This window comes from Bradyrhizobium algeriense, from assembly GCF_036924595.1.
Lineage (GTDB): Bacteria > Pseudomonadota > Alphaproteobacteria > Rhizobiales > Xanthobacteraceae > Bradyrhizobium > Bradyrhizobium algeriense.
In genome coordinates this window covers 5051123-5108039 of record NZ_JAZHRV010000001.1, presented here as the reverse complement: position 1 = coordinate 5108039, position 56917 = coordinate 5051123, and the positions used below count along the sequence as shown (strand labels likewise).

General features: G+C 60.4%; 51 protein-coding genes and 8 pseudogenes (2 of these 59 cut by a window edge). 31 read left to right on the top strand and 28 right to left on the bottom strand.

Annotation, left to right across the window (positions count from 1 at the left end):
- The 7 genes from V1286_RS24725 to V1286_RS24695 all read left to right on the top strand — a co-directional run.
- Nucleotides 1–649, top strand: the end of a protein-coding gene (locus tag V1286_RS24725; RefSeq protein WP_334483799.1) for an efflux RND transporter permease subunit. Its footprint begins 2507 nt before the window's first position; 649 of the gene's 3156 nt are visible here — the last part of the coding sequence; the start codon falls outside the window, past its left edge; it ends in the stop codon at nt 647–649.
- A 1-nt stretch (nt 650) separates the two neighbouring features.
- Entirely contained in the window at nt 651–1352 is a 702-nt protein-coding gene (locus V1286_RS24720) for a hypothetical protein (RefSeq protein WP_334483796.1), read from the top strand.
- Between the two features lie 142 nt (nt 1353–1494).
- Nucleotides 1495–2565 (top strand): PepSY domain-containing protein, encoded by a 1071-nt coding sequence (locus tag V1286_RS24715; protein WP_334483794.1) that lies wholly within the window; start codon nt 1495–1497, stop codon nt 2563–2565.
- Between the two features lie 137 nt (nt 2566–2702).
- Complete coding sequence (locus tag V1286_RS24710) at nt 2703–2999, top strand: PepSY domain-containing protein (protein WP_334483791.1); 297 nt, start codon at nt 2703–2705, stop codon at nt 2997–2999.
- A 74-nt stretch (nt 3000–3073) separates the two neighbouring features.
- A complete protein-coding gene (locus tag V1286_RS24705; RefSeq protein ID WP_334483788.1) occupies nt 3074–3931 on the top strand; it encodes a hypothetical protein in 858 nt (285 codons plus the stop codon).
- A gap of 201 nt (nt 3932–4132) precedes the next feature.
- Nucleotides 4133–5815: a peptidoglycan-binding protein gene (locus V1286_RS24700; protein ID WP_334483785.1), complete on the top strand. Its 1683-nt coding sequence runs from the start codon at nt 4133–4135 to the stop codon at nt 5813–5815.
- Entirely contained in the window at nt 5812–7785 is a 1974-nt protein-coding gene (locus tag V1286_RS24695; RefSeq protein ID WP_334483784.1) for an ABC transporter ATP-binding protein/permease, read from the top strand. The genes V1286_RS24700 and V1286_RS24695 overlap by 4 nt, the downstream gene beginning before the upstream one ends.
- Nucleotides 7786–8568: 783 nt before the next feature.
- Here V1286_RS24695 and V1286_RS24690 read toward each other — a convergent pair.
- From V1286_RS24690 to V1286_RS24670, 5 genes are all read right to left on the bottom strand, one after another.
- Nucleotides 8569–9951: a TRAP transporter large permease gene (locus V1286_RS24690; RefSeq protein WP_334483783.1), complete on the bottom strand. Its 1383-nt coding sequence runs from the start codon at nt 9949–9951 to the stop codon at nt 8569–8571.
- A gap of 20 nt (nt 9952–9971) precedes the next feature.
- The gene (locus tag V1286_RS24685; protein WP_334483780.1) at nt 9972–10532 is read right to left on the bottom strand and encodes a TRAP transporter small permease subunit; all 561 of its coding nucleotides are present in this window, start codon (nt 10530–10532) and stop codon (nt 9972–9974) included.
- 273 nt (nt 10533–10805) lie between these two features.
- Entirely contained in the window at nt 10806–11879 is a 1074-nt protein-coding gene (locus tag V1286_RS24680; RefSeq protein ID WP_247832881.1) for a TRAP transporter substrate-binding protein, read from the bottom strand.
- 449 nt (nt 11880–12328) lie between these two features.
- A complete protein-coding gene (locus tag V1286_RS24675) occupies nt 12329–12472 on the bottom strand; it encodes a hypothetical protein (protein ID WP_334483775.1) in 144 nt (47 codons plus the stop codon).
- A gap of 99 nt (nt 12473–12571) precedes the next feature.
- Nucleotides 12572–13435 carry a c-type cytochrome gene (locus tag V1286_RS24670; protein WP_334483772.1) on the bottom strand — a complete coding sequence of 288 codons (864 nt, stop codon included), beginning with the start codon at nt 13433–13435 and terminating at the stop codon, nt 12572–12574.
- Between the two features lie 445 nt (nt 13436–13880).
- Between V1286_RS24670 and V1286_RS24665 the strand changes: the two genes are divergently transcribed.
- Genes V1286_RS24665 through V1286_RS24655 form a run of 3 tightly spaced genes read left to right on the top strand, consistent with a single transcriptional unit; the run spans nt 13881 to nt 16972 of the window.
- The gene (locus tag V1286_RS24665) at nt 13881–14333 is read left to right on the top strand and encodes a (2Fe-2S)-binding protein (protein ID WP_334483770.1); all 453 of its coding nucleotides are present in this window, start codon (nt 13881–13883) and stop codon (nt 14331–14333) included.
- 2 nt (nt 14334–14335) lie between these two features.
- Nucleotides 14336–16654: a xanthine dehydrogenase family protein molybdopterin-binding subunit gene (locus tag V1286_RS24660; RefSeq protein WP_334483767.1), complete on the top strand. Its 2319-nt coding sequence runs from the start codon at nt 14336–14338 to the stop codon at nt 16652–16654.
- A 54-nt stretch (nt 16655–16708) separates the two neighbouring features.
- Nucleotides 16709–16972, top strand: a complete 264-nt coding sequence (locus V1286_RS24655) for a hypothetical protein (RefSeq protein ID WP_334483765.1) — start codon at nt 16709–16711, stop codon at nt 16970–16972.
- Nucleotides 16973–17030: 58 nt separating this feature from the next.
- Here the strand turns inward: V1286_RS24655 and V1286_RS24650 are convergent, their stop codons facing one another.
- The 4 genes from V1286_RS24650 to V1286_RS24635 all read right to left on the bottom strand — a co-directional run bounded on the left by V1286_RS24650 (nt 17031) and on the right by V1286_RS24635 (nt 21419).
- On the bottom strand, nt 17031–18758 hold the full coding sequence (locus tag V1286_RS24650) for a methanol/ethanol family PQQ-dependent dehydrogenase (RefSeq protein WP_334483762.1): 1728 nt from the start codon (nt 18756–18758) through the stop codon (nt 17031–17033).
- Nucleotides 18759–18845: 87 nt separating this feature from the next.
- Nucleotides 18846–19436, bottom strand: a complete 591-nt coding sequence (locus tag V1286_RS24645; RefSeq protein ID WP_417021180.1) for a QcrA and Rieske domain-containing protein — start codon at nt 19434–19436, stop codon at nt 18846–18848.
- A 122-nt stretch (nt 19437–19558) separates the two neighbouring features.
- Nucleotides 19559–19840: a hypothetical protein gene (locus V1286_RS24640; RefSeq protein ID WP_334483757.1), complete on the bottom strand. Its 282-nt coding sequence runs from the start codon at nt 19838–19840 to the stop codon at nt 19559–19561.
- Nucleotides 19841–20198: 358 nt separating this feature from the next.
- On the bottom strand, nt 20199–21419 hold the full coding sequence (locus tag V1286_RS24635; protein ID WP_334489867.1) for a S41 family peptidase: 1221 nt from the start codon (nt 21417–21419) through the stop codon (nt 20199–20201).
- A 403-nt stretch (nt 21420–21822) separates the two neighbouring features.
- Here V1286_RS24635 and V1286_RS24630 point away from each other — a divergent pair, with 403 nt between their 5' ends.
- A complete protein-coding gene (locus tag V1286_RS24630; RefSeq protein WP_334483754.1) occupies nt 21823–23604 on the top strand; it encodes a Rieske (2Fe-2S) protein in 1782 nt (593 codons plus the stop codon).
- A 49-nt stretch (nt 23605–23653) separates the two neighbouring features.
- Here V1286_RS24630 and V1286_RS24625 read toward each other — a convergent pair whose 3' ends face one another.
- Nucleotides 23654–24136 carry an adenosine-specific kinase gene (locus tag V1286_RS24625; RefSeq protein WP_334483752.1) on the bottom strand — a complete coding sequence of 161 codons (483 nt, stop codon included), beginning with the start codon at nt 24134–24136 and terminating at the stop codon, nt 23654–23656.
- A 996-nt stretch (nt 24137–25132) separates the two neighbouring features.
- Here V1286_RS24625 and V1286_RS24620 point away from each other — a divergent pair.
- From V1286_RS24620 to V1286_RS24585, 8 genes and pseudogenes are all read left to right on the top strand, one after another.
- Entirely contained in the window at nt 25133–26071 is a 939-nt protein-coding gene (locus V1286_RS24620; RefSeq protein ID WP_334483749.1) for a glutamate cyclase domain-containing protein, read from the top strand.
- 109 nt (nt 26072–26180) lie between these two features.
- Nucleotides 26181–26333 (top strand): annotated as a pseudogene (locus V1286_RS24615) (haloacid dehalogenase type II); the annotation flags it as partial.
- Nucleotides 26334–26687: 354 nt separating this feature from the next.
- Nucleotides 26688–27209, top strand: a pseudogene (locus tag V1286_RS24610) (hypothetical protein); the annotation flags it as partial.
- A 462-nt stretch (nt 27210–27671) separates the two neighbouring features.
- Entirely contained in the window at nt 27672–28850 is a 1179-nt protein-coding gene (locus V1286_RS24605; protein ID WP_334483746.1) for a branched-chain amino acid ABC transporter substrate-binding protein, read from the top strand.
- 64 nt (nt 28851–28914) lie between these two features.
- Nucleotides 28915–29835: a branched-chain amino acid ABC transporter permease gene (locus V1286_RS24600; RefSeq protein ID WP_334483743.1), complete on the top strand. Its 921-nt coding sequence runs from the start codon at nt 28915–28917 to the stop codon at nt 29833–29835.
- Nucleotides 29836–29890: 55 nt separating this feature from the next.
- Entirely contained in the window at nt 29891–31000 is a 1110-nt protein-coding gene (locus tag V1286_RS24595) for a branched-chain amino acid ABC transporter permease (RefSeq protein ID WP_334483740.1), read from the top strand.
- Entirely contained in the window at nt 30997–31800 is an 804-nt protein-coding gene (locus V1286_RS24590) for an ABC transporter ATP-binding protein (RefSeq protein WP_334483737.1), read from the top strand. Before V1286_RS24595 ends, V1286_RS24590 begins: the two co-directional genes overlap by 4 nt.
- Nucleotides 31801–31823: 23 nt before the next feature.
- Nucleotides 31824–32519, top strand: coding sequence for an ABC transporter ATP-binding protein (locus V1286_RS24585; protein ID WP_334483734.1), 696 nt, complete (start codon nt 31824–31826; stop codon nt 32517–32519).
- Between the two features lie 367 nt (nt 32520–32886).
- Here the strand turns inward: V1286_RS24585 and V1286_RS24580 are convergent, their stop codons facing one another.
- Together V1286_RS24580 and V1286_RS24575 are read right to left on the bottom strand one after the other, a co-directional pair.
- Nucleotides 32887–33168, bottom strand: coding sequence for a transglycosylase (locus tag V1286_RS24580; RefSeq protein WP_334483731.1), 282 nt, complete (start codon nt 33166–33168; stop codon nt 32887–32889).
- A gap of 328 nt (nt 33169–33496) precedes the next feature.
- Nucleotides 33497–34117, bottom strand: coding sequence for a hypothetical protein (locus tag V1286_RS24575; protein WP_334483729.1), 621 nt, complete (start codon nt 34115–34117; stop codon nt 33497–33499).
- A 302-nt stretch (nt 34118–34419) separates the two neighbouring features.
- Between V1286_RS24575 and V1286_RS24570 the strand changes: the two genes are divergently transcribed.
- Nucleotides 34420–35196, top strand: a complete 777-nt coding sequence (locus tag V1286_RS24570) for a molybdopterin-dependent oxidoreductase (RefSeq protein ID WP_334489865.1) — start codon at nt 34420–34422, stop codon at nt 35194–35196.
- A 258-nt stretch (nt 35197–35454) separates the two neighbouring features.
- Here V1286_RS24570 and V1286_RS24565 read toward each other — a convergent pair whose 3' ends face one another.
- Nucleotides 35455–35730, bottom strand: coding sequence for a hypothetical protein (locus tag V1286_RS24565; protein WP_334483727.1), 276 nt, complete (start codon nt 35728–35730; stop codon nt 35455–35457).
- A gap of 427 nt (nt 35731–36157) precedes the next feature.
- Entirely contained in the window at nt 36158–36811 is a 654-nt protein-coding gene (locus V1286_RS24555) for a hypothetical protein (protein WP_334483722.1), read from the bottom strand.
- Between the two features lie 173 nt (nt 36812–36984).
- On the opposite strand from V1286_RS24555, the gene V1286_RS24550 reads away from it, so the two are divergent.
- Nucleotides 36985–37419, top strand: a complete 435-nt coding sequence (locus V1286_RS24550; RefSeq protein ID WP_334483719.1) for a hypothetical protein — start codon at nt 36985–36987, stop codon at nt 37417–37419.
- Between the two features lie 645 nt (nt 37420–38064).
- Here V1286_RS24550 and V1286_RS24545 read toward each other — a convergent pair.
- Nucleotides 38065–38815: pseudogene (locus tag V1286_RS24545) on the bottom strand (transposase family protein); the annotation flags it as partial.
- A gap of 241 nt (nt 38816–39056) precedes the next feature.
- Between V1286_RS24545 and V1286_RS24540 the strand changes: the two are divergent.
- Nucleotides 39057–40428 (top strand): annotated as a pseudogene (locus tag V1286_RS24540) (transposase).
- Between the two features lie 333 nt (nt 40429–40761).
- On the opposite strand, the gene V1286_RS24535 reads toward V1286_RS24540, so the two are convergent.
- From V1286_RS24535 to V1286_RS24525, 3 genes and pseudogenes are all read right to left on the bottom strand, one after another.
- On the bottom strand, nt 40762–41232 hold the full coding sequence (locus tag V1286_RS24535) for an SgcJ/EcaC family oxidoreductase (RefSeq protein WP_334483716.1): 471 nt from the start codon (nt 41230–41232) through the stop codon (nt 40762–40764).
- 69 nt (nt 41233–41301) lie between these two features.
- Nucleotides 41302–41760, bottom strand: coding sequence for a cupin domain-containing protein (locus tag V1286_RS24530; protein WP_334483713.1), 459 nt, complete (start codon nt 41758–41760; stop codon nt 41302–41304).
- A gap of 203 nt (nt 41761–41963) precedes the next feature.
- Nucleotides 41964–42452, bottom strand: a pseudogene (locus V1286_RS24525) (IS30 family transposase); the annotation flags it as partial.
- 100 nt (nt 42453–42552) lie between these two features.
- Here V1286_RS24525 and V1286_RS24520 point away from each other — a divergent pair.
- The 3 genes from V1286_RS24520 to V1286_RS24510 all read left to right on the top strand — a co-directional run bounded on the left by V1286_RS24520 (nt 42553) and on the right by V1286_RS24510 (nt 44700).
- A complete protein-coding gene (locus V1286_RS24520) occupies nt 42553–42747 on the top strand; it encodes a winged helix-turn-helix domain-containing protein (RefSeq protein ID WP_334483710.1) in 195 nt (64 codons plus the stop codon).
- Nucleotides 42729–44114 (top strand): tetratricopeptide repeat protein, encoded by a 1386-nt coding sequence (locus V1286_RS24515; protein ID WP_334483707.1) that lies wholly within the window; start codon nt 42729–42731, stop codon nt 44112–44114. Before V1286_RS24520 ends, V1286_RS24515 begins: the two co-directional genes overlap by 19 nt.
- 367 nt (nt 44115–44481) lie before the next feature.
- Nucleotides 44482–44700 (top strand): hypothetical protein, encoded by a 219-nt coding sequence (locus V1286_RS24510; protein ID WP_334483704.1) that lies wholly within the window; start codon nt 44482–44484, stop codon nt 44698–44700.
- A gap of 245 nt (nt 44701–44945) precedes the next feature.
- Here V1286_RS24510 and V1286_RS24505 read toward each other — a convergent pair whose 3' ends face one another.
- Nucleotides 44946–45500: a thioredoxin family protein gene (locus V1286_RS24505; RefSeq protein WP_334361378.1), complete on the bottom strand. Its 555-nt coding sequence runs from the start codon at nt 45498–45500 to the stop codon at nt 44946–44948.
- A 349-nt stretch (nt 45501–45849) separates the two neighbouring features.
- Nucleotides 45850–46199: pseudogene (locus tag V1286_RS24500) on the bottom strand (DUF2182 domain-containing protein).
- A 209-nt stretch (nt 46200–46408) separates the two neighbouring features.
- On the opposite strand from V1286_RS24500, the gene V1286_RS24495 reads away from it, so the two are divergent.
- Nucleotides 46409–47173 carry a DUF899 family protein gene (locus V1286_RS24495; RefSeq protein WP_334483699.1) on the top strand — a complete coding sequence of 255 codons (765 nt, stop codon included), beginning with the start codon at nt 46409–46411 and terminating at the stop codon, nt 47171–47173.
- 492 nt (nt 47174–47665) lie between these two features.
- Here V1286_RS24495 and V1286_RS24490 read toward each other — a convergent pair whose 3' ends face one another.
- From V1286_RS24490 to V1286_RS24480, 3 genes are all read right to left on the bottom strand, one after another.
- The gene (locus V1286_RS24490) at nt 47666–48319 is read right to left on the bottom strand and encodes a glycerophosphodiester phosphodiesterase family protein (protein WP_334483696.1); all 654 of its coding nucleotides are present in this window, start codon (nt 48317–48319) and stop codon (nt 47666–47668) included.
- Between the two features lie 401 nt (nt 48320–48720).
- Entirely contained in the window at nt 48721–48927 is a 207-nt protein-coding gene (locus V1286_RS24485) for a hypothetical protein (protein ID WP_156434992.1), read from the bottom strand.
- Between the two features lie 467 nt (nt 48928–49394).
- Entirely contained in the window at nt 49395–50021 is a 627-nt protein-coding gene (locus V1286_RS24480; RefSeq protein ID WP_334483689.1) for a tyrosine-type recombinase/integrase, read from the bottom strand.
- Between the two features lie 243 nt (nt 50022–50264).
- Here V1286_RS24480 and V1286_RS24475 point away from each other — a divergent pair, with 243 nt between their 5' ends.
- Nucleotides 50265–50441 (top strand): hypothetical protein, encoded by a 177-nt coding sequence (locus V1286_RS24475; RefSeq protein ID WP_334483686.1) that lies wholly within the window; start codon nt 50265–50267, stop codon nt 50439–50441.
- 335 nt (nt 50442–50776) lie between these two features.
- Here the strand turns inward: V1286_RS24475 and V1286_RS24470 are convergent, their stop codons facing one another.
- Together V1286_RS24470 and V1286_RS24465 are read right to left on the bottom strand one after the other, a co-directional pair.
- A complete protein-coding gene (locus V1286_RS24470) occupies nt 50777–50965 on the bottom strand; it encodes a hypothetical protein (protein ID WP_334483683.1) in 189 nt (62 codons plus the stop codon).
- Between the two features lie 78 nt (nt 50966–51043).
- Nucleotides 51044–51211, bottom strand: a complete 168-nt coding sequence (locus V1286_RS24465) for a hypothetical protein (RefSeq protein WP_334483680.1) — start codon at nt 51209–51211, stop codon at nt 51044–51046.
- Between the two features lie 1581 nt (nt 51212–52792).
- Here V1286_RS24465 and V1286_RS24460 point away from each other — a divergent pair.
- Nucleotides 52793–53032, top strand: coding sequence for a helix-turn-helix domain-containing protein (locus V1286_RS24460; protein WP_334483677.1), 240 nt, complete (start codon nt 52793–52795; stop codon nt 53030–53032).
- Nucleotides 53033–53129: 97 nt separating this feature from the next.
- Here V1286_RS24460 and V1286_RS24455 read toward each other — a convergent pair.
- Nucleotides 53130–53276 (bottom strand): annotated as a pseudogene (locus V1286_RS24455) (SOS response-associated peptidase); the annotation flags it as partial.
- Nucleotides 53277–54311: 1035 nt separating this feature from the next.
- Between V1286_RS24455 and V1286_RS24450 the strand changes: the two are divergent.
- From V1286_RS24450 to V1286_RS39140, 3 genes and pseudogenes are all read left to right on the top strand, one after another.
- Nucleotides 54312–54587 (top strand): DNA -binding domain-containing protein, encoded by a 276-nt coding sequence (locus V1286_RS24450; protein ID WP_334483675.1) that lies wholly within the window; start codon nt 54312–54314, stop codon nt 54585–54587.
- A gap of 172 nt (nt 54588–54759) precedes the next feature.
- A complete protein-coding gene (locus V1286_RS24445; RefSeq protein ID WP_334489863.1) occupies nt 54760–54948 on the top strand; it encodes a hypothetical protein in 189 nt (62 codons plus the stop codon).
- A 449-nt stretch (nt 54949–55397) separates the two neighbouring features.
- A pseudogene (locus tag V1286_RS39140) lies at nt 55398–55546 on the top strand (DUF2285 domain-containing protein); the annotation flags it as partial.
- A gap of 27 nt (nt 55547–55573) precedes the next feature.
- On the opposite strand, the gene V1286_RS24440 reads toward V1286_RS39140, so the two are convergent.
- Both V1286_RS24440 and V1286_RS24435 read right to left on the bottom strand, forming a co-directional pair.
- The gene (locus tag V1286_RS24440) at nt 55574–56545 is read right to left on the bottom strand and encodes an amidohydrolase (RefSeq protein ID WP_334483672.1); all 972 of its coding nucleotides are present in this window, start codon (nt 56543–56545) and stop codon (nt 55574–55576) included.
- Between the two features lie 168 nt (nt 56546–56713).
- Nucleotides 56714–56917 carry the 3' portion of a hypothetical protein gene (locus V1286_RS24435; RefSeq protein ID WP_334483669.1) on the bottom strand. The gene runs 105 nt beyond the window's last position, so the window shows 204 of its 309 coding nt (coding positions 106–309); its start codon lies off the right edge, out of view; it ends in the stop codon at nt 56714–56716.

The following is a 56917-nucleotide window of genomic DNA, read 5'->3' as shown; positions in this document are numbered from 1 at the left end:
CAAGGACGTGCAGTCGCGTTTGGACAAGTTGGCGTTTCCGCTCGGCTACTACGCCGTGCTGCAAGGCGAATATCGGGAACTAAGCACCGCGCGGAGGCGACTCGAACTGCTCTCCGTGCTGGCGCTCGCCGTCATCTTCGTCCTTCTGCAACAGTCGTTTGAAAGCTGGCGGCTGGCAACGCTTAGTTTTGTGACCCTTCCTTCAGCGCTGGTCGGCGGCGTGCTGGCGGCGTGGCTGGCAGGAGGCGTGATTTCCCTTGGCTCACTAGTTGGTTTCCTGACGGTGCTTGGCATCGCCGCCCGCAACGGGATCATCATGATCAACCACTTCCAGCATCTGGAACGCCATGAGGGAGAGATATTCGGCATGAAGCTCGTGCTTCGCGGCGCGAGCGAGCGGTTACGGCCAATCCTGATGACGACCGGCGCCGCCGGGCTCGCGATCCTGCCACTGATCATTTTCGGCGACCTGCCGGGCCACGAGATCGAATATCCGATGGCGGTCGTCATTCTGGGCGGCCTCGTGACATCGACGCTGCTCAACCTGTTTATCTTGCCTGCATTTTATCTGCGTTTCGGCCGCGGTATGCGGCTGTCGGCGGATCGACCGGCCGCGCCGGCAGCGGCACAAGTATCTGGGAGCGCATGACATGAAAACCGTGCGTCGCCACAACAGTTGGATTGTCGCCGCCGCTGCGGCTCTGCCCGCTCTTGCGTACGCGGTGACGGGAGCCACGGCCGAGGACGGCCGCTTTCAAAAGCTCCTCGTTTATCTCGAACGCAATGTACAGGATCATGATGCCGAGATCCGGTTCGAGGCCACCGGGGCGGAGGATGGGCTGGTCGCGCTGAAGGTGATGGCGCCGGGCGAGCGCACGGTGATCGACCTCAGATCGCCCGACTCGAAGCTGGGAATTCGCAGTCTCACGCTCGAATCGCCCGAGCCCGATGATGACAAGATCGTGCGGGCAGATTTCCCGGCGGGCGCATATCGTTTTGAGGGAACGACGACCAAGGGGGCGAGCCTTCGCGGTGAGGCGCGGTTGAGTCACGTGTTTCCGAAATCCGCCGCCTTCGAATATCCGCGGCCTGATCAGAAAGATGTACCCGCCACCGCGCTGACTTTGCGCTGGTCTGTGCCGGAGGGAATCGAGGGCTGCGCCGTCGTGATCGAGCAAACCGGCTCGGCCTACGAAATCCGGGCGCTTCTGCCGGGCTCAGCAAGATCCTTCACGGTGCCTGAAGGGTTCCTGCGCGCCGGCAAGGCCTACAAATTCGCGATCGGGACCGTCGCGAAGGATGGCAACCGGTCCTTCATCGAAGCTGGCTTCACCACCGCGAGGGCGCGATGAACCAGCCCGCGCGCGAAATGTCAGATCGGCCCAACGGCCATGCCGGGCCAAAAATTCCGCAACCTTGGGCGACGGTTGGCCGGATCGCCGTCCGCAACTGGAGGGCATTGAGATGTTCGACAAGCAGGGTTTGGAGCGACAGATGAAGACGGCAAGCGGGCCATCTGGCCGGCTGGCCAGGTGGCGTGCCGCGCTCATGGCGGGCACCGTTCTGATGACGGCCGGGTTCGTGCTCTCTGGTGGCGCGGTCGCGGGCGACATCAAAGACGAACCGCGCTTCAAGAGCGGCAAGGATTACTCGTCGCTGAAGGACTGGAATCTGAAAGCCGAGAACATCGTCCCGCACGGGGTCAACCCGCTCTATTACCCGATCGTGCCGGGCCACAAGCACGTGCATGAGCGGCCAGATCACCCGGACGGCAAATATCGCAAGGAGACCGTGGTCCTCGATAGCACCGAGGATTTCGACCTTCCCGGCATCGGCAAATTCAAGACCGCGATTGTGCAGGAAGAAGAATACATGGATGGCGTCCTGACACAGCGCGCGCTCAACTGGTTCGCGCTCGATAAGACCACCAACAGCGTTTATGCCTTCGGCGAGGTGAGTTGGGAAATCAACGAGGAAGGCAAACCGGTCTTCGAAGGCACATGGCGGGCGGGCGATCTCGACGGCGACGGCGTCGCCGAACCGGGTCTGTTGATGCCCGGCACGTTCACGGTTGGCGGCCGCTATATATTCGACGGCGGCCAGAACCAGGCCTATGGCGGCGCCGAGAACATGGAAGGCGGCATCGAAATCACGGTTCCGGCGGGGACGTTCAAGAACTGCGTCCGGGTTCGCGAGCAGGGTCTAATCAACCTGAAAGACATCACCGACAAGATCTGGTGTCCGGTGGTCGGCGTCGTGCTCGACACGTCCGACGGCAAGCTCATCGCTTCCGCCGCGCTGCCGAAGGACAACCCGGCCTCGGACGTTTCAAGCGTCGGGAAGCTGCGCGACAAGCCATTGAAGTATACGCCGCCCGTGGCGAAGGTCTCGGGAGACCAGGCGACGAAGATCGCGCTCGCGGAGATCCCCGGCAAGGCCACGTCCGTGAAGATCGAGCGAAAGAAAGGCAAGAATGTCTATGTGGTCGAGATCCAGACGCCGAAGGATGGCGAGAAGGATGTCTTTGTCGACATCGAGTCCGGAAAGATCGTCGGAACGGACTGATGTGAACGGCGTGAGCGCCCTGATTCACGATTTTCATCGCACGGGTTTCTCCTCCCACGGGTGACGAAATCGTGGATCACGGGCGATCCCTCCGTGTTCCGTGGCCGGCGTAGCGATTGAACGGGAAGGATACCGCTATGAAGAGGACGATCCACTGGGGCCTGCTCGCCAGTCTTCTTGCTGCGCCAGCCGTGGTCGTCGTGCAGGCGCAGCAGCCGGGCCCTTCGAAAGAGCGTGCGCCGCCTGCGGCAAAGATCACGGAAGAACAGGCGAAGAAGATTGCGCTTGAGCGCATCCCCGGCGAAGTCACCGACGTGGCGATCGAGAAAAAGCGCGGCAAGAATGTCTACGTGATCGAGATTCAATCACCGGAGCAGGGCGAGAAGGACGTCTTCGTCGACATCGAAACCGGAAAGATTATCGGGACGGACTGACATGTACCGACATGTACCGGCTGCATTCGAGGCTCGTTATTGGAAAGGATAGCGCCATGAAGAGGGCAATTAGCATGGGCCTGTTCGCCGTCCTGTTCGCTCCAGCGATCGCCGCGGCGCAAGCACAGGCACCGAAGGGACTTGGCACCGAGGAATTCGGCATGTCGCCGCGCGAGCTGGTTCAAGCGATCGAGAAAACCGAGGGACTGATCGCGCAATGCATGCGCGAACAAGGCTTCCAGTACATCGCGGCCGACCACAACACGGTACGGGCGGGCATGTCGGCGGACAAAAGGCTTCCAGGCCTCAGTGAGGAGGAGTTCGTCAGCCGTTATGGCTTTGGCGTATCTACCTTCTATACGGGTCTGCCGCCGCAGCTATCGACCGGCTACAGTCCCGCCCGCGTCGGTCTCGGCGAACGCAATGTGCAAATTTTCCGCAAGCTTTCCCCCGCGGATCAGGTCGCTTACAATCGCGCGTTGCTGGGGGACGACCTGAGTAGCACCTTCGCGGTCGCTTTGGAGATCGAGGATTTGTCGCGGACCGGCGGTTGCACGCGCAAGGCCCTCACTGAAACATTCAAACCGGATCAGCTGAAGGCCAGCCACTACAATCCCCAGGATGCGCTGATCAACAAGGACCCGCGCATGAAGGCCGCGCTTGGGTTTTGGCAACGGGAAATGAAGAAGGCCGGCTTCGAATACGGCCACCCGGACGAAATCGAGCCCGATCTGCGGAACCGGCTCAGCACGCTGACCGAGGGCGGCAAGCTGCTGGTTTCCAAGATGTCGCAGGACCAGAAAGCCGCTCTGCGGAAACTGCAGGATTACGAGCGCCTAGTCGCGGCCAAGAGCCACAAAATGCAGGAGGAGGTACTGACGCCAGTCGAGGAGAAGATCCAGGAGGAGCTGTTCTCCCGGAAAGTGCAATAGACCAATTAGGATGTACACGCCCGTACTTCCCCGGATCGGCGCCTACGAGTAATCTCCTTTCCTGCCAGCGCATCGCATGACGAAGGCGGACGCAACGCTTCCTGCGAAGATGGCCCGCACGCTGTCGATGGCGGGAGGGACTACGAAATGGTTGCAAACCGCGTAAACGTTCTCTGGGCTATCTTGGGCGTGGTTGGGGGCATGGCGCTTGGCGCCTGGTACATGGGCTCCAGGATCCAGTCGCCGGCAGAAATGGCGGCGCGCACCGCAGCGCCCGAGCCATCCGCGATCCTTGTGCCCGTGGAGTCGCGTGTACTGAGTTCCGATGTGGTCACCCGCGGCACGGTCCGCTTCGGACTGCCGCAGCCGATTTCGATCGCGCCTTCGACGGTCAAGGGCGGCGTCGGGCTGATCTCGTCGCTGCCCCGACCCAATACGAACTTTGGGGAAGGTGAGGTGATTCTATCCGCATCCGGCCGTCCGGTCTTTGTCCTCAGCGGCGCTGCACCGGCTTTTCGCGACATGGCGCCCGGAACCAGCGGCGGCGACGTCCGCCAGCTCGAAGAAGCCTTGGCCCGTCTTGGCTTCGATCCGGGCACAGTCGATGGCAATTACGATCAGAAGACATCTGCCGCGGTCGAGCGCATGTATAAAAAGGCCGGGTGGGATCCGTACGCACCGACGCGCGAACAGCGCGCTGCCGTCGCGGCGCTCGAGCGAGAGTGGTCGGATGCCTCGCGCGCCCAGCTCGCGGCTGAGGCCACGCGCGAAACAGCGGTGCGAGCGGTCGCCGCCGCCCGGGCCACCGCGGAGCAGAATACGCGCCAGGCTTCTCTCGACAGCGCGGCACGCGTTGGCGACAACCGCCAGCTGGCGGACGCGCGCGCCGGAAAATCGCTTGCGCTCGAAGCCGAACGCGCGCGGGCCGCACATTCGGCGACCGCGGCCAGTGCCGACGTCGCCACGCAAGTCGCCGATCGTGCCTTGATCGTTCTCGATCCGCGCCAGACCGAAACAGCGCGTGCTGCAGCCGAGGCCAAGCTCAAAGTGGCGCGTGCCGCGCAGCGTAAGGCGAAACTGGAAGCCGATCTGGCGATTCAGACCGCGGCGCGCGAGGCCGCGCTGGCCGAGGAACGGATCCGGGTTGCCGAGGGAGCCGTGAAGGCGGCCCGCCTGGAAGGCGAACGCAGCGTGCGCGCGGCGCTGGAACAGCAAACGCTCGCCGAGTTCGACGTGCAGGTCGCAAGCGAACGAGCAGGGCGGCTGGAACGCGAACTCGCGGCGGCGCGCGCGAAGCTCGGCGTGCAGGTGCCCGCGGACGAGGTCGTATTCATTCCGTCGCTTCCGGTCCGCGTCCACGAGGTGACCGCTGCGGTCGCAGCCAATGCTTCCGGGCCGGTCATGAGTGTAACCGACAACCAGCTTAGCATCGACTCGCAGCTGCCACTTGAAGCCGCGCCGTTGGTGAAGCCCGGGATGAAAGTTGCGATCGACGAGCAGGCGCTCGGGATCAAGGCAACTGGCACCGTTGAGACGGTCGCGAACACACCCGGTACGCGCGGCGTGGACGGCTACCATTTCTATCTTGGCGTCAAGGTGGAGACCACGCCGGTGCTGCTGGCAGGGTTTTCGGTCCGTCTGACAATCCCGATCGAAACGTCGAAAGGCGCGGTCACCGCGGTGCCGACCAGCGCGGTGTCGCTTGCCGCCGACGGAACTTCGCGCGTGCTGGTCGATCGTGGCGGCAAACAGGAATACGTCACGGTACAACCGGGGCTTTCAACCGGTGGCTATGTGGAGGTGAACGCCGGCGATGGACAACTCGTCCCCGGCCAACTCGTGGTGGTGGGCTACAAGGCAGCGGAGCCAGCGGCAGTGAAATGAGTTTCATGGAAGACATACGGCAGGCATTGCCGACCAAGGAGGTTGCTGCCGATGCCGACCATGTGCTCGACCTGCGTAAAGTGTGCAAGCGATTCGGGACCGATCCCGCGGTCGATGCACTGGTTGACGTCGACCTCGTGTTGCGGCGCGGCGAATGGCTGTCGATAACCGGTCCGTCCGGCTCGGGGAAATCCACGCTGTTGAATATCCTCGGTTGCCTCGATCGGCCGACCAGCGGACAGTACGTTTTTGACGGTATCGAAACGACAAAGCTGAGCGAGAATGAGCGGGCCGGGCTGCGCAGCCGCCGCGTTGGATTCATCTTTCAGTCATTCCACCTGCTGCCCTATCGCACTGTCCTCGAGAACGTCATGCTGGCGGAAGTATACCGCCGGCAGGCCGGACGCGGGCGGCGCGAGCGGGCGATGGAGGAAATTCGCCGCGTCGGCCTCGAGCATCGCGCGAATTTCCTGCCTTCCAAATTGTCCGGGGGCGAATGTCAGCGGGTGGCGATCGCCCGCGCCCTGATGGGATCACCGAGCCTGCTCTTGTGCGATGAGCCGACTGGCAATCTCGATTCCAAGAACACCGAGTCGATCCTCGATTTCTTCACCGAGCTCAACAAGGAGGGCATGACGATCGTCGTCGTCACGCACGACGAAAACGTCGCGCGCCGGGGTTCGCGCCGGGTCAACATGAAGGATGGCCGGCTCTTTGGTGGAAGCGAGACGGCATTGCCACCTCCATCCAGGGCGCGCATTGCGGCGTCGGGGATCACGATGCGCGACCTCGTCTCCGAGGCCATGGCCGGGGCGATCGCGCGGCCGGCCCGTATGGCGCTGACGGTACTTGGCATTGTGATCGGTATGTCGGCGCTGGTAGCCACTATCGGTCTTACGCGAACCGCCGGTAACCGCATCATCAGTCAGTTCGATCAACTCGCAGCCACGGAGTTGTTCATCACGGCGCGGCCGGGAATGGCGACCGGCACGATTGATCCGCGTGCCATTCCATGGGACGCGCCGGAACGGCTGGTCCGGCTGAACGGTGTCGTGGCTGCGGGCCTGCTCAGCGACGTCAACGTCCATGACATGCTCGTCAGCGCCTCTCCGGTGATAGATCCGTCCAATCAGACAGCATTCAAACTGGCGGTGCGCGCCGCCTCGCCGGATTTGTTCCGCGCCGTGCGCGCCGACCTCGCCTCGGGACGGTTTATCGACGGGGGGCATTCTGCCCGCGCCGAGCGAGTTGCGATCCTCGGCCCCGATGCCGCGCGCCGCCTGGGCATCGCTGGAGTCGAGCGGCTGCCCGCGATCTATGTCGGCGACGAGCTCTACCTCGTGATCGGTATCCTCCGTGATGTGGTGCGAAAGCCGGAACTGCTTGGTTCGGTCATTATTCCCGAGGGCACGGCGCGACGGCATTTCAGTCTGTTCGGGCCTGGCGTGGTGGTCGTGGAGACGAAGATCGGCGCCGCTTCCCTGATCGCGCTGCAGGCGCGGGCGGCGCTACGGCCGGACGACCCGCGCACGCTTCGCGTGCAACTGCCGCAGGAGCCGCGGCGCGTGCGCGACGACGTGCAAACCGACCTCAATATGATGTTCCTGCTGCTGGGCGGCCTGTCGCTCGTGGTCGGCGCACTCGGGATCGCAAATATCACCCTGGTGGGCGTGATGGAGCGGACGGCGGAGATCGGACTGCGCCGCGCCATCGGCGCGACCCGCCGCCACATCGCTTCACAGTTCCTCATTGAGAGTGCGTCCATGGGTGTCGTAGGGGGACTGCTCGGATCCAGCGTCGGCGTGCTGATCGTGGTGGGTGTCTCAGCGTATCAGGTCTGGACGCCGGTGCTCGACCCGCTCGCTCCCTTGCTCGCGCCAGCCGTCGGCGGGGTGATCGGTCTGCTGTCCGGAGTCTATCCCGCCTTGCGCGCCGCGGCGCTCGAGCCGGCCGAAGCGTTCCGGCACTAGTTCGGACTAAAAAAGGCTGTTGGATAGCATCGACCACAAAATTTACTTTAAGCAGTCAGGACAAATCCTGGCGCGATGATGAACGCTCCCCGATCCGACTTTCAGTTCGATGGGGCCAGGGACGCCTAAACAAGACGGTCGAGGCGTCAAATACTCTGAAAAGCCTAACTATGTCAGCAAACGCGGGTGTCTCACTTGGGTCCAGGCTGTGTGAAAACTTAACGTCAAACCTGCACGTAGAAGGTTTGTCTCGATCACGAATGAGAAAAGAAGAACGCTGGCCGCCACAGTCGAAGGGGTGCAAGGGACGACAATTCTGTGCATTCTCCGCTCGCGCACGTTTTCACACAGCCTGGGTCAAAAGCAGAATTCACTGGAACGACCACTTCTGGCGCAAAGCGGACATCCACCGAAAAGCTGGCGTCCGAAAAGTGCCGCCAACAACGGAAGTCGCCACTAATTCGATTACCTCGTCGGCGGGCGAGCAGGGTCTGCGCAACGGCGAGGCCGAGCGACTTAGCAGTGGTAAGGTTGATGATGAATTCAAATGTTTTTGGTACCTCGACTGGTAGGTCGCTTGGGTGCGTACCTTATAAACCCCCGCCGACATAGTAGGCGGCCGGCCATAGTGCTCACAGAAGTTCAGCCCATAGGACATCAAGCCGCTGGCTTCGATATATTCTCTGATCGGGGAGATCGTCACCAATTGGTTCTGCGCAGCAAACTCTGTGATCCGTTTCCGGTACCCCGAAGCCGAACTTCCGTGCCCCAAGGAAATGGTGGCTATTCGACGAAGCCGGCCAGTCTCGGCAGCCACAGACTGATGCCCGGGAAATAAATGCACAGCATCAAGCCGAGCACCTGCAGCGCAACGAACGGATACATGGCCGAGAATACGTCGTTCATGGTGACCCCCGGCGGCGCCGTGCCCTTCATGTAGAACAGCGTCGCCCCGAACGGCGGCGTCATGAACGCGGTCTGTAGATTGACCGCAACCAACGTGCCGAACCAGGTCATCAGGGCAGCGTTGCTGCCGATGTGGTCGGAGAAGTCGTACTTCAACAGGATCGGCCCGAACACCGGCAGGACGATCAGGCAGATCTCGATCCACTCGAACGGGAAGCCGAGCAGGAAGATCAGAACCATGATGAAGGTGAGCATTTCCCACTTGGTGTCGATGCCGAAATGGGTGAGCGTCGAGATCATCAGGTCGTCGCCGCCGAGCACGCGGAACACGTAGGAGAAGCCGGTCGCGCCGAGGAAGATCAGGAACACCAGGCCGTTGGCGCGGCAGGACGAATAGATCGCCTCGTTCATCATCTTGAACGTCATGCGCCTGTTCAGCGCGGCGATGAACATGGAGCCGAGCACGCCGACAGCACCGCTCTCCGTGGGCGTGGCCCAGCCGGCGAAGATCGAGCCGAGCACGATCACCAGCAGCGCCGTCATGGGGAACAGGCCCCGCCAGAGGGCGTACCAGAACGCACGGCGGGTCTGCGGCCCGTAGCCGGGCGGCAGCTTGGGCGCGGCGCCTGGCCTGAAGATGGCGACGAGCACGATATAGACGAGGTAGAGGCCGGAAAGCAGGAAGCCCGGCATGATGGCGGCGAGAAACAGGTTGCCTGCCGAGGTCGACAGCATCTCCGCCATCACCACCAGCATGATGGCCGGCGGAATCAGGATGCCGAGCGTTCCGGCCGAGGCGATGGTGCCGATGGCAAGCCGCTTGTCGTAGCCCGCGGCCAGCATCTGCGGCAGGGCGATCACCGACAGCGTGATCACCGCGGCGCCGACCACGCCGATCGGCGCCGCCAGGATCGTGCCCATCACCATCACGGAAACCGCCAGCGCGCCCGGGCACCATTTGAGCAGGACCTCGGTTGCGTCCAGCATGTCCTTGGCGGAGCCCGATCGCTCCAGGATCGCGCCCATGAAGATGAACATGGGGATCGACGCCAGGACCGGATCGTTGGCGACCCCGCCCCACATGCGCAGTACGATATCGGACAGGCCGATCAGGTTGAACGTGCCGAGCCAGGCGCCGAAGACGGCAAAGACGAGCGCCAGTCCGCCCATGATGTAGGCGACCGGGTAGCCGATGAAAATGAAGAAAAACATCGACACGAACATGATCAGAGCGAGATTATCGGCCAGCCAGTCGAGCACGTTGGAGTCCTCCGGTTGGATTAGACGTCCGTAATTACATGTCCGATTTGCAGGTTGACTTCCTGCTCCGACTTATCACCGAACAGGAAGACGATCACGCGGAGCAGTACGCTGAGGATGCCGAGCACCACCATCCACAGCCCGGCAGCGTAGATGCCCTTGATGATCCAGCGGTGGGTCAACCCGACCGTGCTATCGGACTGCTCGCCGAGCCGATAGGACTGCGCAACGAAATCCAGGCTGTAGTAAGCGACCAGCGCCATGTAGGGCAGCGCCAGCACGAGGCAGCCGGCGAGTTCGATCCATGCCCTGCCGCGATACGACATCATCTCGGTGAACGTATCGACCCGCGGATGCGCGTTGATCGTGTAGCAGTAGCCCATCCAAAGCGAGAAGATCGCGGCGTGGAAGTGCCATTCCAGCTCTTGCAGCCTGGTGTACGGCAGCTGCAAGCCAAACTTGCGCGCGACGACATCGAACGTGGTCACGCACGCCATGATGACGAGCAGCCAACCGGACGCCAGGGCAACAACCTCGAGCGCCCGCCGCATACTCTCGGCCAGCTTCAGCAATGCACTCATCGCAACAAAGTCCTGCTGTGGCGGAACCCGCGGCAGTGCACCGTGCGCAACCGTTCTCCAGACACGTTCCCCCTCCGCCATTTTGCCTGCCCTGCCTCAGCAACTGCTGCGCCATCGGCAGACACGATCCTCCCCCTCGCGCACCGCATCAGGATTGAGATGCGCGCGCGGCCAATCGGCTACCGGGCTGTTCGGCTGATCTCATCGCCGCCCGGCGAGGCAACTTCCCCAGCAGGAGCTGGCGCAGCCCCGCGCTGCATCGGCTGCCTCCGCTCAATCCTTCTGATAGGTGGTTTTCATCGCCTGCGATGCGCCCCAAACCGAGAACTTCTTGCGGTAGTCCAGGTAGTGGTCGGCGACCTTCTTGAACAGCGGGTCCTTGGCCGATTCCTCCGCCAGCACTTCCAGCCAGGCCTTCTCCAGCGTGGCCAGGTCTTGGTCGCTCCAGCGCTTGATCTGAACCTTGTGCTTGTCGCGCATCTCGGCCATCGCCGCGAACTGGGCGTGGTCGCTCTCGACGTAGGTGTGCATGATGGATTCGCCGAGGGCGATCTCGATGATCGCCTTGTTCTGATCCGACAGGGCCTCCCAGGCCGCCTTGTTCATCAGAAGCTCGCTCACCGAGGTCTGCTGATGCCAGCCTGGGAAATAGTTGAACTTGGCGATCTGATGGAAGCCCAACTTGGTGTCCATCGTCGGCATCGAGAACTCGGTCGCGTCGATCACGCCGCGTTCCAGCGCAGGATAGATGTCAGCCGCTGCCATCAACTGGGTGGAGACGCCGAGCTTCTGCATCACCTGCGCGCCAAGGCCGAAGAACCGCATCTTCAGCCCCTTCAGTTCCTCGATCGACTTGATCTCGTTGCGGAACCAGCCGGAGGTCTCGGGCGCGATGGCGAAGGAGTCGATCGCAAACAGGCCGTGCTTGGCGTAGATCTCATTGCGCAACTGGTTGCCGCCGCCGAACCACTTCCAGCCGAGGAACTCGCCGATGGGCGGGCCGAACGGCACGGTGGTGAAGAAGGCAAGCGCGGGGTACTTGCCGGTGTGGTAGCCGGGCGTCGTCCAGCACGATTCGATCGAGCCCTTGGCCACCGCGTCGAAGCACTCCAGCGGCGGGATCAGCGCACCGGGCTCGTAGAACTTGATCTCCAGTTTGCCGCCCGACAACCGCTCGACATTCTTCGCGAAGCGCACGCCCGAGGTGCCGAGGTGTGGCAGCTGACTGCCGAACGCGCTCTGCATCTTCCAGCGGACTTTGTCCTGCGCGTTCGCATCTGTGGTCACCGCCGTGAGCGCCAAGGCGGATAGCCCCACGAATCCCATTAACAGTGTGGATTTCACCATCTTGCAGCTCCTCCCTTCGTTGCTCGCAATGCCGACGCCCGCAGCTCACACGGCCGCAATGGTCGCTCACGGTACGTTTGCTGAGGGGGTCGCGCGCCGCTCCTTCGTTGCTGTCAAAGCAAGCATTTCGCGTGCCTGTGCGGCACGGCGAGTGCCCGGTGAGAAACCGGCACAAAAGGACTGTCGGCTTTATTGAGAGTGCGATGCCCGCCGACGGCATTCCCCGCTGCGGATTCGCCTCGAACGGAGACGTCGGCACGTCCCGTCTGGAAGAGCAGCTCTAAACAAGATTACACGATCCGATGCCCATCCAAAAGACCTCACATTGGCCGACGCGGCACAAATAATTCTGCCAAAACCAGTGACCCCAATGTCCGAATCGGGGTCATTTGCCGGACCTCGACGCGCCCAAGCGCGAGGCTCCGCTTTGCCCCTATCAACGGACATCGTCAGCTTGGCGCGGCAGGTTCGATAAGTGCCAGCGCAAGATATTCGACAAGTAACTGCAACGGCAAGATCGAACGCGGCACCGCCGGCCGCCACGGATTCGATTTTTCTGAATAGCTTCCGAGCAAAACGGCTGAAGCAGTCATGGCTCGGCCGCCCGTGGCCGGTCTGCAAGTGCCGATGACGCCTGTCGGCGGCGACGACACCCTCATTGTCGCTAACCGTAATCGAGTTTTACGATTTACTTAGCGTTTGCTGCTGCCACCCTGCGTTGCTCGGCTCTTCCTATCCGACATGTGATTCAAATACGCCAAGATCAGGCCGAGTTCCTCATCGCTCAGGTCCTCTTCGGCAAAGCTGGGCATCCGCTGCTCGGGCCAAACCCGAACCGAGCGTGGATCTCGGATCAGCGCGCGCAAACCGGCATCGGTGAAGTACTCCGTCGGGTTCATCGGCAAATTCAGATCGGGGCCAGCCGACGCCGATCCTGCCTGGTTCATCGTGTGGCATGTGAAACATTTGTTCACGAAGACGGTTTGCCCGTCTCGCGCCGGATGGAGGGCAGGGAGCATGGGATCAACCGCCAGCGAGGGCCATCGCTTGGCTGGCGCGTCTTGCACCGATAAACTGACAATTTGGTAGGGCCACATCATGGTTGGGACGGATGATGCTTGATCGCCGAGCCATACGATATAGAAGGCGCCTGCGCTCTTATCTTTAGCTGGAATTGGCGGCCACGGCCTGTCGGCGGCTTCGATTGCCACATACGCGACGATGCCGTCGTTGGCGTACACCAGATCGCGAGGGAGTTGCGTCACGAAGCCGTCTTGCGCTACCGCTTCCACCACGGCATCAGGCGGAATGGCAACTCCTTCAAGCAACTTCGCCAGCGCCACGGCTCGATACGTCCGAGGAGTACGGTACGCGACATCACGCGACGTGGTGATTTCGACGACATCCGTGCGAGCAAGCAGCGCGTCCCGATCGAAGATATGGACACTGCCATCGGCGGACACCGTCAAGGTCGGGCCAGTTGCCCATGTTGGCATTGTGAGGGCGACCAGCGATAAAGCTAACGTGAGAGCGGGCCCGATCATCGTTGCAGTCATATCCGAAGCGTCCCTCGAACGCGGCAATGGTAGACACCCAATGTGACTAGCGCAGAGTTACACCTATTCCCAGCTCCTCCAGCAGCGAAGCCCAACTCTTCGAAAAAATCTCGGGCTCGTGCGGGCCACTGCGTAAGGGCTCTTGACCAAAAAGCGCGCCGCTCGAGAAGGCAGTCCTCGCTAAATACAAGAGCAAACAAGGCGTTGTGAACTCCATGCGCCCCGATTTGTGGTAGCTTTTCAGACGTCCATACCTTGAACAAAACGAAAGTAAGACAGGAGGATGGGCCCGACACAGCAATCATTCAGACCCTACGGTGCAGTCTGCAATTTCTCAGCGAGGTCAGCATTGCCTGAGACCGTACGAGGGGGTGCCCCAGGATAGATGTTCTCGCTCACCTCAAAGAGACGCATGACGGCTCTGTAGGAGGAGGGAGAGACGATCATGATCAAGGTGAAGATTAATGGTCAGGAACTGAACTGGGATGGCGATCCCGATCTTCCGCTGCTGTGGTTTATCCGTGATGAGGTGGGCCTGACGGGCACCAAGTTCGGCTGCGGCCAAGCCCTCTGCGGTTCATGCACCGTGATCGTCGACAAGCAGGCGGTACGCGCCTGTATCACGTCGGTTTCCGACGTGGTCGATCGGGAGGTCACGACGATCGAGGGTCTTCATCCGACGGGTGATCACGCTGTTCAGAAGGCCTGGCGCCAACTCAATGTCCCGCAATGCGGCTTTTGCCAGGTCGGCCAGATCATGCAGGCGGCAGCGCTGCTGATCGAAAATCCGAAACCGACGCACGATCAGATACGCGAGGCGATGGCGGGCAATATCTGCCGCTGCGGCTGTTACCAGCGCATCGAGAATGCGGTCCACCTCGCTTCGACGGGGGTATGATCATGAACATTCTCACCAATCCCAAGAAGCTCCGCGGCTTTGAGCGATACGTCAAAGTCGACAACGTTTCACGCCGCAGCATCCTCAAGGGCCTCGGGCTGGCCGGCGGCTTCGTTTTGGCCGCCCCCGTAATGTCGCGCCCCGGCCTTGCCGCCTACCAGACCGGCGCCGACAAGATGCCGCACGGCACCGTGGTGGACCCGCGCGTGTTCGTCGCGATCGCACCGGACGGCATTGTCACGATCGTCGCCCACCGCGCCGAGATGGGAACCGGCGTCCGCACCAGCTTGCCGATGATCGTGGCCGAAGAGATGGAGGCCGACTGGTCGCGCGTTCGCGTCCAGCAGGCGCATGGCGACGAGGTCAAATTCGGCAACCAGGACACCGATGGATCGCGCAGCACGCGTCACTACCTGATGCCGATGCGTCAGATCGGCGCTTCGGCCCGCACCATGCTCGAAGCCGCAGCGGCGAAACGCTGGGGTGTGCCGTCGACCGACGTGAAAGCGGTCAATCACGAGGTCGTCCACAGTGCCAGCGGACGCCGCATCGGCTTTGGCGATCTGGCAGCCGATGCCGCCAAGCAGCCGGTGCCGAGCGTCGAAGGCCTGAAGCTGAAGGACCCAAAGGATTTCCGCTATCTGGGCAAGGGCGAGATCGGGATCGTCGACCTCCACGACATCACGACGGGCGCGGCTCGTTACGGCGCCGACGTCCGCCTGCCCGGCATGAAATACGCCGTTATTGCCCGGCCGCCGGTGACCGGGGGCAAGGTCGCGTCGTTTGACGGGGCGGCGGCGATGAAAGTTTCCGGCGTCGAGAAGGTCATGGAAGTCAAGGGCTGGCCGTGGCCCTCCAAATTCCAGCCGCTCGGCGGCGTTGCCGTGATCGCACGCAACACCGGCGCGGCGATCAAGGGCCGCGACGCCCTGAAGATCGTCTGGGACGACGGCGCCAACGGCAAATACGAATCGGTCGCCTACCGGACCCAACTGGAGGAAGCCGCGCGCAAGCCCGGCCTGGTGGTGCGCAAGGAGGGGGACGTCGACGCCGCCTTGAAGGGCGCCGACAAGGTGATCGTGGGTGAGTACTACCTGCCGCATCTCGCCCATGTCGCCATGGAGCCGCCGGTTGCGGTCGCCGACGTCAAGGGCGACAAGGCGGAGATCTGGGGACCGGTGCAAAGCGCGGGCGGAACGCGCGAGGACGTCGCCAAAACGCTTGGCATTCCCGAGGAGAATGTCACCGTCAACGTCACCCTGCTCGGCGGCGGTTTCGGGCGCAAGTCGAAGTGCGATTACGCCATCGAAGCCGCCCTGCTTTCAAAGGAGCTCGGCGCCCCCGTACAGGTGCAATGGACGCGGGAAGACGACGTTCGCAACGGCTTCCTGCATACCGTCTCGGTGGAACGCATCGAGGCCGGCCTCGACAAGAGCGGCAAGGTGACGGCTTGGCGCCATCGCAGCGTCGCGCCGAGCATCGCCTCGACCTTTGCCGCCAATACGGTGCATCAGGCGCCGTTTGAACTCGGCATGGGGCTTGTCGACATGCCCTTCGAGATCGCCAACGTCCAGTGCGAGAATCCGGAAGCGGCGGCGCATACCCGCATCGGCTGGTTCCGCTCGGTATCGAACATTCCGCGCGCCTTCGCGGTGCAGTCGATGGTCGCCGAAATAGCTAAAGCTACCAACCGCGATCCAAAGGACATGCTGCTCGAGCTGATCGGTTCGCCCCGGATCGTCAAGCTCGATTCGGTGAAAGACCTCTGGAACTACGGCGAGCCTTATGAGAGCTATCCGATCGATACCGCGCGTCTTCGCAAGGTCGTCGAGCTGGTCGCGGACAAGGGCGGCTGGGGCCGGTCCGTCCCCAAGGGACACGGGCTCGGCATTGCCGCGCACCGCAGCTTCGTCAGCTATATCGCGACGATCGTCGAGGTGGCCGTTGACGACAAGGGCAAGCTCACCGTGCCGCGGGTCGATACCGCCATAGATTGCGGAACCTACGTCAATCCGGAGCGGATCCAGTCGCAGATCGAGGGCGCCGCGATCATGGGCATGAGCCTCGTCAAACATGGCGCGATCACCTTCAAGGACGGCAAGGTGCAACAGGGCAATTTCGACGACTTCCCGGTAATCCGGATCGACGAGTCGCCGGCCGTAACGAACGTCTACATCGTACCCGCCGGCCCCGACACGCCGCCGAGCGGCGTCGGCGAGCCGGGTGTGCCGCCCTTTGCGCCGGCGCTGATCAACGCGATCTTCGCCGCGACCGGCAAGCGCATCCGCGCACTGCCGATCGGCAAGCAATTGGAGGCGTAAGGGGAACGCTAGACCGAGCGGGCCGTTTTCTTGGTCTGAGAGGAGTTCAGATCGATGAAACCCAACGTAACGGCGCTCGCGGTGTCGCTACTGTCGAGCGTGCTTCTATTGAACGCTCAGGCGGCGACCGCTCAAACGACGTCGCCGCCGAGCACAACCGCAACACGGCCGGCGACGACACCGCCCGGGCAAACCTCCATGCCAAACGAAAGCCCGCCGGCCAGCACAACTCAGACCACCGGCGAAGCCAGTCGCGACCCCGTCGTGAAGAAAATGAACGAGAACGAAAAGCAGAAGGTCGAGACCAAGGGCAAATAGAAACAGAAGCGGCGGACCTTCTAGTCCGCCGCTTCTCGCGTCGAGGCCTCACCCGCGGCTATTTCTTGACGGCGAACACCCAAACCACGCCGCCCTGCGGCACGTTGTTTTCCACCCCGATGTTCTGGGTGACAAGCGCATCCTGGATGCGTTGGGCGTCGACGCCCCAGCCGGACTGGATCGCAATGTATTGCGTGCCGTCGACCTCATAGGAAACCGGCATGCCCATGATGCCGGAGTTGGTCTTCTGCTCCCACAATAGTTCGCCGCTCTTGGCGTCGAAGGCGCGGAAGTAGCGATCATTGGTCCCACCGACAAAGACGAGATCGCCCGCGGTCGCCAGTACCGAACCGAACAATTGCGACTTCGGGAAGTTGTGCGACCAGACTTTCTTGCCGGTTGCGGGATCCCAGGCCTGTAGTTCGCCGATGTGTTTGGCGCCGGGACGGAGCGTCAGACCGATGTCCTCAGGCTTGGTGCCAAGCCAGAGCTGGCCTGGAACGAGCGGCACCTTCTCGCCAGAGAAGCCGCCGCAGGTGTTCTCATTGGCCGGCACATAGACATATTTCGTCTTCTGGCTGTAGGCCGCCGACGGCCAGTCTTTGCCACCCCACAGTGACGGGCAGAACTCGACCCGCTTGCCGACCACCGGCTTGTGCGCGGGGTCGACAATCGGCTTGCCGGTCTGGGGCTCAATGCCTTTCCAGACATCGGTGTAAACATAGGGCCAGCCGGTTACGTAGCTGATCTTGTCCGGCTTGCGCTCCAGGATCCAGAAGATCGCGTTCCGTCCCGGATGGATCAGGCTCTTGACGGTCCGGCCATCCCTTTGCACATCGACCAGTATCGGCGCCTCCACCTCATCCCAATCCCAGGAGTCGTTCTGATGGTACTGGAAATGTGTCTTGATCTTGCCAGTCTCGGGATCGAGGGCGAGCACGGAGGTCGTGTAGAGGTTGTCACCGGGGTGAGCGTCCCCGGGCCACGGCGCAGCATTACCAACACCCCAATAAACGATCTTGGTGTCCTTGTCGTAGTTGCCGGTCATCCAGGCGGACCCGCCGCCGGTCTTCCAGTCGTCGCCCGTCCAGGTCTCACCGCCGGGTTCACCTGGCGCTGGGATGGTGAAGGTGCGCCACAATTCCTTGCCGCTGTTGGCGTCATAGGCCACCACGTAGCCCCGGACGCCGAACTCGCCGCCGGAGCCGCCGACGATGACCTTACCGTCGATGACCAGGGGCATCAGCGTGAGATACTGACCCTTCCTGTAGTCCTGGACTTTGGTGTCCCAGACCACCTTGCCCGTCTTCGCGTCGAGCGCAACCACGTGATCATCGGTCGTGGCGAGGTAGAGCTTGTCCTGCCACAGGCCGACGCCGCGGTTGGTCGGATGCAGCTGGAACAAATCTTCCGGTAGCTGCCGCTTGTAGCGCCAATATTCTTCGCCGGTCTTGGCATTCAGCGCGATCACCTGGCCCATCGGTGTGGTGACGAACATCGCACCGTTGTTGACGATCGGCGGCGCCTCATGGCCCTCGATCACGCCGGTGGAGAAGGTCCACACGGGGGTGAGATTCTTGACGTTGGAGGTGTTGATCTGCTCGAGCGGACTGTAGCCCTGCCCGTCATAGGTCCGCCGATACAGCATCCAGTTGCCGGGTTCGGGATTTTCCAGACGGGCTTGCGTCACCGGGCTGTAATTTTCGATCGGACCGGCGACAGCAGCGGTTGAGATAAGGGTTGTGCACGCAACACAACCCGATAATAGCCATTGCTTTCTGGTCATGGACGTCATCTCCCTGGCTCTTTCTCTCTGCCCACCCCTGGTGGTGCGATCATCTGGGGCATGGGAATCCGATGCGACCGCGCCCCATCACCCTGGTTGTTGAGCACCTACCTTTCCAACGAATGTTGCAGCTATGGTGAGCGAGCCGTCGGCTATTGCCAGCGGGAGTGCCGGCAGGCGCCGGGGCGCGGGCCCGAACACGACTTGCGCGCCTTCCCGCGGATTGAATTCGGAATTGTGACAAAAGCACTTGAGAACGTCTTTGTCGCCCGTCTCGGACTTCAGCCAGCCGGTGACGGAACATCCGGTGTGAGTACAGATGGCCGAATAGGCTGCGACGCCCTCAGCAGCGCGTGAGCGGGTTTCCTCATCCATCTCGCCGGGATCAAGCCTTATGACGAGGATCTCGTTCAACCGCGAGCCGTTGCGGACAACCGAAGTCTTGGGGTCCTTTGGCCAGGCGTGTAGCGGCGGTTCGCCGAGCTTCACGTCATCGGGCGCGATGACGGCGCCGACGCGTTCGCCTTCGGAGACAACAAGAAGATCGCCTTTCTTCGGCCGGTCGCTGCTGCCGGGCTGATCTTCTTGTGCCGCAGCGAACCTCCGCCCTGTCAGAAACGCTCCGGTGGCGAGCGTCGTCAAAAGAAGCGAGCGTCGCGTTTGCTTCGGACACCGCATTTGTCTTCTCCAGCTCCGCGATGAGCCTGGATCTCAGTCGCGCGTAACCTCGGCGCTTGACGGCAAGGGTAATGCGTCAGGAAGAGGAGGTTACGCTCAGTCGTGCTACCCCTCCAGAAGGCTCAGCGCGGCTTTTCACCGCTGCCTGTCGCCCCGGTCGAGGTGCCCGTGGCTGAGCCCGTTGTCGGCGGAGCAGAGTCAGTCTTTCCAGGGGGCCGGGCGGCAGCACCGGGCTTTTCCTGCTCGCCGACATACCCCGACTCACCGGACTGGCGAGTCTTGGCCCCCTTGTCAGCCTCCTCCTGCATTTGTGGGTTCGGTGCCGGCTGCTGCTGCTGCGCCAGCGCCGGCAGGGTGATCATGGTTCCGCTCGCGAAAAGCATCGCAACGATTGTGGTTCGCATGGGAAGTCCTCCCCATCGTAGCGCCACTTATGTGAATATCAACGCGCCGGCTCGCGATGGTTTCCTAGTCCATCCTCCTATTTTCAAGACGAGGGGATGCGACAAGGCGCGCAGCCGCGCCGCTAGTGAGATACGCAACATAGAAGACATAGGGCGCCGATTCGCGTAAACATGATCCTAGCGCCGAACGGCCTTAGCTGTCCTTCCGCTGGCTGAAACTCGATAAGAGGCGATTGGGCACATGAGCGGACTAGCTCTAACCTAGCTGCCGGGCGCGAATGCTCAGGCAAGCAGCATTTCGCCGGTGGCGTCCGGTCCTCCGGAACGGTGTAAGTGCCAGCAGGCCGCCTCCCGAGGATCAGACCTCGGATAGGACCGCGATTGCACGATTGAGTTGAGGATCACTACGATCCATGGAGTCCGGGTCAGCTTGGACTTCGATCGTGGGTGCGACGCCAACGCCTTCCAGCCGCTCGCCGTCGACATGCACGTCCTCGACCGCGAGCAACAGCAAGCCGCCGCCAATGAGGAATGCCGTCGCAGCGAGGACAGCTCCCTCGGTACGGGTACCGATGACCTCGCCAAGCCGGTATTTTTTGAAGCCATAGGCAAGGATCTCCTTGCCGCTGCGGGTGCCACCGTTGACAAGCATGGCGACAGGCTTGCGCCACTTCACGTTCCGGAGTTCGCTGGTGCCATTGCGATCAGTGATTTGCATCGTCGGCGCTCGCGTGTTGAACAAATCAAGATACTCGGGAATCGCGCCGCCCCAGCCATCGCGCAGGTCCCAGATCAGCGCGTCGGCTTCGTTCAGCGGACTTTGCGATAGAAGATGCTCGAGCGTCCGCTGATACACGGAGCCGGCGTAGCACCAGACATGAACATAGCCGATGCTTCGGCCGTTGGCCCGTATTATGCGGGCGCTGGCCCTCAAGCCGTCCAAGAACATTTTGTTGGGTTCAATATCGACTGGGGTAGCCGATATTTGCATAAACGCGCCGGCACGACGCACGCTCAGCACTACTTCCTTGCCAATTTTGTCGCGGAACGACTGTACCGGCTGAAACGGTGCACCGTCGGCGAGGGCGATCACATCGCCAGCGAGCAGGCCGGCTTGTTGGGCCGGCGTGCGCTCTATAACGCCGGTAATCACGCTGTGGCCCTGCATGTCGAGACGCGAGAGGATGCCAATGCCGGGATAGGAGATACGGCCACCCGGAAAAGCGCGTTCCAGTCCGCGTCGCCTTAGCGCACCGGCGAAGATGTCGGAAAGCTGGTAGTACTCTGGTTCGTACCGTGTGTAGTAGCGGGTGTGCGAAGCATGCAGCTCGGAGAGCATGCTATTAGTGACGCTGGCCAGCGCCTCTTCGGAACTCGCCCGTGTGGCGTCCGGCAAGTAACGTTCCCGAACAGCCGACCAATCGAGCCCATGTAGGTGCGGATCGTAGAAGCGGTCTCGGACGGTCCGCCATACCTCCTCGAACGTGGCGAGGCGTGCGGACACGGGCTGGGATGTGGCTGAATCCGCTGGTTCTAGCTGCTCGGCCCACGCTGGAGCCAGGGCTGATGCCGCAGCCATTGATGTTAGCCGCAAAAAGTGGCGGCGCGACGGTGCTGAGTTGATTGCCTCCTTCATCGTGCAACCTTTGGAGCTCATCGCTTCACATCAGGTTGGAACGTGATGATGAACAAGCTCTCTTCGAACTTCATGGTGTTTGCCTGGTCAGGGTGTATAGCCTGCCGTTTCGAGGCTCCATCCGATCGTTCGGACTGATGGTCAAATAGCATAAAGGGATCGCCAGAAAGATTGGAAGAGGTGCGAGCGTTTGTAGCGCATTTTTGAAATACCTTTGGCCATCTAGTCATGGCAGTTCGCGCCCTTTTGCGCAGCCCCCATAGCATTCTCTCGCCTTTGCGCGAGAGGATGCCTATGTTGTGGGGTACCTGCAGCGGCCCCAGAGTGACAATGGGAGGTAATGCCCATGGACGCGCCCAGCAAGGAATTTGCACTGGCGGGCACCCTTGAGGAGCTGAAGATCAAGGGGCAGCTCATCGTGCACGGTGGCCATCGTCCTATCCTCGTCATCTACGACCGGGGGCGCGTCTTCGCCCTCGACAATCGGTGCCCGCACATGGGCTTCCCGCTCGAGCGCGGCAGCGTCGAGGACGGCATTTTGACCTGTCACTGGCACCACGCTCGCTTCGATCTCGAAAGTGGCTGCACCTTCGACCTCTGGGCGGACGACGTGCCGATCTGCCCGGTCGAGGTGCGTAATGGTGACGTCTGGGTGAAGACCACGTTCACTCATGCCGATCCCGCCGCGCACTGGCATCAGCGGCTTGCGAACGGCCTCGCCCACGACCTCGGCCTCGTCATTGCCAAGGCCATACATGGTCAGCTCGCGGCCGGCGTACCGCAGGCCGAAATCGTACGGGAGGTGGCTCTGTTCGGGGCGCAAAATCGCGACGGCTGGGGCGTGGGTCTGACGATCCTTACGGCACTCGCCAATATCCTGCCCGGCCTGCCGGAGGAGGAAGCCTATCTCGCTCTATTCCACGGCGCACGCCGCGTAGCGGCGGACTGCGATGGTGAGGCGCCGCGGCGGGAACGCGCGCCGCTTGGAAGCCGACCGGATCCGGCCGCGCTCAAACGCTGGCTGCGGCGTTGGACAAACGTGCGCCATCGCGAGGCGGCCGAGCGCACCCTGCTCACGGCGATTGCGGCCGGCTTCTCTCCGGCTGAACTCGCTGATTCCCTGTTCGCCGCCGAGACCGAGCGCGCGTTCGCCAACACCGGGCACTCGCTCGACTTCATCAACAAGGCGTTCGAGTGCCTCGACCTGGTCGGCTGGCAACACGCGGCGGCTCTGCTGCCGACTGTCGTCGGTCAGATGGTAGCGGCCCGTGGCGCCGAGGAATCGACTGCCTGGCGCCAGCCCGTTGACCTTGTTGCGTTGTGTGAGGACTCGACCAGCGAACTCGCGGGTCTGTTCGCTGTCGGACACGGCTCGGGTAAGTGGTCGGGCCAGGCCGCGCTTGCTCAAGAGCTGCTCGGTGAGGATCCGGACAGGATCGTTGCTGCGCTCAAGGAGGCGATCCGCGCCGGTGCCGCTCCTGCTGACCTTGGCCAAGCCCTCGCGTACGCTGCAGCGCTCAGGGTGGCGCGCTTCGGCAATGCCAACGAGCACGCCGACTGGGCGACGGCGCATCACGTCTTCACCTACGCCAACGCAGTCCACCAGATGCTGACGCGCATCGGGACTGCCAACATCGACACTCACGTCACGACCGTCCGCGGCGTATTGCACGGAGCGATGGCGCTCTACCTTGCTCGCTATCTCAATGTGCCGCCAGCGCGCATCCCGGGCGACGGCGGTGAGCAGCTAGATGATCTGCCCGCGGATCCAGAGACGATCGGCGCCGCCTTGCTCGACGCCTTCGACCGGCAGAGACAGGTCGATCTCGCCGCACGCCTCGTGGCACGGCATCTCACGCTCGGCCATTCGCCGCAGGCGCTGATCGCCACGCTCGCGCATGCGGTGCTGCGCGAAGATGCAGGCTTCCATGCGTATCAGATGCTGGAGGCGGGAGTCCGGCAATTCGGCGCGTGGGGCGACACGGACGAGGGCCGGCACATCCTCATCGCGGTTGCCCGCTATCTGGCGGCCCATTCGCCGACCGAACGCGCGTCGCTGCAGACAGCCGACATCGCCCGCCGCTTGATGCGGGGTGGCGAGCTACATTACGGGGTTGGATCGTCCTGACGTCACGCGCTGAGGGCGCCAGCCTGTCGGCTTCGGCTTCATCCAGCCACTACAGCTTGTAGCCGAGCTTTCGCAGCAGGTCTTTCCGCCACGCAATGTCGGCGTCGGTTTCGACACCCAGCGGCGAGGCGCCATCCACCACGCCGAGCACGCCGCGGCCCAGCTCGGTCTGCGCGACGATCACCTGTGTCGGGTTGGCTGTCGCGCAATAGATGCGGCAGACCTCCGGCACCGCACGCACTGCAGCCAGCACGTTGACGGGAAAGAACCCGTCGCCTAGGAAGATCAGGAAAGTGTGGCCGGCACCGATGGCCAATGCGTTGTCGCGTGCGAGGGCGAGGGCGGCTTCGTCATTACCCGACCAGCGCACCAGCCGCTTACCGGAGGCCTCGAAGGCCAGCCCGAAGCGGATGCCCGGAACCGCGCCCACCAGCGCCTCGTGGAGGTCTTCCACGGTCTTGATGAAATGCGACTGGCCGAAGATGAAGTTGATGGCGTCCGGCTTGACGATGGGCACCACGGTGAGTTCCATGGCTGCCGATCCTGCAAGGTGAGCTACACCAAGGTAGGCCGCCGGAAGGTGATTGCAAGCCGCCATAGGCGGCAGCGGCGGTCGAGGCAGCGCGCGAGACACGTCCGGTCTAACCTTCGACAGCAACCCTTGGAACGAACAGAGCTAGACGGCATCGACGGGCCAAAACGGCGCCGCACTGCAGCATTTTGCTTTCGCAAACCGACCGTCCTGGCCTCGCGCCTTTTGACGATCAGGGCTATCCTTCTCTCTGATCGCACTTTCGGCGAACCGCATGAAGCTTGGTCCCGGCGGCTCCCGGGGGGCTAGAAATGAGCCGCCCAGCTTTCGTTGGTGATCAAATGACGCATGGCGGCCAAAAGGGTTTCGGCATGACCAAGCACGGGCGATCGGGGCACGCGACCCGATCGCCGCGTTTCCGCTTCCTGCAGAAGCTCGAAGCACAGAAGAATGATCGCAAGGACCGCTCTCGGATCAAGGATCCGAAACAGTCCGTCGAAGAGCTATTCCATCCCCGGAAGCCAACATGACCCTGCCTATCCTTGGATGAGCTCCGGGGTAGGCACATTCGGAAATTCGGTGCTTGTGCTCAGTGCGCGCACGGAGCTGAGGGACTGACAAGAATACGGCGTTCATCCCATTAATCGCTGGCGCGTCAATGACCCGGATACCAAATACGACCTTATCCTAGCCGGAGGTCACAGGAGTAGGCGAACCTTCCTTGTTACCGTCGAAGAGGATGAGCACGCGCAAGTCTGAGGCCCTCTTCTTGAGCAGCAGCTGACCCTCAGGCTTCCGCGACGAATCGGAAGGAAGCTCGGCGGTCAGGTTGACCTGTTCGCTCTCGCGATCCTAGGAGCGGATGGCCTAGTTTCCCGGGAGCGATTTTCTAAGCAACAGAGCAGGGACGCTGTCCTCCAAACAGAGTTGTTATCATGTAGGCGACCGGAAAGACCCCGCAGTACCAATCCGGCACCTTCGAGAAGGCAAGTCGAGGTGGATACAGTGAACGAGTCGGTACCCCGGATCGAGGCGATCATCGGGCGCAAAGTCAAACGCGATATCGGCCAGATGACCGAGTGGGCAAAAGGCAATCTTGCCCGCGCCGCAGAGGCCATCATGAACACGCCCAACGCGCATGTCGGCATCGTTACCGGCTTCTATATCCAGCACGCGGAGCCGCCTGCTCCAGAAACGGACGGGCTCGGCGGGATGGCCCATCTGGCCGCGGGCCTCGCAAATGTGGGCATCCCGGTAACGGTCATTACCGACACACCATGTGCAAAGGCGGTATGGGCCGTGGTCGATGCGCTGCCGATGCCCGTCAATCTTGAGGTCGTGTCGACGACGGAGAGTTCGGTTCTCCGCCTGCGACGGTACCTAGAGACAGGCGATCGGCCGATCACTCACTTGATCGCAATAGAGCGGGTTTCTCCGGCTTCGGATGGAAAGCCCCACCGGGAGCACGGATGGGACATGTCGCGCGAAACAGCGCCGCTCCATCTTCTCTTTAGCGACCCCGCCGCGAAGCGTCGCTGGTACACGATCGGCATCGGGGACGGGGGCAATGAGATTGGGATGGGATCCTTGCCCAAGGAAATCATCGAAAGTGGAATTCCCAATGGCAAGGTGATCGCAGCGACGACTCCGGTCGATTCGCTCATCGTCGCCGGTGTGTCGAACTGGGGAGGGTATGGGCTCCTTGCTGCAATGGCGTGCACGAAGCCAGCGTTGCGGGATCCTCTCCTGCGTTATTTCAATCGCGATATGGATCACCGGTTCCTTTCGGCGGCGGTGGAAACCGGGCAGGCGGTCGATGACAGCCGGGTCGATAATCCCGGGCGACCACAGATGAGTGTCGACAGCATACCCTGGGAGCGGCACGCGGCTCTTCTTGAAGAGATCTCCGCCGTGGTGGCGTTGCAGGCGCGCTGATCATCTTGAAGCTGATAGGCCATTCTAGCGATCAAGGGCGAAGCCGTTCGCCTCGAGAGCCTCCGATCGGCGACTCTCTCCGGACGAGGCCTCTCCTGGCTAGACGAAATGGCGGCTCAAGCAGCTCGGATATACCTGGCACCGCTCGCTGATGCGCCGTTACGAGGATTTTTCCTTCGTCACCCGCGACTCGCTGGTCTATACGTTGAGGACGCTAGGCCTGAAGCACGACATCAAGGTCTTCGAGCGGATAATGAACAAGACGATGTTCAAGGCGCTTCGCATGCAAATGGATGAGCTCGGCTTGACGCCGGATTATCGCGTGCGCGGACTCTGGCGCTTGTCGAAAAACGGTCGTCCGTACCCGGGTGGGCGTCACCAGCCGTACGTCATCAATGAGTATCGGTTTCGCGGGCATCGTTTCTCTGGGGATGTTAGGCTGGCGGGTTGATCCAAGAGCCAACTGGACCGTACTGCTCGCCTCGGATCTAGGAATCGGTTGGCCGGCGCAGCTGCAGTCGCCACGGTTCGGCCGGATGCGCCGCTTGTCGTCACTGCACCCGTGGCATCGAGCCGGCCGATGGCACAAAGCGGGCCGCAATGAGCCCGAGCTAAGATCTCAAAGGAAACCCGACGATGTCGACATACAAACATTCTCATCCTAGGCGCTTCATACGGTTCGTTGCTCGCGTCGAAGATTCTGCTCGGCGCGCATTCCGTGAAACTTGTCTGTCTTCCGGCCGAGGCAGATCTGATCAATTCCGAAGGGTTTCGTGTTCGGATTCCGATCCGCGGCCGGAGCGAACCCATCGAGCTCGATTCATGCAAGCTGCCCGGCCGAGTGTCGGCAGCGGGAGCGGCGGACGTCGACCCTCGCGAATATGATCTCATCGGCCTTGCGATGCAGGAGCCCCAATATGGATCGCCCGGAGTGCGGGAGCTTATGAACGCTGTCGCGACATCGCGGGTGCCGTGTATGTCGATCATAAACATGCCGCCGTTTCCCTATATGAGGCGCGTTCCTGGCATAGATTCCGAACTGCTTAGGCCCGCCTATACGGCGCCGGAAGTCTGGGAGGAATTCGACCCCGCTACCCTGACGCTCTGCAGTCCCGATCCCCAGGCAATAAGGCCGCCGGGGCCGGGTCGGACCATCCCCTCCGGCGCCCGGAGAACTTTCAAGCGGCGCCGGTCTTCTGCAGAACAAGAAACGCGAGGAGGAGGTCTGAAACCCTGAGACTCGGCCGCACGGCCAGCGCGGCCTCGGGCTCCTTTGGCGCTCCTACCTTGTCGCAAGGTGCCAGGACTTCGCAAACAATGATGCGACAAGGATGATCCGGCGGCGTGTGCGGCGCCCCGCCAAATCCAAATTCGTGGGGCGGAGTCCACGGGTGTCTTTGAGGCGCTTCGCAGAAGTGTTATAAGCAGTCGTCTGCCCCACGTGATGCGCAATTCTGAGTTGCGGTCACAGCGCCATAAGAGGTCGGCCATGGCTTGACGAGTCATGGGAAACGCGAGCCTAGGCTGCAGCATCATCCGTCGCAACGGTCCATCCGCAATGTTCGCCGGCTGGGGCAAGACGGACTTGAAGGAGGTCCGCATGAACAGGTTTCTGTCGCTTGCAGCCGCTTTCATTTGCGCCGGAGCCTTGGGCGTTACTGGAGGCGTGTCGTCGTCCCATGCCAAGGAGAAGATCAGGGTCGGCTTTATCGGTCCGTTGACGGGCGGCACATCCGCCAATGGTCTCGGCGGGCGCAATTCCGCAGATCTCGCTGTGCGACTCCGCAATGCGGATGCGGAGGCCAAGTACGAATACGAGATGGTCGCGCTCGACGACGAATGCAAGCCGAATGTCGGCGTTCAACAGGCGACCAAGCTTGCAACCGACAAAGAGATCATCGCGGCTGCGACGCATTACTGCTCGGCGGTGGCCATCGCCACGGTCGACGTTTATCACAAGTTCGGCTTGCCGGTGATCGTGTGGGGCGCGGTGCTGCCCGACATCACCTATCGGAACAAGTATGCCGAGGTGCACCGCGTCAACGGCACGATGATCAATCAGAACGAGCGCAACGCGGAGTTGTCGTCGAGCCTCGGCTACAAGACCTTTGCAGTGATTCACGACACAACCGACTACGGCAAGGGACACAACAAGTATTTTAGCGAAGCGCTCGCCAAGCACGGCGGCAAGATCGTCGGCACCTTCGGTGTCACCTCCGACCAGCAGGATTTCAGCGCCGAACTCACCCAGATCAAGTCGCTCAATCCGCAAGCAATCTATTTCGGCGGCTTGACGCCGATCGGCGTGCGCATCCGCGGTCAGATGGATAAGCTCGGGCTGAACACTGTGCTGTTCGATGGAACATCGGGGATCAAGTCCGATTCCTATATCGACGGTCTCGGCAAGCTGGCGGAAGGCTCGCTCTCCTTCATCGAAGGCGCCCCAACGGAGCGGCTGCCGGGCGGAAAGTTCTTCCTGGAGAAATACAACGACCAAAATTACCCGAACCCGCCCGAGGCCTATGGCGGCTTCGCCTTCGCAGCCATGAACCTGATCCTCGACACGATCGAGCAGGTGGGGCCCGACCGCAAGAAGGTGCAAGCAACCCTCAACAAGGTGAAGGATCGCGACTCGATCGTCGGCAAGATCACCTTTGACGACCACGGACAGAACACGGTCGCCCTCATTACCGCCTTCGTGGTCCAGGATGGAAAATGGGTGGTCTGGGAGGACAGCGAATATGCGTCCGGAAAGCGCAAACTTCCGGGCCAGAAATAGCCTAGGCAGGGGAGCAAAGGTTTAGCACCTTCCCGTCTTGCTCCCGACAGGCTGGAGGCGCGGCATGGATCTGGGGCTGGTTGCCCAGTACACTATGAATGGGCTGATGCTCGGCATGATGTACGCGCTGGTTGCCGTGGGCTTTACACTGTTTTTCGGCGTGCTGGACGTTATCAAGTTCTCGCATGGCGACGTGCTCACGGTCGGCGCCTTCACGGCGCTGGCCTCATTCATTGGACTGCAGAGCATCGGCCTCACCTCCGATGCGGTGGAACTCCTGGCCATGCTGGTAGCGGCCCTCGGTGCCATGGCGCTGTTAGGGGCCTTTATCGCGCGGGCATTCATCCTGCCTTTGCGCTCCGCCCCGGCCCTCAACACACTTCTGATCACGTTGATGCTGGGCACGGTTCTGCGTGAAGCCGTGCGGCTCTTTTATCCTGACGGCGCCAATCCCAAGCCGTTTCCGCGGCTGCTGCCGGCTGATTCCATCAACATCGGCAATTTCAACCTCAGGCTGGACAACGCGATCCTCCTGACGGCCGGCGCGCTTGTGATCGTCGGTCTGCAGTTCCTGCTCAACCGGACAAAGCTCGGGCTCGCGATCCGCGCCGTCGCACAAGATGAGGAGACAGCCAAGACCATGGGCGTGAACTTCAATGCCATCGTGCTGATTACGTTTGCTATCGGCTCCGCCTTGGCTGCCTTCGCGGGGTTGATGAACGGTCTCTATTACAACGAAATCAATTTCGGTATCGGACTCTATCTCGGCGTGGTGGGATTCAGCGCCGCCATCATCGGCGGGCTCGGCAGTATCTACGGTGCGATACTCGGCGGATTTCTGTTCGCCGGGCTGCAGACCATCGGCGCCGTCGCGTTGCCCTTCGCGAGCGCCTACAAGGACGTGTTTGCGTTCGCCGTGGTGATCGCGCTCATGGCATGGCGACCGACCGGTCTCATTCCCGAGAAGTTGAGCGAGCGGGTGTGACATGGTGCTTTCGGGGAACGATGGAGGGCGGTCGCTCCTGCCGGGAGCCGCTGCCGTGGTCTTGGTCACGGCATTCCTGATCATCCTCTTGCGGGTCGAAAATCAGAAAGCGATCATCGCACTGCTTGCCCTTGGTATCGGCGCCGTTATCGCGGCTAACCGGCTCGGATTGCTGAAGCCCGTTGCGCACAGTTTTAGCGAGCGGGAAGACGCGCTGGGGCTGCTCGCGATTGTCGCGACGCTCGCGGTTGGCGTGGTCTTCCACGAAGACCATTTCGTCCTGCTGCTTGTCTGCACCGTGGTGCTTTACACCGTCGCGACACTTGGGCTGAGCATCCAATTCGGCTATGCGGGGGTGCTGAACTTTGCAGGCGCCTCGTTTTTTGGCATCGGCGCCTACACCGCTGCGGTGCTCAATCAGCACACCGCCGTTCCGCACCTGCTCGTGCTACTGATTGGCGGGCTCATGGCGGCGCTGATCGGATCGCTCCTCCTGCTGCCCGTCTTGCGCACGCGCGGTCATTACGCGGCGGTGGTCACCATCGCGTTTGCGCTCCTGTTCAAGACTTTTCTGGAAGTGAACGACGTCCTTGGAGGTCCCCAGGGGCTTCAGGTGCGAGGCATGACGATCCTCGGCTGGTCGTTCAATGACAATATCGAGATCGGTGGAGTCGAGCTGTCGTTCTATCTCAATTATTTCGTCATGAGCATGATGATCATGGTCTTGGCTTTCGTCGTCGTACGACGGCTCGAGCGGTCCTGGATCGGCCTCAATCTCGATGCGCTGCGGCTGGACGAGACCGCCGCCGGTTGCTTCGGACTCAATATCGTACGTTGGAAGATAACAGCCTTCCTGCTCGGCAATTTCCTAATCGGCGTTGCCGGCACGTTGCATGGGATGGTCGTCGGCTTCGTCCAACCCAACAACTATACGTTCGCCGACTCGCTCGTCCTGGTATCGATCCTGCTGCTCGGGGGCATCGGCAATCCCTGGGGCGTGGCTGTGGCAACCGTGATCGTCGTCATCGTTCCAGAGAAGCTGCAGGTTATCCAGGAATATCGCTTTATGCTCTATGCCGCGTTGGTCATGATGGTCCTGCTGTTCCGGCCCGAGGGCCTGTTGCCGCGGCCGGTGCGTAGATATTTCCCCGGATGGCGACCATGACGCAAAATCCCGCGCCGCGTGAAGAAATGCCGCTGGTGCTCGAGGCACGGGGTTTGACCAGGCGTTTCGGCGGCGTCCTGGCTCTCGATCATCTCGACTTCGATGTTGCACAGGGCGAGATTGTTGGCCTGATTGGCCCGAACGGCTCCGGCAAGACCACATTCTTCAACGTCATCACCGGGATCTACTGGGCAGATGCAGGTCACGTGTCATTGGACGGCGCCGAGATTACACGGGCCACCCCGCAAGCCATCTATCATGCAGGAGTGTCTCGCACCTTTCAGCGTTCGCGGCTGTCCCTGCCGCTGTCGATCTTCGACAACATCATGATCGGCAACCACAAGCGCCTGAACCAGGGCCTGTGGTTCAACCTCGTCAGGCGCCAAGCATTCAAGGCCGAATTCGAGGAGAGCTTTGCCAAAGCGCAAGCGCTGGTCGAGGTGTTCGATCCGCCGCTCGCTCGGCGCATGCTGGAGCCGGTCGCGGGCCTGCCCATGATCGACCGCCGCCGCATCGAGATCTGCCGCGCGCTGATCAGCCGCCCCCAGCTGCTGCTGCTGGACGAGCCCTCCGCCGGCATGACGCACGAGGAAACGAGCCAGCTCATGGACGATATATTGGAAGTGCGGAAGCGACCCGATGGGCTTTCGATCGTGATCGTCGAGCATGAGATGGGTGTCATCGAACGCATCACCAATCGCTGCGTGGTGCTCAATTTCGGCCGCAAGATCGCCGCTGGTACATTCGCGGAGATCGCCGCCGACCGAATGGTGCAAGAAGCGTATCTGGGTCTGCAATGACAAACCACGAGGCCAACGCGCTCGTGATCGAAGGCGTCTCCACCGCCTATGATCAGGCCAACGTGCTGGAGAACGTCTCGCTGACGGCAGCGTCGGGCAAGATCACCTGTCTCCTCGGTTCCAACGGCTCCGGCAAGACCACGTTGATCCGCTCGATCCTCGGACTGACGCCACCGAACAGGGGCAGCATCCAATTCGGCGGTGTGGACCTTGCGGGACTCCCGACCCACCGAGTGATCGCGGCCGGCATTGCCTGTATTCCCGAAGGTCGGCGGGTATTCGCAAAGCTCACGGTCGAAGAAAATCTGCGCATCGGCGCTTATCAGGAGACATCGGACGCGGCTGTTGCGCAGCGCTTGGCGCATGTCTATGCCACCTTTCCGCGGCTCAGCGAGCGCCGCGATCAGCTTGCCGGCACCATGTCGGGGGGCGAGCAGGCGATGGTCTCGATTGGCCGGGGACTCATGGGCGCGCCGAAGCTTCTCCTCATCGACGAGCCTTCGCTCGGCCTCGCGCCCATCCTGGTGCGGGAGAACTTCAATATCATCCGCCGCATCAACCAGCAGGGCATCACCGTATTCCTGGTCGAACAAAACGTCCACCAGACGCTCGCGATCTCCGACTACGGCTACGTCCTCTCCAAGGGCCGCGTCGTCGCCGCTGGCGAGCCACGCGAGCTCAGTCAAACGAAGCAAGTGCACGAGGCGTACTTTGGATAATGGTTCTCACTTGTTGAGCTGATGCGGCGATCTGGTCGGCTGTGCGACAGTCAATTGGCCCAGCAACGACGAGGGTGCTGGCGCGCAACACCGAGGGGTTGTTTCGTGCCGCGACCGTCAAAGCAGTACAGCGGGTTGCTCCCCAATCGTCGTCCGCTTCGTGTCAAAAGCGTCGTTTTAACCGTCTGGCGATCACTTCCGACCTACCCCGATAAGCGGACGATTTCAGCGTCCGTCGGCATGTCTCAAACGGGCCAAACCTCAGCCCTTAGGCGGCGTCGGCCGAATGACCGTTCCTCCCTCGAAATCGGACATTTGTCGAACGGGTTGGCACGGTAGTTTTGTGCCACGGGCAGAAATATTTTTATTATTTAGCCATCCGCCAAGCGAACAGCACCACAGTCGCCCCGAGCGCCGCTGCAATTACCGACGTCACTATCCCGCCGCCGAGCGCGAGAAGCACCGCGATGTGATAGCCAATCAACGCGCCCGCAATACCCACCAACGCGCTTGTGACGATGCCGCGGGTTGATCCGGAGAATTGACGAGCAAGCCATGACGGCCCCGCAAGCCGGTCGAACAGAAAGCCAGCGGCGAGGCCGATTACGAGAACTACAATTAACGTTACGACGGGGTCTGGGGCGCGCATGTTAGGCGGCCTCGAGTGTGGTTTGGATAAGTTTACGCAAACGTTGGGACGCGTCAGTTCAAGCGTCACAGGAACGGTGCGCCTTTACGGGAGAGAAGTCGACCAATATGTCGTGAAATCGGCGACCCAAAAATTTGGGCCGACCTCTTCCGGTCTGCCCCGATAAGCGGACAATCTCCGTGCCGGTCGGCACTTCGCAAAAGTGACATAACCGGATGTGCCAACTCTCGCCGCCGTTTGGCGCTGCCGCCTGGTCCCCGTCCGCGTGCCCCGTCACGGGCTTCACAGGAAAAAGCTACTCACTCGGACCTTCTCGCTCATGCTGCAGTCACATTGGTGGCATTAGTCCATCGCGACCGACGCGCCAAGCGCGACCCTGCAGTGTTCCATCAGGCTGCTTGGCCGCGATGATGAGGACTTTTGCGCCAGGCCTGAGATCGCTCATGTCTCCCGGGACGTAAGCGACGATGGGTGCATCCGCCGGGACGAAGATTTTCTTCTCCTCGTCCTTGTATTTCAAAGTCAACGTGCGCCCATCAACAGCGGCAGCGATCTGTTCAACGTTCGCGTTCGTCATCGTGCTCTGGGGCCGAAGATCCCACGGATAGTGTCCTTCGCCGGTCCCGCGCATGGCCTCGGGGAAAATGTGTACTTCGAGTGCGCTCAGGCTGCCGTCGGGCTTCGGCATGGCGGTGACGCCCACAAACGAGCCCTCCTTGATATCGGAAAGCGACGCCTTGACAATGCCGGCGATCTGCGGCTTTTCGGGAAGCGTCACCTTTAGTTCGGCTCCATCGCGCGTCTTAACCACATAGATCGCGCTATCAATGATACCTTCGATGGTTCCGCGCACGCGGACGGGCGGAGCCTCCTGAGTCCATGCCACGGGCGCCGCCAGAATGGCGGCAAAACCGATCATTCGCAGCGAACACGCTATGGTGCGAGACATCGCTTCCTCCTGATGCTTTGGAGCACTGGTTTTGGAGGCAGCAGGATGACCCTCGATGACCCGGGGTCAATTTCATTTCGTGCTAGGGTTTTCGAGGGGATTTCGCCGATCCCTGCGGCCTTGTTAAAGGTAGCTTACCTTACCATATTGCCCATGTCGGAACTAGGAAGCATGGTGGACGCAACCCTTGGCGGCCGGCTTTCGCGGAAGAGCCGGTACATGTGCTTGATCCATTGAGATCACGCCGTCGCGATGGTTGCCATGATAGGCGTAGCAATCTGTGGCCTCTGAGGAGACCAGAGATGTCTTGTTCGATATCCTCGGTTCCCGGGATCGATGCCGAACTCGTCGCCAAGGACGCTGCCAAACTCCTGCCAGAGCCAAGCCGTCGCGCCTTCCTGCGGGCAGGCGCAAGCGTCGGTGCGCTCGCCTTTCTGACCGGATGCGACGTCATCGATGGGCCGTCGGCTGAGAATGCGCTGCGCATCGTGTCTCGCTTCAATGATCGTGTGCAGGCGTGGTTGTTCAACCCGAACCGACTTGCACCGACCTATCCAGAAACCGCGATCACGCGTCCTTTCCCGTTCAATGCGTATTATCGCGAGGAGAACGCACCCGATATCGACGAAGACGAATACAAACTCTTGATCGACGGTTTGGTCGACGACAAGCGGCCATGGACACTCGATCGGCTGTACGCGCTGCCCCAGGAGACGCAGATCACCCGCCTTGTCTGCATCGAGGGCTGGAGCGCAATTGGAAAATGGACGGGAACGCCGCTTCGCGAATTTCTCCGCCGGATTGGCGCCGATACACGGGCAAAGTACGTGCATTTCACCTGCGCCGAAGGCTATTCGAGCTCCATCGATATGGCCACGGCGCTGCATCCGCAGACGCAGCTGACCTTCAAGTACGATGGAGAGGTCCTGCCGCCGAAATACGGCTTTCCCATGCGCGTGCGCATTCCGACCAAGCTCGGCTTCAAAAATCCTAAGCACGTTATCGGGCTTGTCGTGCTCAATAATTACACCGGCGGCTACTGGGAAGATGAAGGCTACAACTGGTTCAGCGGCCTTTGAACCGGAGAGCCGCCGCCTGTAACGTGTGAGCGAGTCTGTCCCGAAAACCGATGTCGGAGATGGGTCAAAAGCACCGGTTTGAACGTCGGCCGACCACTTCCGGTCTTACCCGGAAACGGACATCATCAGGGCCGGTCCGGCATTTATCAAAAGTGCCACAAGCGGACAGCCTCGCAGGCCGCGAGCGATCTGGCGTACGACCGCGCAGTCATTCCCTTCGGGTTGCGTTAAGGCAAGTAGCGGGGCTTCCGAAATTCCTCATCGATGCATCCACGTCCTCGAAACCGAAAGCAGTGTGTGACCGATGACACTGAGGAGCGCGGCGATGCCCCATATAGTGAACATGTTCTCTTTGTAGCTTGCAGAAAAGCCAGCGCCTTCGGCGATCACATCGCCGATATACTTCCACCAGCCGGTGAGAGTGCCCGGCACCCCGCCAGTCGCATCAGCAATCGCAAGCGTGACTCCCGAGATCACGGGGAGATAGAAGAGGAGAACCACGGCTGCGGCGAGAACACGGAAAATGAATCGCATGAGACCTCCAATGTGCGCAATAATGGCCGCGAGCTCACCGAGCGGTTGTCTCTATGTGAGTCGTGCCGAGCTGCTTGTTGGCGGCTTCGAGACGCGCCGCACGGGGATGGCATCGCCATGGGGCGTGTATTCATAATAGCGCACAGATCCGTGCCAGTCAGGAACTGGCAAACGAACTACTTCAGCTTTCTGAAGGCCGAAATGATAGCGAGACCAAGCTGATCGCGCACAAAGCTAAATCCGTCGTATTCACTGACGAAGGCCTGCGCCAGTCCGAAGCATTATTCCGAAAGCTGTTCGCAGTAGGACGGGAAGTTTAAGTCGCGTTACTCCTAGATCCAGCGCGCACGCTCCACCACCGGCAACCCACCCGCTGCTTCAAGGTTCGCGCCGCTTCGTCGATTACCTCATCCAACAGAAGGAGTCGTCATTCACTCTGTTGCTCGCCCAGAGCGGCAGCGTACCAAAGGCTATTGAGTTCATCCTGAACCCCCCAGCCGACGTGGCTCCCGCGTGATCTAAGCTTGTCGAGACGCTCGAGATAGGTGGCGCGCTCGGCAGCAGGTAGGCTCGATACAAATTCGAGGGACCGTCCATACATGCGGATCAGAGCAGCAAAGTAGCTCTCATCTTCCATGCTGCAGGATTCTAGAAAGCCGAATGCCTCTTCGCAATAAAATATCGACAGCTCCGCCATCCCCTCGGGGCGACCAATCGCTTTCTTGTAGTGCGCAATCGCCTTCTTGGCTTTTGAAACCGACACGGATTGGTCGTTCATTAAGTCTGGGCATATCCAGGTAGAAATATTTGCTTTGAAGGGCTGGAGCTGATCATGACCCAAGCCCAAGCGGGCGTGCAAGAATGCTCGGTTGTCTTTGCTCGCAGTGTAGAGGTCTTGCACGAGCCCCCGAAGGCCTGCGCGATTGAAGTCTAAGAGCACGGTCCTAACATCGTTCCAAGTTGGCGAGGCATTTTTGCTTTGGACCACGGCCACCAACCTTTCAATGACGGTTTTATGAGCGAGCTTTTCGGCTCGTTCAAGATACACGACTTCGGCAAAGGAGTAGATTGGTCGGATCAACGATGCGGGCCGGCAAGCCCCTTAATTTGGTCCAGCGCGCTTGGCGGCTTCAGCGCCAGGGCAAATCCTGGCGCGCCAAGCCAGGCGCGAGGTCAACCGAGATACCTAAGCGAACTGTCCAACGATCGCCATGAACGCCGGCGAGTTTGGGCGGGCGAACCAATCGGACCACCATGTCCTCTAGCTCCAACGCCAGTATCGCCAAGAAAGCTCGCACGAAAGCCGAGGCGGATTTTGCCACTTGGCTCATGATGGCCAAGCTCGGTGGTTTCGATGACCTTCCGTCAAACGCACAGGGCTTTCTGACTAACTATCGAACCCGACTCAAGACGATGAGCGAGGCCGAGTCCACGGCCCTGGCCGTTCGCGAGGTCTACAGCGCTTATTACAGCGAGATGGGAGGCGTGGGCGCGGCGCCGGAACCAAAGGCCCGCACACCAACGACAGAGGGCGAAGTCGTGCGCTTCCAGAGACGGCCTAAACCTCAGCCCGCTCCATCGGCTGCACGCCATTCGACGAGGCAAATGATCCGAAAATCCCTCTCGGCACTGCTGATTTTCGCGAGCATGGTGGCTCTGATTGTCGCATATAAATATCTGACGCAGTAAAACCGCCCGCGGATTGTGTGCGGGGAAGAAATGCGCTCACAGCAACCACGCGGAACCTGGGCGGCTCGCCAAGCTTCTCTACCGCGCCCGCCACGCCACCTCTAGCAGCGGCCCGCCTCGTATGACCTCCGCATCTACACAAACGCGATGTCCGCGACGTCCGTTTTTCCGCTGATAGCCACCAAATAGCGGACATCGCGCACTTCGCATCTGTGCCAACAGCGGTCGTTCCGCAACCGCGTAGATGAGTGCTGCCCTCACCGGGAAGCGAGGCGGCGCGTCGCTTGACCTTGACGCCCGCGCGTCGCAGGTTTCGGGGCGCCGCGCGTGGCTCGCGCGCCCGACAGGCAGGATCGATCTTTCATGGCATTCGTGCAGTTCACGCAACCGGACGATCAACCCATCGTCATCAACACGGATAGGATCGTGACCGCCACACCACTGCCCGACGGACAAGGCACGCGCATCACCTTCAACAACGGTGGCCATCAGGACGTGAAGCAACTCATCGCTGACGTGCTGCGGCAGTTGAACATAAGCGCGTCGGCTCAGGACATCGCCGCCTGGGCGAACCATTCCGCCGATCAAGTGAGATCGTGCACTTTCTTGAGTGCTGCCCAATGTCGCAGATTGGGTCGTCGTCCGTTAAGAAGCCGGATTGAACCTGGCTGGGATGGCGAGCACGGGCCAGAGGGGGATCAAGATCAGGCACAAAAGCTCTCTCAGCCAGGCGAGGATACGGCGGAAGTTATAGCCGACGGCGGAGAGGATTACGTTGGCTGCATCGCCGGCCCGGCCTTTGAGGTAACAGCGGCCGAGGTGGCCTCTGACTTCAGGCGATCACGGGCTCGATGGCGGAGCGGCGCCGCAGTTCACGTTTGATGATGCCGAAGACGCCGCGCTTCTGACCCGAGATGAAGACGCGGCGCGGATTTTGCGCATCGTGACCGCGGTATCCTTTGTCGACATAGGCGCGCTCGATCACGCAGCCGGTGAGCTTCTCGGTGTCCTCGATGACATCCCGCAGCGTGTGGCCGTCATAGGGATTATCCGGCAGCGCCTTGGCGTGCAGCACGAACTGGCCGCCGGGGACAGGCCGGTTGTTGGTCGTTGGTCGTAATAGAGGCCGTCACGCCGAACTCGTAAGGCGCGGCAGCCTTGCCTTTGCCGATGCACTCCACCTCCGGGGCATGGAAGGAATACAGCTTCCAGCCGCGCTGGCGCTGCTGCTGCGAGCGGATCTGCGTGGCCCGGCTCAGCGGGAGTGCGAACGCCTCCTCAAGCGCATCCTGACCTTCGATCTTGCGGCGGATGTCGCGGATGATCCGGCCGAGCCGGGAACGCTGGATGCGCAACTCCGCTGATGCCGCTTGAACTGTTTGGCATGGGCGACGCGTCTACACCGTTTAGCAGTTCGCCAAGACAATGGTGGATGAGATATGGTCAGCCCCTCTTAAAGGTTCTGGCGTTCTCCAGACGCCGCTCCTAGTCGCGGCGACGCTCCCGTTCAGCCGCCCGATCAAAGCGCCGCAAGCGGTTATGGAACGACGGCTCTTGGCGGATTGTGTTGAAAAACACCCTGTTGAAGCCAAGGGAAATCGCTGATTCATTCTCCTTGTGGGTGGAGACTTGAATCGATGATGGGTCAGCGGCAGGTCGATCAAGCGGCGCTGTTCTACGAGTTCTCACTTGAGCGACACGTTCCGGCCACCCACCTGCTGAGGTCGATCGATCGCTTCGTCGATTTGTCGGAGGTCCGGCGGCAGCTGGCGCCATTCTACAGCTGCACTGGCCGGCCCTCGATTGATCCCGAATTGCTCGTGAGGATGTTGCTGGTCGGCTACTGCTACGGCATTCGTTCCGAGCGGCGTTTGTGCGAAGAGGTGCACTTGAACCCTGCTTACCGCTGGTTCTGTCGGCTCGGCCTTGATGGCGAGGTACCAGACCACTCGACCTTTCTCCAAGAACAGGCATGGTCGCTTCCGCAATTGCGATCTGTTGCGCAAACTGTTCGAGACCGTGGTGCAGCGCTGCATGGCAGAAGGGTTGGTCGACGGCGCCGCGTTTGCGGTCGATGCCAGTCTGATTGCAGCCGACGCCAACAAACAGCGCGCTGTTGCTGGGTCCGATGATGTTGACTGGGGCACCATTGCCAGGACGCGTCGATCCGTCCGGGAGTATCTCGACACCCTGGATGAGGCTGCCTGGGGTGCGGCGAGCGAAACGGTACCGAAGTTCATTGCCAAGTCGGATCCGGCCGCGCAATGGACGGGCGCTCACAAAGGCCATGCCTTCTTTGCCTACGCCAACAACTACCTGATCGACCTGAAGGCCGCGATCATCGTCGACGTCGAGGCGACGCGGGCTATCCGGCAAGCCGAGGTCGGTGCGGCACGCACCATGATCGAGCGGACAGAAGAGCGCCTTGAACTCTGTCCTGATCGCATCGCCGCGGACAGCGCCTATGGATCAGCCGAGATGCTGGGCTGGTTGGTCAACGAGCGCGCGATCGAGCCGCACATTCCGGTCTTTGATAAATCGGGCCGTGCCGACGGGACGTTCTCTCGGGAAGACTTCGCCTACCATCAGCAAAGCAACGTTTACATCTGCCCGGCTGGCAAGGTGTTGGCTTCCACCGGCACCGTGGTGAATGATGGGACAACACTGCTCTATCGCGCCAGCAAACATGACTGCGACGCCTGCGAGCTCAAGCCACGTTGCTGTCCGAAGATGCCAGCCCGCAAAGTCCCACGTTCAATCCACGAGAACGCCCGAGACGTCGCACGCGACATCGCCAAGACCGAGGCTTATGTGACATCGCGGCGTCAAAGAAAGAAGATCGAGATGCTGTTCGCACATCTCAAGCGCATCCTGCGCCTCGACCGGTTGAGGTTGAGGCCCAAAACCGACATACGACTGTTGGCTTCAAATGAAAGAGGCCGCCAACGGAGGCGGCCTTCCGTCACGTCGCGGGCGGCTCAATATCCGGTGCGAGGGGCTTCGAGTTAGGCGGCGCGCCTGGTTCGTCCACTTGCAACTTAAGATCGGCCGCTTTGTCCAAAAAGAGCTGCGGAAATCTTGGGGTCCGTTGTTCCTTTGGCCAACCCAAACAGGATCGCCGCTTGACGCACGAAATACTCTTTTCCGATCACGTTTGCTGTCCCGTGGTATCCCAGCGCCGACGCCATTACGCGCCAGCCGGGGATTCGTTCCGGGGAACTGTGTTACAAAGCGAACTTTATTTTTTGTTCCATCAATGGTTCGGAAATCGGCAGCTTCAGGCCAAGTGCGGACGAACAGCTGAGCCGCTACGGGTGTTCACCAACTCGAAGACGTGGTGAGCTATCTCGGGGTTGATGGCATGGCCGAGGAATGGTGGTCGACGATCAGCCAACGCTCGCCGTTCTTGACGTAGGTGAAACTGTAGCGCGCGGGCAAGCTCTTTGTCTCGCCATCCTTGACATATGAGAAGGTGTAATAGCCGGTATTGACCGCCGCATTCCCGTACACGCGGATCAGCTGATCGCCGAAGGCGACCTTGAGGCCGGGCAGAACCTTGAAGGCTGCCACGAAATAGTCTCGTCGCGCCGCCCGGTCGGAGCGCACGGTCGGCGACAGCGTGCCCCAGAGTACGGCATCGTCCGCATAGAGCGTTAAGACCTTTTCGAGATCGTCTCCGCCAAGAGCCTGCCCCCATGCCAAGGTCGCTGCCGCCACCTCCGCTTTCGGCTCGACCAAAGCGCTGGAGCCAAACGACAGTAACAGCATGCACAGGGCAAGTGCTGCACTCGATACTTTTGGAAAAGATCGCATGACATCCTCCCTTGCGAATACCGGCCAGATAAGTGTCCGCTTGAGACGGCCTCTTGCAATGCGAAGCGGCTATTGTTTGCGCGGATCGTCAGCCGGATTGATGTAATCGATGCCACCTGGGCCGATAAATTGAACTTGAAGTATCCCTTCCTCGCTTCCGGTCCAAGCGTAATGCGCGTGTTTTGCGGGGTACACCCATAACGAGCCTGGCTTTAGGAGATCACCCTTCTTTTCGAATCTTTCACCATGGCTACTGCCGACGTCACCGCTTATGATTGTGACAACTTCGGAATAGGGATGAGTATGCGGAGGCATTTGGAAGTTAGGTGGAAACTTGATGCGTAAGACGACAACCTCGCCCGCTTTCGTGGGGTCACCGACCAAGGTGGCAATCTGAACGCCCTTCGGAAAGGCTGGATTATCCTTCCATATGAGCGCATCGGGCATCACCCGGACCTCAGTATTTTGCGCCATTGCCGGAAGCGAGAGTGCAATCAAGCCGGTTGCCGTTAGCAGCAATTTTTTCATGCGAGTTTCTCCCAAGCTGTATGCAGCAAGAGACGCAATCGCAATGCGCGGTCAGTGTGAAAACCAGATTAAAGCTGCGCGCCACAATGTTGCGTGCGTCAACACGAGTCAAACTACATCATCAGCGACGGGCGAACCATAAGTCAGAGATGTTGACTTAGTAGGTTGCCAAAAAGGTCCGTGTTCGCTTTAGGACTGCCGGCTCAACCGGTCGACGCAACACAGGCGTTAAATCTTTCTGCTGGGGTTTCAAATTGCAAGGTCTCACGTGGTCGTTCGTTTAGCTGACGAGCCACTTTGTTCAGATGGGCTTGCGAATGCATCGACAAGTCGGTGCCCTTAGGAAAGTACTGTCTCAGCAGGCTATTGGTATTCTCGTTCGACCCGCGTTGCCACGGGCTTTTCGGATCGCAAAAATAGACGTCGATTTTGGTCGCCAACGTAAAGCGACGATGATCCGTAAGTTCCTTGCCCCGGTCCCAGGTTAGGGATTTATATAGCTCCTTTGGTAGCTTCTTCGCCTGCTTGATGAGCGCGGTGACAACCGTCTGGGTGTCGTTGCCTGCCACCTTGGCCAACATCACGTAACGGGTATGACGCTCGACCAAGGTCGCGATGTAGGTGTTGTTCGGCCCGGACAGGAGATCGCCCTCCCAATGACCAGGCACCGCCCGATCTTCAACCGCCGCCGGCGAGCGCGCTTGACATCCGGCTTACATTTTCCTCACCGGCGGCTTACTCTTGGCGTTGCAACCGGTGCTAGGGATCGGAGCACCGTCAGGGAATGGCATTTTGCGCTATCTCTTCGAGAACTACGCATTCGACACCGACCGGCGCGAGTTGCATCGCGAGGCGGATGTAATCGCTATCGCGCCACAGGTATTCGACCTGCTCGAATACCTGATCCGCAACAGGCAGCGCGTCGTCAGCGAGGACGATCTCATTACGCCATTTGGAGCGGGCGCGTCGTGTCCGATGCGGCCCTGACGACGCGGCTGAACGTCGCCCGGAATGCGATCGGCGATTCCGGCGAGGAAACAGCGCCTCATCAAAACCCTGCCGCGGAAAGGCATCCGTTTCGTTGGACCTGTGCCGGCAGCACAAGAGCCGGCAGCTGCCGCGGCCACCGACAACCTGGGAGAACCGCCGAAATCCCCCTCACGCTGCCCGACAAACCTTCGATCGCGGTACTGCCATTCACTAACCTGAGTTCCGATCCGGAGCAGGAGTATTTTGCGGACGGAATGGTCGAGGAGATCATCACGGCGCTTTCGCGATTCAAATGGCTGTTCGTCATCGCTCGCAATTCGAGTTTCACTTTCAGGGGTCGAGCGGTCGATATCAAAGAAGTCGGGCGGACACTTGGCGTGCGCTACGTCCTTGAAGGGTCTGTGCGCAAGGCGTCGGGGAAAGTTCGCATCGCAGGGCAGTTGATCGATGCGGTTACAGGCGCACACATATGGGCGGACAGGTTCCAGCGCGACCTGACAGACATTTTCGCTCTCCAGGACGACGTAACGGTGGCTGTTGTCTCAGCTATCGAGCCAAAATTGCTTCAAACAGAAATTGCAATGGGATCACGGCGGCGACCGGAGAATCTCACCGCCTATGACTTCTTTCTCCGTGCCATGCAGCAGAATTACCTGACGACCCGCGAAGGATTGGCCGAGGCGATAAGGCTGACTCATTGCGCTCTGGAGCTAGACGCCCGGTACGGCTTAGTTGCTTCTCTGGCAAGTGTCTGTCACTTGCTCAACGTCACTTTGGGCTATGCGATCGATCCTCAATTCGACTGCAAGGAAGCGATTCGGCTTCTTCGCCTGGCATTGAGCATCGACGATAGTGATCCGGAAACGTTGGCAAATGCTGCCCTAGTCTCCGCGTTTATGGTCGGCGACCGTGAAAGCGAGATCGAAATGGCAGGCCGGGCGGTCGCCCTCAATCCGAATTCATTTTACGGATGGCACAGCAGAGGCTGGGTATATCAGATTGCGGGGCCGTCGGAAGAAGCGCTCCGGAGCTTTGAATGTGCCATGCGCATGAGCCCGGTGGACCCGCTGCTACACCGACTATTTGTTGGGATGGCGATGGCCTTTATTGAGCTTCGTCGCTTTGACGAAGCCATCGTCGCAGGAAAGAAAGCCCTTCGTCAGTACCCCTCCTATTCGGCAGCCTACCGCTGTCTCGCATCTGCCTTCGCCCATCTCGGACGTGACGTCGAGGCGCGAGAGGCGGCGGCGCGTGTGTTTGAGCACGATCCCGCTTTTACAATATCCGCGTATATCGCCCGCGGCGGGCATTCAAATTCGAAGCTATTGATCGAGGGGCTTCGGAAGGCGGGGTTGCCCGAATGAGCCCGCGCAGGCTTATGCCGACGTGATGTGATGGCCCCTTGTGGCGCAAAGCGGCCATTCGGCGGGATCAGCACGTCGCGGAAGGGCCAACACCGGACATGCAGGCCGCATCGTCGACCGTGTCGAGCCGAAGACCTTATTCCCCTTCGGAGCGCCGGGCGAAGGTCCCGGTGCATGCGGCACCATCCGTTGGGCATTGCCAGCGATTGACACCGGCTCCCGCTTCTGGTTTTCGCCCCATAGCGTGGGCTGAAGTACATGGGCAATCGCGTGGGGTTGATCCTTGGGGCGGTCCAATCGCGTATCGCCCCTATTTTCATGTGTGCTACCTAGTTGGGTAGCAAAATGGTAGCGGGAAAAGCAGATCATGACTGACGATCAGGTCAATCTCGTCGTTCAGCACCTTTGCGAGCAATTGCACTTGGCGCTCCGATTGAAGGGCAGCGAGGCACATCCACCAAACGCCAAGGATATTGGATTCGATCCTGCCTCTGTAAGAACTGTATTGCTGACCGGCTTGCGTTCGGCGGGTGTCACGATCCACCACGAGGTATCCGGGGCGAGCGAAGAGCCGCCGGGGTCCTAAACGCAAAACGCCGGACGAAGCCCCGCGCCAATGTCTCAGTCGGGTCATTTCCGACCGACTTAGCCGGTTATCTCACCGGTTGATGTCCGTGTTGCCCCGGAAGCAGACCTGAAGCAGAAGGGGCGAATGCGACTCCGGCAGCGGCCGCTGGGCCCTCGTGATGCCGCTAGTCAAATCGCACATGTGCAGCAAATGCTGCCGCACGCGGCGGTCTTAGATGCGAAACATGTTGACAGGGCTTGGCTTTATTCGTCCTTCCATTTGATCGAGCAGCCAATAGACGCCTTTTGGTCAGCCGGCGCCAGACCGGTGGTCGCAATCGCGCGCATGGCCTCGACAAGCTCTCGGGGCGCCCCCGCGCGAGGCGGAGTTGTGCGGCCTTCGTCGAGCCGGCCCCGATACTTGAGCTTGCGGTCGGCATTGTAACCGAAGAAGTCCGGCGTACAGACCGCCCCATACGCCCGAGCGACTGTCTGGGTCTCGTCGTGGAGATATGGAAACGGGAAATCATGAGCCTTCGCGAAACGCTTCATATTCTCAAATGAGTCTTCGGGATAGCTCGCCGCATCGTTCGAGCAAATCGCCGCAAAGCCTATGCTCTCCGACATCAGCACGCGGGCGTCCGAAACCATGCGGTCGATCACCGCTTTAACATAGGGACAATGGTTGCAGATGAAGACGACGACCGTGCCTTTTTCGCCCGCAACGTCGTCCAGTGCGTAATTCTTGCCGTCGGTGGCCGGAAGCCGAAACTCCGCCGCAGGCGTATCAAGAACGACTTGGGTAGCTGTTGTCGCCATATCGCACCTCCTTGTGCCCAAATATATGCTGACGACGGCCTGCCGGGGCACAGTTTCCAAAGCCTGCTCGCCAGTCGCGTCGTTTTGGCCATACGTCAGCCATTTCCGGTCGACCCTTAACAGCCGACACTTGGACGAGCGCGGGATTTCGTCGGTGTGGGCCACGAGCTGATGTCAGGCTCGTGAACGCGGCGCCCGCCTTCTTGGTAAGAAATAGCTCGCAGACCGCTCCCCAGGATATGAAAACTTGTTCCGGCGCAGCGATCTCCGCGATCCCTCCTATAAGACAGGGTGATCGAATGGAGCACCGCAATCTCCTCACGCTCTTCGCCAGCACCTGAGACCGGCTTTAGCGTGCGCCGACGCCGAACACCACGACCGTCGCAAAGCACAACAGTACACCGACCGCGCGGCTGAACCATTCCGCGCCCGGCGCCCATTTCTCTGCGATGACGTAGGCGGCAATGACCGCGATCCAAAGCCGATTCATGACGCCTGCGACGAACAGCAGCGCCATCAACACCCAACAGCAGCAGACGCCAAAAGCGCGGTGGCGCAAGCCCTCGCGCATCGCGATTGTAGCGCTCGACGGATTGACACGGCACCCCATGGCGAGCGGCAGCGGACGAGACAGGCGTGCTTCCATGGCGTGAACTGGAAGAGGCCAGCGACGGCCAGCACGGCGGCGCTCAGGTCCATCTCTGAGAAGTAGACCGCGAACGGCGACGGAAAATGCTTGGCAAAGCCTGGCGTAAGGACAGGGTACCTGCCGTACTTTTGGCGGCAAGTGCCAAGGCCCGCGATATCCCGCTTGGTGCCACATAGCTATGCGAGTTGTGGCCTTCTGAGAACGGCTCCGAGCGAGACGCTCACTGATCGGCTATATCCAGCCAGGGGAGAAAGCACCTATGAGCATCAGCTTTCCGAATGAGTCACAGAATTACCGTGCCGCGCGCGACGCGCTGCTTCAGCGCGAACTCCACCTGCGTCGGGAGATGGAGTCCGTCGCCGCGGAACTCCGTGCCCTTCCTCCCGGCGGCGAGGTGCCAGAGGACTACCTGTTCGATTGCATCGGCGAGGACGGAGCAGGCGCGACGGTTCCAATGTCCGAGCTTTTTAGAGGCGGCGACACGCTAATGCTTTACCATTACATGTTCCCGCGCCACGCGCAGGATAGTCGGCCAGGCCCCACGAGTGGGGTTACTGCGCAACTGTCGCTTGAGGAGGGGCCGTGTCCGTCCTGCACTGCGCTCATTGACATGTGGGAAGGCACGATACCCCATTTTGAAGGGCTGGGCGGCAACTTGGCGGTTGTCGCAAAGGCCCCCATCGAACGGGTCGTGGCGTTCGCGCGCGACAAAGGGTGGAGGCACATCCGACTGTTGTCGGCCGCGCACAATAGCTTCCGGCGAGACTATGGAGGGGATGGTCCAGATGGGCAGCCCGTTCCTATCATGACCGTTTTCAAGCGGTGGCCTGATGGCGCGATCCGCCTACACTGGGCAAGCGAGCTGATCCACGCGCCAAGCGATCCGGGACAGGATCCGCGACACCTCGGAACTGTCGAGCCCCTGTGGACCTTGTTTGATTTAGCTCCGGGTGGACGTCCCCGTGCCGACGAGCAGATCGAGTACCCGTGCTGTCGTGGCCCACAGGAGACCCGGCCATCCTGAGCGCCAGGCGCAGCGTCCTCATTGCACCCAATCCCGGCGCGAAAGCGGACATGCCGAGAGGTCCGCGTTGGGTCCAAAAGCAGACCTCGGCCTTACCTTATCCTGAGTCCGCTCGCCCCTCGATTGTGTTGCAAAAGTCGATTTTCGCCGATGACCAAAATTCTGCGGGCCGTGGGCGCGACTTTCTTGTACAAGATGTGAGGGACCTCACGGCCTCACGCAAAATTCACAGGCGACTTCGGTAACGCGATTGAGGTCATACGAATCAGCGATCGTTCGCCGCTTAGTGTTTTCGCGAAAAATCTTGAGCCATGCAACTTTCGACTTTTGCAACACAATCCCCTCGAATGCGGACGTCGCAACCCACATCGTCCGATTCCGCCCTGGGCCAAAAGGCGACGTCACCGAAAGAGCCGGTTCCCCATGCCAGATCAGGCCGATCTGTCAGCTGCTTTCGAATAGTTCGCGGGCAACGAACGGGTTTGCGCCGGCCTAATCAGGTCTGGCGCTGCGGCCGATAGTGCGGTCGACGTCGGCAAGCGCCCCGTAGAGGCGCTGCCGCGAGAGCCAATGAAGGTCGTCCATGCGTTGCACGATTCCTACCACAACCGGCACGTGGTGGCGTCGCGCAAGCTGCTCAAGCGAGAAAACGGACCACCAGGCGCGAAAAGCGACTCGCGTCCAAGCGCGCGCGTCCCAGCCGAGCAGGAGGGCATCCGGCGCATACCTGCGCACCGCACGATTCAGGTTCCACGGGTACATGACGATGATGCCCAGGCGCACCGGTCGCACACCCTCCCACGGAAAGGATCTTGCGACGGCGGCAAAGGCAAATACGACTGAGCGACGGGCCACGTTGCTGGCGACCAGCCTATCGATGACTCTAGAGACAAGTCCCGTCTCCTTCACCTCCACAAACAGTTCAAGGTCAGTTGGTGAAAGAAGCGACAGTGCCGCATCGAGGGTAAGCGCATTCTCGACATGATGCGGCGGGTCGTGTGACACCACCAATGTGTCGCAATCCGCTGCAAGGCAGACGTCGAATTCGACACCAGATATTCTGGCGTCACGGGCGGCACGTGCGAACGCGGCGAGCGAGTTTTCACCCGGACCCGCGGACCATCCACGATGCGCAATAAGCTTCATGCCGAGGTCCGTAAAGCCAAGCTGCGCGCGCCATGCAATCTCCCCGTAGAGAGAAATGTCAATCCGCGGCCACGACGTTGACCCATGATTAGCGTAGGGCCAAAAGGCGACGTCACCGAAACAGCCGGTTTTGGGTCATTCGCGTCGATCCCGACGGCGTCCCAGCACGTCCCCTTTAGCGCCGCCAACGGACATCAACCCATGACCGCGTAAAGGTGCCAGGACCGAAGCGGTCGGCAAACGGCCCAAAAGCAATTGCTTGACCACTATCAAGCGGCCGGCAGGAACTCACATCCCGATCCAGCTACTTGTGCGCGACCGCACCTCTCTACAGCCCGTCAGTGAAAAGGATCTTGAAGCCTCGGGAATTCGGCCTGCGGGACGCATAATGCGTTGCGCGATCACCGATCATGGTTGGGGACCCATTCCTCCGCGGTTGGGTCCCAATGATGGGTGTCGTCGAAGTGTTTCCAGAGTGGCCGCCTTGGTTTGCTTTCACCCTTCTGTCGTTTTGCATTCAGTGCGCTGAGTTGGACGACGAGCGCCCCAGCCATCATCACCCATTCGCGAGCGTTGTATCGGGAGTTCCATTTGATTGTCGCGAACATCGGATGCCTCCTTCAAAGTAAGAAGCCTTCGCCATCTTAGCCCGGGCCAAGAACACAGGGATGTAAAGTACTTCACAGCCTGCCAACATCTTCGACATAGCCGCGGGCGATCCTATCAGGGGGACATCATCGGCGAGGTCGGGTAGGTCCGAAAAGAGCCAGGAGCCGACAATGCGCCGCGCGGTGTTTGATCACTTTATCGGCGTGGCGGGGTTAGTCCTCTTCTTCCACTCTCGTCATGTCTAGCTCCGAGAGTTGCGCCTTCGACAATGCTTCGGCGTGAGCGGTTTGAGCAATTTCAAGCTTGGCGCGGCAATTTCGCGAAAGCGCCCCCGGGGATGAATCGCTACATGGCGGAAGGACTGAATGCCCTCTTGCCACTCGGGGAGGGCGGTCTCCTTCTTCGGAAGGCCGTGCCGCTCCTGGCGCGGAAGCGACCCACCGCTCGTGCTGCCGGTGGTCGACGATCAGAGTTCGATTTGCTCCGCAATGTTTAGAGCGTCATCCACTTCAATTCCTAGATATCGGACGGTGCTCTCCAGCTTCGTATGGCCGAGGAGGAGTTGAACGGCGCGAAGGTTGCCTGTCTTGCGGTAGATCTGAGTGGCCTTCGTACGCCGCATCGAATGGGTACCATAGGAGATTGATTCCAAACCGATGCTATCAACCCAGCGATGCACCAGTCGAGAGTATTGTCGGGTGGATAGGTGAGGGCGTGCATGCAGTCTGCTGGGGAAGAGATGTCGAGAGCCGGTCGTCCGGATCGATCGTAACCAAATCTCCAAGGAAGTCCTCGTCTGCTCCGTAATCTCGAATTGCACGGGTCGGCCTGTCTTCTTTTGAACGACCGTCGCTCGAACTCGGACCCTAGCGCCCGAACATACTTCGTCGACACGCAGTCTGACCAAATCACACGCGCGAAGCTTGCTATCTATCGCCAGATTGAACAGGGAGAGGTCTCGCCACATCTGGGCGACCTCCAATCGAACGCGAATGGACCAAACGTGCTTGGGCTGAAGAGGCTTTTTCTGGCCGACGAGCAACCCCTTATTCCATGGTATTGGACGGCTTTTGCAAACAGGACGAACATGCATGGCGGGTTCTCCGCCAACCCGCCCGGCCGCGTCGCTCAATAGCGAGCACGGTATTATAGCGACGAATACCTCTTGATCTCACCCAGCTGCGATTTCAGGACGACAGGTTTTGGTACGAGCCAGCCAGCGGGAGCTCCCCCGAATTTGCAGGCTCAATTCAACGAAATTAGCGCGACTTGACCTTGACGTCCGGCCGGTGCCTCGGGATGCTGCGCCCGGCAGCAGCAAGTCCAAGGGTAACTCATGGCGATCATTTCAGTTCTAATTGGCGTTCTGATCATTGTGGTCGTGGGCGCAATCTGTTTTTGGGCCATCGACAGGTTTGCGCCCGACGGGCGATTGGCAAACCTTCTCAAATTGCTGGTGGTGCTCGTTTGCTTAGGCGCGATTGTGCAACGTCTGCTTGTCCTAACTTATTAGCCCGTACCCCCTCGCGATAGATCCTGCACGCCGTTAGGTCGCGGGCAGCAGTACATCGCGACTCGATCTGAGCGACAGCACAACCAGCGATGATCAGGCGAGCCTTAAGCGGTCCCTCCATAATGGTCCGGAGGAATCCAGGACGTCAGCGTAGATCGGCCGAAACCAACGGCTTGATCGATTGGAGGTCGCCTAATTGAGAGACTCTCCGAGTTGCAATATCCGCATTGAGTGATGGTGGCCGGGTAGTGTTCGGCTTTATCGGTTTGGTAGTCCGCAAGCATCCTATGCCATTCATCGGATGAGTGGATGATTTGATTTGGTTTGCAAGGTCGTTAAAAAAACGATTTGACCGTCAGCCCTGCCGCGCGGGCATCCTGTGTGAATGTATGTGCTTCCTCATTGGACATAGTGAGGTCAACGCCGCCGAGGAATTCCTCTCCCTTGGCTGTATTCGCACGGAATGTCGTCTCGTGTCTGCGGATATCAACTGTATAGTCAATGTCGCTTTGTGCTTCGGGCATGGCGTTCTCCTCGATCCGAAGCCGTCGCCGATGCAAGAGCGAACTGAATCTAGGCGAAGAACGTCCATGACCAGCTTATCAGGCCGAAGAAGAATCGCGCTGGTCTTCGGAGCTCTTGAGTTCGGGCGGCGATGGCACCTGTACCTTTGCCCATTCGTCGATGATGGTCTCAGCAGACGACGGCACGGCATAACTCAAGACCGCCGCAAGTGCAGCGAGGGGCAACAAATGGCGCACGTTGAACATGGTTTCGCCCGGACTGCTCGCGGCGACATTGTCGCCTCCTAACCGGCTACCGGAGTGGTCTAAGGCAGCGCCGCCAATGCGTTTTGAGTTGCGCCCATTGTTAGCCACCGGACTGAAGCAAAAACGGATCCGCGGACTCAGCCAATCGGGCCGCCAATTGGGTGGCGGCCGGCGTGGAATGCTTGTCGGGGCGCAGCGAGCCGACAGAATGGACCGCCAGCCCAGCACCAGCGACAAAGGCAGCTATCGCGATCGCAGCGAGATATCTCATGGAAATGGTCCTCCAGGGTCCCACAAACTAACCGAGCATTTTCAGGAATGGTTCCGGTGCGCTTCCTGAATGCTTTTGTTCCGGGTGCTTACTGGTTCCATCACCGCACGGTACTGTGGCAGTTATCGTGACAAGAACGTCGGTCCTGCTCACGCTCGTCCTCGAATGGATGGAGCAGCGCTTGCCAGAGCGTCGCCGTTTCACACAAACCTTTGAAGAACGTGTTGCCAATAGGCAAAGCGGCTGCGCAAGCAGGCTCAAGCTGCACCGCTAGGCATTCGTGGGAGCGGGGGGGCATGCCCGCTTTGGGTTCAAAACGCGACCTCACCGGAGCGGCAGCTCTTGGCACAAAGCGGACCAGCTAATCGCACTGGGGGATGTCCGCTTTCGAGGGACTAGCGAACTTGCACTAAGTACCTGCGACGCCGCGCGGCCCAGCGTGGCAGCCGCACCGCTTTATCCGGGCTGGCACCGCCACCGCACGGTATTGGCGGACGCGGCCCCGCGCCTTCTCGGGGGCATGGGGTTGAGGCGGGGGCCGCGCCGGGCCACCGATACGCGTACTGAGTGGCCCGCAAACGAAACTGGTTCGCAGACAGGGTTGTTCCTATAGCGAACTGACGTGGCCTGCCCAGATAAGGTTGCGGCAGTGCTAGTGGCAGATTATTTCTTCTTCTCAGTTTTGAATGAAACGCCTAGTCGCATTGCAACTTTACGGATGCGCTCAGGCTTGCGCTTCATGATACGGGCGGCCTCCTCTGGAGACTTCGACGCCTTGGCAAGTTCGATAAGGCGACGATCATTTGCAAAAGACCACGACCTAGGCATCGGTGAAAACGCTCCTTTCAAAGACAAAACCGCCAAGCGGAGTATGTTCGCTGACGGCTTTGCTTGGAGACCGGATGAGGGCAATTGCCCGGCGGTTCTATCGATAGCTCAACTTCTCGATAGAGCAACGCATGTCGCGAGTTAAGCTAACTGCTCAACCTTACCGATGCGGGTATTCCAAGCGGCGGTTGCACGACGTCCGTATTTTTACGGTAGATTGGTTTGCGCTCGGAGAGGATGCCGTTACGCGGCAGTCCGATCTTCTTTGTCCAGGTTCCGCATGACGATCGTCAGCGCATCATCCGGCAACGGCTGCCTTGGCTTCATCCGACGGCGCGCGCATCCAGACGTCGCGTTCCTCTTCGGTCGTCAGGACCACCACGCGCGGCGCTCGTCAATAGGTCTTCGCATGGTCGCGCGAATTGTGTGTGAAACGTCCGCGGTTTAGGTGTAGGCTGGACTGAGACAAGGGAGGTGCGACGATGCTCAAGGAGAACTACGTCGCCAAACAACAGCGGATCGGCGAGCGCCTGTCGCGCGCGATGGCTAAGGCCCACATGGATTGCCGGGAGCTTGCCCAACTGACAGGCTACAGTGAGGCACAGATCGTGAGCTGGGAGCGCGGGCGCGCGCGGCTCTATCCGAGCGAACTCATAAAGCTGTGTCATGCGCTTGACGTGAAGCCAGAGTGGCTGCTGTGTTGGGAACGCCTCGTTCACTGACCAGCGTCTTACGGCCATTAGGACCTGCTCCCGTGCCAAATGGCCCAGAGGACCTACGTCCGAGCGGCTTCTCTTTCCAATTGAAGTTCGGCCGAATAGCCTGCGCCAGTTGGCGTCCAAGAAGTCGAGAACCGACGGGAAATACGCCCGGCATCGGCGCAAGGTCGCCGACGTAGCGGTTTATCACGCGGAAGAGCGCGCGGATGGCTTGTTGGTTTGTGGTGATGCTGTGGCGATTGCACATGAATTGCAGCGTTACTGCTGATCCTTCGGCGTGGTCCCGCCCGCCGCATCGGGGGCCGACGGACCGGACTCTTCGGATGGCGTACCTGTTCTTAGCTCCGGCGCCGCCGTACATTCGCCCGCCCAGAGCTTCGTTCCCTTGACCGTTCCAACGAGCTTGCAACCAACGGGCGCCTTCGGCTTCGTTTGAACGATCGGCTTCGCGCTGACGGTCGGTCGCCTTGTTGGTGTTGCGCCTTGAGCGAGCGCAATCGTGGGTATGAGCAACATAGCTAAGCAAAGCCCTGTCCTCATAACGTGGTTCCCCTTCTTCAAAAAGAGAGCGCACCCGCAAAAATCAGCTTACCAACTGTTGGCGCGCCAGATCCTCCAGTGTGTCGGAAAAATCAAAATCGGCTCATCGGCCCACGCATTGTACCAAACCCCCAATTTTCGACGGCATGGAAAGCCCAATGGCATAATGCCAGTCTTATCAAATTCGCCAACTTCCAAATCGCAATCTTCCGGCGCGAGTTGGATCGGTAGCCACCGCAGAGCCCGACACGACATCCCTGAGAGCCTAAAGGGCGTGTGAAATTAAGGCCGCCACCCGCCTATGGAAGCTCCCGATCTGTCTGAACGCATCCTGCCGCTCTGATCCCTCAGGAAGGCGTTGCGCGGCATCCCATAAGCTCGCTAACAACCTCATCATGTCTTTCAATTCATCGGCCTCGGGCATTCCAACTGTGCGTTGGCTCAAGGTTAAGTCCTCATTGTACGAACGGATAAATGTGGGGTGTGAGGCCGCGACAGGTTAGCGCGGCGAGTTAAGGAAGAGAGTAAGTACAAATGGCAGTATCTATGCAGTTGCCGCGCGGGAAGTGCTGGCGCAGCAAAAGGTGCTCTTCTCCACGCATGCGGCGTAACATCGATCTCCACGTTTTACTCATGTTGAAAATGAGGATCAGCCAGCATTTGCGGCATACATTTACGGGAGTTCCTATGTCATCGGAGCATCTGTTCTTTCTGACGCGTTTCGCCAAAAACCGAGGATCGGATGAAAGAGCCGCAACTCAATCCGCAAGTCGCTGATCTCGCGCCAGCCGGACCAGCGCTTACTGTGTATGACGAAGAGCATATGATCACGTACATGCGCGTGTTTGATGCTGATCAACAAGGCGCCGACTGGCGTGAAGTCTGTCGGATCGTGTTGCGCATCGACCCAGACACCGAGGCCCACCGGGCGCGACTAGCATTCGAAAGCCACCTCTCGCGTGCCAGATGGATGACCGAGCAACGTTATCGCCATCTGCTGCGAAGCGGCGACGCCTGATCATCGCGACGCCTGCCTCTGACACGCGCGATCTAGCCCTGATACTATTAGGAGCTGTCCGACGCTCTCGTCCCGCCGAAATTCATTAATTAGAAACCATAGAAAATGATCTGAAGATTTTAGCGAAACAATTCGCCTTCCACAGCGTCGGTTTGTTGGAGGGCAGGACATGGTGACAGAGCGCAAATTCAGAGAGCAAGAAGTCCAGATCGCGCGCTATCGGCTGCTGGAACGGGAAGTCACCGATCCACTTGCCGCAAGTCTGCTCCACATCATCATCTTAGAACTTGAGGCTGATCTTCAGAAGGATTGGGAAACGTCCACGGGAGCATCCATCACCCGCGCCTGTGAGCGTTTATAGAAGCCCTCCCGCATAACTGCGCTGCTTATCTCGTCACTGACAGTGCGGGCCGCTCGCTTTTTCCTCCAGCCGCCTACTAATCCCGCGGGCAGTGGCGCTCCTCGTCGGATCACTAGAAGCTGACTCTTTCCTCGAACGTATACGTCGAACATGCCGATCACCCCCAAGTAGATTGTAGGCGCGGCGTGTTTGGAATGACGTGGTAAAAGGGCAACAGCTTGGCGTGAAAGCTGCGATTAGAAATACCGCTGCGAACCTTCCGCCGCTCAAGCCCTCGTCCGCATAAACAAGTTAAGGGGCAGCGGTTGCTATACGCGACACGCGCCTCAAGCCCAGATCGCTGACTCAAACTTGACTAGGAGCGCGTTTTGACTTTGTGTGATGCCATGCTCTCGTCGAGAACGCCTATGAAACGCCGCCAATTGATCGACATGTCGCTGATGTAGCGCATGCGCTTGCTCGATGCCGAGCAACAAGGCGCTGACTGGCGTGACGTTTCATGGATCGTGATGCGCATCGATCCAAACATCGAGCCCGACCGGCGCGTCTCGCATTCGCAAGCCATCTGGCGCGTGCTAGATGGATGACTGAGCAAGGTATCGGTTGCAGATCGACACGAGTTGCTTCAATCGCTCGGGCGTCTGCTGCGCGACGCGCGGTAGTCGTCATGCGAATCGGGATAGACATCGCGGGTCAGCGCGGTCTTCAGAGTCATGCCGCCGTCGTAGAAGATCTTGATGCCGGCAAATTTCAGCCAGTCGTCACCAAATCCGGACGACGCGCCGTTACCGGAAATTACCGTTTCCCACGCAGCCATGTCCGCCGGCGGCTCCGGCCGGAACATTAGACCCGCGTGGAGAGTGGCTTCTCCAGAAACAGCGATCTTCTGAAGCGTCCGGATGTCCCGAGCTTCCGTCGCTCGCTCGACCACGCTCGTAATCCCGAAGCTGTTCAGGACTCCCTCAGCGATCTTGAACTGCCAGACCTCGTCTTCCTCACTCCACGGCGGCACGGCCTTCTCGACCCGATCGATCGCAGTCTCGACGAGGACTCCCGCCTTCTGCAGTGCCAGGCCGTTCGCGATCGAAAAGTGACCAACGGTCCGCAGGTAGACGGGATTGTTCGGAGCGACGCCATCGATTTCCTGTTTGGTGAGATAGCGCTTCTCAGCGAGCTGCGACGGCGGATGCCATGCGCCGCCCACGATCCATTCGCCCGGGTTCTTCTTGGCAGCATCGAGAGCCTCGACGACCGTCTTCGCCCTGCTCATGCTCACTACGTACTCCGAGAGACCGGCAGCCTTGAAATGCGCGTGAGTATCGATCAGCCCGGGAACGACAGTCTTGCCGGCTAGATCCAACACACGTGTCCGTGTGCTGATGATGGATTTGACCGACGCGTTGCTTCCTGTTGCGAGTATCTTGCCGTCCAGAACGGCCAGCGCCTCCACGACGGATGACCGATCATCCATGGTCAGGACTTTTCCGTTGATCAGAACCAGGTCGGGCGAACCCGAGTCCGCCTGCTGCGCGTGCGTTGGGCTGGCAAGGCACAGGCCAAATCCCAGGATCACCAGAGGGTTTGCCTTCCTTATCATGAAATTCCTCCGCCTCGCGTTGTTCGATGACGAACAATAGTTCGATGGATGCAGAATGCATCTAGTTTAATTCCGTGCCCACCGGATTCGGGTACTGGCCTGAGAGCAGGTCCCCTGGATAACCGTCTGGGCTGGCGATGGGCCGGCGTCCCGCCAAGACGGTGCTGGTCAGGCCTGTCGGCCATATCTCTCGGTTACCGCCGCCGCGACGAACTTTCTGCGTCCGGTGCTGCCCGGGCTTGTGCCATGGGCGGCGCACCAGTCCGGGAATGTGGCGGGGTCGATGTAAACACGCAGCACGACGTGTCCATAGGCCTTGAGTCCCTGCTCCATTTCCTCGGCCATCTTCAGCCATTCTTTCCAGTTCGGTGG

What these genes read in the sequence shown, in the direction of transcription:
- V1286_RS24600 (WP_334483743.1), top strand. Translation starts at nt 28,915, where the DNA reads ATGGATCTGGGGCTGGTTGCCCAGTACACTATGAATGGGCTGATGCTC.
- V1286_RS24575 (WP_334483729.1), bottom strand. Translation starts at nt 34,117, where the DNA reads ATGTCTCGCACCATAGCGTGTTCGCTGCGAATGATCGGTTTTGCCGCC.
- V1286_RS24700 (WP_334483785.1), top strand. Translation starts at nt 4,133, where the DNA reads ATGGCGCTTGGCGCCTGGTACATGGGCTCCAGGATCCAGTCGCCGGCA.
- V1286_RS24655 (WP_334483765.1), top strand. Translation starts at nt 16,709, where the DNA reads ATGAAACCCAACGTAACGGCGCTCGCGGTGTCGCTACTGTCGAGCGTG.
- V1286_RS24460 (WP_334483677.1), top strand. Translation starts at nt 52,793, where the DNA reads ATGCTCAAGGAGAACTACGTCGCCAAACAACAGCGGATCGGCGAGCGC.
- V1286_RS24440 (WP_334483672.1), bottom strand. Translation starts at nt 56,545, where the DNA reads ATGATAAGGAAGGCAAACCCTCTGGTGATCCTGGGATTTGGCCTGTGC.
- V1286_RS24650 (WP_334483762.1), bottom strand. Translation starts at nt 18,758, where the DNA reads ATGACCAGAAAGCAATGGCTATTATCGGGTTGTGTTGCGTGCACAACC.
- V1286_RS24685 (WP_334483780.1), bottom strand. Translation starts at nt 10,532, where the DNA reads ATGAGTGCATTGCTGAAGCTGGCCGAGAGTATGCGGCGGGCGCTCGAG.
- V1286_RS24535 (WP_334483716.1), bottom strand. Translation starts at nt 41,232, where the DNA reads ATGCGATCTTTTCCAAAAGTATCGAGTGCAGCACTTGCCCTGTGCATG.
- V1286_RS24565 (WP_334483727.1), bottom strand. Translation starts at nt 35,730, where the DNA reads ATGCGATTCATTTTCCGTGTTCTCGCCGCAGCCGTGGTTCTCCTCTTC.
- V1286_RS24475 (WP_334483686.1), top strand. Translation starts at nt 50,265, where the DNA reads ATGGCGATCATTTCAGTTCTAATTGGCGTTCTGATCATTGTGGTCGTG.
- V1286_RS24635 (WP_334489867.1), bottom strand. Translation starts at nt 21,419, where the DNA reads ATGGCTGCGGCATCAGCCCTGGCTCCAGCGTGGGCCGAGCAGCTAGAA.
- V1286_RS24720 (WP_334483796.1), top strand. Translation starts at nt 651, where the DNA reads ATGAAAACCGTGCGTCGCCACAACAGTTGGATTGTCGCCGCCGCTGCG.
- V1286_RS24660 (WP_334483767.1), top strand. Translation starts at nt 14,336, where the DNA reads ATGAACATTCTCACCAATCCCAAGAAGCTCCGCGGCTTTGAGCGATAC.
- V1286_RS24645 (WP_417021180.1), bottom strand. Translation starts at nt 19,436, where the DNA reads ATGCGGTGTCCGAAGCAAACGCGACGCTCGCTTCTTTTGACGACGCTC.
- V1286_RS24465 (WP_334483680.1), bottom strand. Translation starts at nt 51,211, where the DNA reads ATGTTCAACGTGCGCCATTTGTTGCCCCTCGCTGCACTTGCGGCGGTC.
- V1286_RS24625 (WP_334483752.1), bottom strand. Translation starts at nt 24,136, where the DNA reads ATGGAACTCACCGTGGTGCCCATCGTCAAGCCGGACGCCATCAACTTC.
- V1286_RS24530 (WP_334483713.1), bottom strand. Translation starts at nt 41,760, where the DNA reads ATGAAAAAATTGCTGCTAACGGCAACCGGCTTGATTGCACTCTCGCTT.
- V1286_RS24710 (WP_334483791.1), top strand. Translation starts at nt 2,703, where the DNA reads ATGAAGAGGACGATCCACTGGGGCCTGCTCGCCAGTCTTCTTGCTGCG.
- V1286_RS24505 (WP_334361378.1), bottom strand. Translation starts at nt 45,500, where the DNA reads ATGGCGACAACAGCTACCCAAGTCGTTCTTGATACGCCTGCGGCGGAG.
- V1286_RS24605 (WP_334483746.1), top strand. Translation starts at nt 27,672, where the DNA reads ATGAACAGGTTTCTGTCGCTTGCAGCCGCTTTCATTTGCGCCGGAGCC.
- V1286_RS24495 (WP_334483699.1), top strand. Translation starts at nt 46,409, where the DNA reads ATGAGCATCAGCTTTCCGAATGAGTCACAGAATTACCGTGCCGCGCGC.
- V1286_RS24640 (WP_334483757.1), bottom strand. Translation starts at nt 19,840, where the DNA reads ATGCGAACCACAATCGTTGCGATGCTTTTCGCGAGCGGAACCATGATC.
- V1286_RS24550 (WP_334483719.1), top strand. Translation starts at nt 36,985, where the DNA reads ATGTCCTCTAGCTCCAACGCCAGTATCGCCAAGAAAGCTCGCACGAAA.
- V1286_RS24450 (WP_334483675.1), top strand. Translation starts at nt 54,312, where the DNA reads ATGAAAGAGCCGCAACTCAATCCGCAAGTCGCTGATCTCGCGCCAGCC.
- V1286_RS24670 (WP_334483772.1), bottom strand. Translation starts at nt 13,435, where the DNA reads ATGACTGCAACGATGATCGGGCCCGCTCTCACGTTAGCTTTATCGCTG.
- V1286_RS24570 (WP_334489865.1), top strand. Translation starts at nt 34,420, where the DNA reads ATGTCTTGTTCGATATCCTCGGTTCCCGGGATCGATGCCGAACTCGTC.
- V1286_RS24480 (WP_334483689.1), bottom strand. Translation starts at nt 50,021, where the DNA reads ATGCATGTTCGTCCTGTTTGCAAAAGCCGTCCAATACCATGGAATAAG.
- V1286_RS24470 (WP_334483683.1), bottom strand. Translation starts at nt 50,965, where the DNA reads ATGCCCGAAGCACAAAGCGACATTGACTATACAGTTGATATCCGCAGA.
- V1286_RS24665 (WP_334483770.1), top strand. Translation starts at nt 13,881, where the DNA reads ATGATCAAGGTGAAGATTAATGGTCAGGAACTGAACTGGGATGGCGAT.
- V1286_RS24680 (WP_247832881.1), bottom strand. Translation starts at nt 11,879, where the DNA reads ATGGTGAAATCCACACTGTTAATGGGATTCGTGGGGCTATCCGCCTTG.
- V1286_RS24695 (WP_334483784.1), top strand. Translation starts at nt 5,812, where the DNA reads ATGAGTTTCATGGAAGACATACGGCAGGCATTGCCGACCAAGGAGGTT.
- V1286_RS24485 (WP_156434992.1), bottom strand. Translation starts at nt 48,927, where the DNA reads ATGTTCGCGACAATCAAATGGAACTCCCGATACAACGCTCGCGAATGG.
- V1286_RS24490 (WP_334483696.1), bottom strand. Translation starts at nt 48,319, where the DNA reads ATGAAGCTTATTGCGCATCGTGGATGGTCCGCGGGTCCGGGTGAAAAC.
- V1286_RS24705 (WP_334483788.1), top strand. Translation starts at nt 3,074, where the DNA reads ATGGGCCTGTTCGCCGTCCTGTTCGCTCCAGCGATCGCCGCGGCGCAA.
- V1286_RS24510 (WP_334483704.1), top strand. Translation starts at nt 44,482, where the DNA reads ATGACTGACGATCAGGTCAATCTCGTCGTTCAGCACCTTTGCGAGCAA.
- V1286_RS24590 (WP_334483737.1), top strand. Translation starts at nt 30,997, where the DNA reads ATGACGCAAAATCCCGCGCCGCGTGAAGAAATGCCGCTGGTGCTCGAG.
- V1286_RS24580 (WP_334483731.1), bottom strand. Translation starts at nt 33,168, where the DNA reads ATGCGCGCCCCAGACCCCGTCGTAACGTTAATTGTAGTTCTCGTAATC.
- V1286_RS24715 (WP_334483794.1), top strand. Translation starts at nt 1,495, where the DNA reads ATGAAGACGGCAAGCGGGCCATCTGGCCGGCTGGCCAGGTGGCGTGCC.
- V1286_RS24675 (WP_334483775.1), bottom strand. Translation starts at nt 12,472, where the DNA reads ATGACTGCTTCAGCCGTTTTGCTCGGAAGCTATTCAGAAAAATCGAAT.
- V1286_RS24630 (WP_334483754.1), top strand. Translation starts at nt 21,823, where the DNA reads ATGGACGCGCCCAGCAAGGAATTTGCACTGGCGGGCACCCTTGAGGAG.